At 72.9% G+C, this 55,235-nt stretch carries 57 protein-coding genes, 3 pseudogenes and 1 riboswitch (2 of these 61 only partly in view); of the genes and pseudogenes, 23 read left to right on the top strand and 37 right to left on the bottom strand.

The window, feature by feature from the left end; all coding sequences use genetic code 11:
- The 4 genes in view from FB454_RS17895 to FB454_RS17880 are tightly spaced (at most 33 nt apart) and all read left to right on the top strand, a layout consistent with a single transcriptional unit that may run on beyond the window.
- A protein-coding gene (locus FB454_RS17895) for an ABC transporter permease (RefSeq protein ID WP_013287922.1) crosses the window boundary here: on the top strand, positions 1-703 show its 3' portion. The gene continues 89 nt to the left of window position 1, outside the view; the window shows 703 of its 792 coding nt (coding positions 90-792); the start codon falls outside the window, past its left edge; its stop codon occupies positions 701-703.
- Positions 700-1,212, top strand: a complete 513-nt coding sequence (locus tag FB454_RS17890; protein ID WP_013287923.1) for a TetR/AcrR family transcriptional regulator — start codon at positions 700-702, stop codon at positions 1,210-1,212. Before FB454_RS17895 ends, FB454_RS17890 begins: the two co-directional genes overlap by 4 nt.
- A gap of 33 nt (positions 1,213-1,245) precedes the next feature.
- Positions 1,246-1,500: a type II toxin-antitoxin system Phd/YefM family antitoxin gene (locus FB454_RS17885; RefSeq protein ID WP_013287924.1), complete on the top strand. Its 255-nt coding sequence runs from the start codon at positions 1,246-1,248 to the stop codon at positions 1,498-1,500.
- Positions 1,497-1,871 (top strand): type II toxin-antitoxin system VapC family toxin, encoded by a 375-nt coding sequence (locus FB454_RS17880; RefSeq protein WP_013287925.1) that lies wholly within the window; start codon positions 1,497-1,499, stop codon positions 1,869-1,871. The genes FB454_RS17885 and FB454_RS17880 overlap by 4 nt, the downstream gene beginning before the upstream one ends.
- A gap of 3 nt (positions 1,872-1,874) precedes the next feature.
- Here FB454_RS17880 and FB454_RS17875 read toward each other — a convergent pair whose 3' ends face one another.
- From FB454_RS17875 to ppdK, 10 genes are all read right to left on the bottom strand, one after another.
- Positions 1,875-2,417, bottom strand: coding sequence for a hypothetical protein (locus FB454_RS17875; protein WP_013287926.1), 543 nt, complete (start codon positions 2,415-2,417; stop codon positions 1,875-1,877).
- The gene (dnaG, locus tag FB454_RS17870; protein WP_013287927.1) at positions 2,417-4,312 is read right to left on the bottom strand and encodes a DNA primase; all 1,896 of its coding nucleotides are present in this window, start codon (positions 4,310-4,312) and stop codon (positions 2,417-2,419) included. The genes FB454_RS17875 and dnaG overlap by 1 nt, the downstream gene beginning before the upstream one ends.
- A 72-nt stretch (positions 4,313-4,384) precedes the next feature.
- Positions 4,385-4,630 (bottom strand): helix-turn-helix transcriptional regulator, encoded by a 246-nt coding sequence (locus tag FB454_RS17865; RefSeq protein ID WP_013287928.1) that lies wholly within the window; start codon positions 4,628-4,630, stop codon positions 4,385-4,387.
- 10 nt (positions 4,631-4,640) lie between these two features.
- Entirely contained in the window at positions 4,641-5,492 is an 852-nt protein-coding gene (locus FB454_RS17860) for an ABC transporter permease (protein WP_013287929.1), read from the bottom strand.
- Positions 5,489-6,463, bottom strand: a complete 975-nt coding sequence (locus tag FB454_RS17855; RefSeq protein WP_013287930.1) for an ABC transporter ATP-binding protein — start codon at positions 6,461-6,463, stop codon at positions 5,489-5,491. The genes FB454_RS17860 and FB454_RS17855 overlap by 4 nt, the downstream gene beginning before the upstream one ends.
- A gap of 44 nt (positions 6,464-6,507) precedes the next feature.
- Positions 6,508-8,142 (bottom strand): BCCT family transporter, encoded by a 1,635-nt coding sequence (locus FB454_RS17850; protein ID WP_013287931.1) that lies wholly within the window; start codon positions 8,140-8,142, stop codon positions 6,508-6,510.
- Positions 8,143-8,199: 57 nt separating this feature from the next.
- Complete coding sequence (locus FB454_RS17845; protein WP_013287932.1) at positions 8,200-9,036, bottom strand: siderophore-interacting protein; 837 nt, start codon at positions 9,034-9,036, stop codon at positions 8,200-8,202.
- A 48-nt stretch (positions 9,037-9,084) separates the two neighbouring features.
- The gene (locus tag FB454_RS17840; protein WP_013287933.1) at positions 9,085-10,311 is read right to left on the bottom strand and encodes a deoxyguanosinetriphosphate triphosphohydrolase; all 1,227 of its coding nucleotides are present in this window, start codon (positions 10,309-10,311) and stop codon (positions 9,085-9,087) included.
- A gap of 49 nt (positions 10,312-10,360) precedes the next feature.
- Positions 10,361-10,714 carry a VOC family protein gene (locus tag FB454_RS17835; protein ID WP_013287934.1) on the bottom strand — a complete coding sequence of 118 codons (354 nt, stop codon included), beginning with the start codon at positions 10,712-10,714 and terminating at the stop codon, positions 10,361-10,363.
- 115 nt (positions 10,715-10,829) lie between these two features.
- On the bottom strand, positions 10,830-13,538 hold the full coding sequence (gene ppdK / locus FB454_RS17830) for a pyruvate, phosphate dikinase (RefSeq protein WP_013287935.1): 2,709 nt from the start codon (positions 13,536-13,538) through the stop codon (positions 10,830-10,832).
- Positions 13,539-13,848: 310 nt separating this feature from the next.
- Between ppdK and FB454_RS17825 the strand changes: the two genes are divergently transcribed.
- Together FB454_RS17825 and FB454_RS17820 are read left to right on the top strand one after the other, a co-directional pair.
- A complete protein-coding gene (locus FB454_RS17825; protein ID WP_145823199.1) occupies positions 13,849-15,579 on the top strand; it encodes a beta-N-acetylhexosaminidase in 1,731 nt (576 codons plus the stop codon).
- 831 nt (positions 15,580-16,410) lie between these two features.
- Entirely contained in the window at positions 16,411-17,058 is a 648-nt protein-coding gene (locus FB454_RS17820; RefSeq protein ID WP_145754886.1) for a C39 family peptidase, read from the top strand.
- A 71-nt stretch (positions 17,059-17,129) separates the two neighbouring features.
- Here the strand turns inward: FB454_RS17820 and dusB are convergent, their stop codons facing one another.
- Complete coding sequence (dusB, locus tag FB454_RS17815; RefSeq protein ID WP_013287938.1) at positions 17,130-18,293, bottom strand: tRNA dihydrouridine synthase DusB; 1,164 nt, start codon at positions 18,291-18,293, stop codon at positions 17,130-17,132.
- Between the two features lie 178 nt (positions 18,294-18,471).
- Between dusB and FB454_RS17810 the strand changes: the two genes are divergently transcribed.
- Entirely contained in the window at positions 18,472-19,434 is a 963-nt protein-coding gene (locus tag FB454_RS17810) for a type IV toxin-antitoxin system AbiEi family antitoxin domain-containing protein (RefSeq protein ID WP_013287939.1), read from the top strand.
- Positions 19,435-19,499: 65 nt separating this feature from the next.
- Here FB454_RS17810 and FB454_RS17805 read toward each other — a convergent pair whose 3' ends face one another.
- The 3 genes from FB454_RS17805 to FB454_RS17795 all read right to left on the bottom strand — a co-directional run bounded on the left by FB454_RS17805 (position 19,500) and on the right by FB454_RS17795 (position 21,902).
- Positions 19,500-20,879: a glycine--tRNA ligase gene (locus tag FB454_RS17805; protein WP_013287940.1), complete on the bottom strand. Its 1,380-nt coding sequence runs from the start codon at positions 20,877-20,879 to the stop codon at positions 19,500-19,502.
- A gap of 113 nt (positions 20,880-20,992) precedes the next feature.
- Positions 20,993-21,466: a hypothetical protein gene (locus FB454_RS17800; protein ID WP_013287941.1), complete on the bottom strand. Its 474-nt coding sequence runs from the start codon at positions 21,464-21,466 to the stop codon at positions 20,993-20,995.
- A 94-nt stretch (positions 21,467-21,560) separates the two neighbouring features.
- The gene (locus FB454_RS17795; protein ID WP_013287942.1) at positions 21,561-21,902 is read right to left on the bottom strand and encodes an antibiotic biosynthesis monooxygenase family protein; all 342 of its coding nucleotides are present in this window, start codon (positions 21,900-21,902) and stop codon (positions 21,561-21,563) included.
- Positions 21,903-21,929: 27 nt separating this feature from the next.
- Between FB454_RS17795 and FB454_RS17790 the strand changes: the two genes are divergently transcribed.
- The 7 genes from FB454_RS17790 (at position 21,930) to FB454_RS34905 (ending at position 26,048) form a co-directional block, all read left to right on the top strand.
- Positions 21,930-22,193 (top strand): DUF6703 family protein, encoded by a 264-nt coding sequence (locus tag FB454_RS17790; protein WP_013287943.1) that lies wholly within the window; start codon positions 21,930-21,932, stop codon positions 22,191-22,193.
- Positions 22,194-22,281: 88 nt separating this feature from the next.
- Positions 22,282-23,229, top strand: a complete 948-nt coding sequence (locus FB454_RS17785; RefSeq protein WP_013287944.1) for a metal ABC transporter substrate-binding protein — start codon at positions 22,282-22,284, stop codon at positions 23,227-23,229.
- On the top strand, positions 23,226-23,990 hold the full coding sequence (locus FB454_RS17780) for a metal ABC transporter ATP-binding protein (protein WP_013287945.1): 765 nt from the start codon (positions 23,226-23,228) through the stop codon (positions 23,988-23,990). The genes FB454_RS17785 and FB454_RS17780 overlap by 4 nt, the downstream gene beginning before the upstream one ends.
- A 1-nt stretch (position 23,991) precedes the next feature.
- The gene (locus FB454_RS17775) at positions 23,992-24,867 is read left to right on the top strand and encodes a metal ABC transporter permease (RefSeq protein WP_013287946.1); all 876 of its coding nucleotides are present in this window, start codon (positions 23,992-23,994) and stop codon (positions 24,865-24,867) included.
- A 43-nt stretch (positions 24,868-24,910) separates the two neighbouring features.
- Entirely contained in the window at positions 24,911-25,213 is a 303-nt protein-coding gene (locus FB454_RS17770; RefSeq protein ID WP_013287947.1) for an ArsR/SmtB family transcription factor, read from the top strand.
- A gap of 52 nt (positions 25,214-25,265) precedes the next feature.
- Positions 25,266-25,871 (top strand): hypothetical protein, encoded by a 606-nt coding sequence (locus tag FB454_RS17765; protein ID WP_013287948.1) that lies wholly within the window; start codon positions 25,266-25,268, stop codon positions 25,869-25,871.
- 9 nt (positions 25,872-25,880) lie between these two features.
- Positions 25,881-26,048 carry a hypothetical protein gene (locus FB454_RS34905; RefSeq protein ID WP_013287949.1) on the top strand — a complete coding sequence of 56 codons (168 nt, stop codon included), beginning with the start codon at positions 25,881-25,883 and terminating at the stop codon, positions 26,046-26,048.
- 51 nt (positions 26,049-26,099) lie between these two features.
- Here the strand turns inward: FB454_RS34905 and FB454_RS17760 are convergent, their stop codons facing one another.
- The 4 genes from FB454_RS17760 to FB454_RS17745 form a co-directional block, all read right to left on the bottom strand.
- On the bottom strand, positions 26,100-28,073 hold the full coding sequence (locus tag FB454_RS17760; RefSeq protein ID WP_145823198.1) for an acyl-CoA dehydrogenase family protein: 1,974 nt from the start codon (positions 28,071-28,073) through the stop codon (positions 26,100-26,102).
- A 108-nt stretch (positions 28,074-28,181) separates the two neighbouring features.
- Positions 28,182-28,682, bottom strand: coding sequence for a DUF6328 family protein (locus tag FB454_RS17755; RefSeq protein WP_013287951.1), 501 nt, complete (start codon positions 28,680-28,682; stop codon positions 28,182-28,184).
- Between the two features lie 91 nt (positions 28,683-28,773).
- A complete protein-coding gene (locus FB454_RS17750) occupies positions 28,774-29,523 on the bottom strand; it encodes a sugar isomerase domain-containing protein (protein ID WP_013287952.1) in 750 nt (249 codons plus the stop codon).
- On the bottom strand, positions 29,520-30,356 hold the full coding sequence (locus FB454_RS17745) for an alpha/beta fold hydrolase (RefSeq protein ID WP_030274658.1): 837 nt from the start codon (positions 30,354-30,356) through the stop codon (positions 29,520-29,522). Before FB454_RS17745 ends, FB454_RS17750 begins: the two co-directional genes overlap by 4 nt.
- Positions 30,357-30,432: 76 nt before the next feature.
- Positions 30,433-30,539, top strand: a riboswitch (TPP riboswitch).
- Between the two features lie 75 nt (positions 30,540-30,614).
- On the opposite strand from FB454_RS17745, the gene FB454_RS17740 reads away from it, so the two are divergent.
- The 3 genes from FB454_RS17740 to FB454_RS17730 all read left to right on the top strand — a co-directional run bounded on the left by FB454_RS17740 (position 30,615) and on the right by FB454_RS17730 (position 33,532).
- A complete protein-coding gene (locus tag FB454_RS17740) occupies positions 30,615-31,205 on the top strand; it encodes an ECF transporter S component (RefSeq protein WP_013287954.1) in 591 nt (196 codons plus the stop codon).
- Between the two features lie 96 nt (positions 31,206-31,301).
- A complete protein-coding gene (locus FB454_RS17735; RefSeq protein ID WP_013287955.1) occupies positions 31,302-32,735 on the top strand; it encodes an ABC transporter ATP-binding protein in 1,434 nt (477 codons plus the stop codon).
- Positions 32,732-33,532, top strand: a complete 801-nt coding sequence (locus FB454_RS17730) for an energy-coupling factor transporter transmembrane component T family protein (RefSeq protein ID WP_013287956.1) — start codon at positions 32,732-32,734, stop codon at positions 33,530-33,532. Before FB454_RS17735 ends, FB454_RS17730 begins: the two co-directional genes overlap by 4 nt.
- 253 nt (positions 33,533-33,785) lie before the next feature.
- Here FB454_RS17730 and FB454_RS17725 read toward each other — a convergent pair whose 3' ends face one another.
- Positions 33,786-34,082 carry a hypothetical protein gene (locus FB454_RS17725; protein WP_013287957.1) on the bottom strand — a complete coding sequence of 99 codons (297 nt, stop codon included), beginning with the start codon at positions 34,080-34,082 and terminating at the stop codon, positions 33,786-33,788.
- Between the two features lie 365 nt (positions 34,083-34,447).
- Between FB454_RS17725 and gndA the strand changes: the two genes are divergently transcribed.
- On the top strand, positions 34,448-35,890 hold the full coding sequence (gndA, locus tag FB454_RS17720; protein ID WP_013287958.1) for an NADP-dependent phosphogluconate dehydrogenase: 1,443 nt from the start codon (positions 34,448-34,450) through the stop codon (positions 35,888-35,890).
- A 27-nt stretch (positions 35,891-35,917) separates the two neighbouring features.
- Here gndA and FB454_RS17715 read toward each other — a convergent pair whose 3' ends face one another.
- The 4 genes from FB454_RS17715 to recO form a co-directional block, all read right to left on the bottom strand.
- The gene (locus FB454_RS17715) at positions 35,918-36,142 is read right to left on the bottom strand and encodes a hypothetical protein (protein ID WP_013287959.1); all 225 of its coding nucleotides are present in this window, start codon (positions 36,140-36,142) and stop codon (positions 35,918-35,920) included.
- A 121-nt stretch (positions 36,143-36,263) separates the two neighbouring features.
- Positions 36,264-36,449 (bottom strand): hypothetical protein, encoded by a 186-nt coding sequence (locus FB454_RS17710; protein ID WP_013287960.1) that lies wholly within the window; start codon positions 36,447-36,449, stop codon positions 36,264-36,266.
- A 68-nt stretch (positions 36,450-36,517) separates the two neighbouring features.
- Complete coding sequence (locus FB454_RS17705; RefSeq protein WP_030274649.1) at positions 36,518-37,294, bottom strand: isoprenyl transferase; 777 nt, start codon at positions 37,292-37,294, stop codon at positions 36,518-36,520.
- Between the two features lie 32 nt (positions 37,295-37,326).
- Positions 37,327-38,199 (bottom strand): DNA repair protein RecO, encoded by an 873-nt coding sequence (gene recO / locus FB454_RS17700; protein WP_013287962.1) that lies wholly within the window; start codon positions 38,197-38,199, stop codon positions 37,327-37,329.
- 195 nt (positions 38,200-38,394) lie between these two features.
- On the opposite strand from recO, the gene FB454_RS17695 reads away from it, so the two are divergent.
- Entirely contained in the window at positions 38,395-39,153 is a 759-nt protein-coding gene (locus tag FB454_RS17695; RefSeq protein ID WP_232236785.1) for a DUF4097 family beta strand repeat-containing protein, read from the top strand.
- Positions 39,154-39,218: 65 nt separating this feature from the next.
- On the opposite strand, the gene FB454_RS17690 is transcribed toward FB454_RS17695, so the two are convergent.
- The 10 genes and pseudogenes from FB454_RS17690 to FB454_RS17655 form a co-directional block, all read right to left on the bottom strand.
- Positions 39,219-40,394 (bottom strand): acyltransferase family protein, encoded by a 1,176-nt coding sequence (locus FB454_RS17690; RefSeq protein WP_013287964.1) that lies wholly within the window; start codon positions 40,392-40,394, stop codon positions 39,219-39,221.
- A gap of 151 nt (positions 40,395-40,545) precedes the next feature.
- Positions 40,546-41,442, bottom strand: a complete 897-nt coding sequence (era, locus tag FB454_RS17685) for a GTPase Era (protein WP_013287965.1) — start codon at positions 41,440-41,442, stop codon at positions 40,546-40,548.
- Complete coding sequence (locus FB454_RS17680) at positions 41,439-41,825, bottom strand: hypothetical protein (protein WP_013287966.1); 387 nt, start codon at positions 41,823-41,825, stop codon at positions 41,439-41,441. The genes era and FB454_RS17680 overlap by 4 nt, the downstream gene beginning before the upstream one ends.
- A complete protein-coding gene (locus FB454_RS17675; RefSeq protein ID WP_174361814.1) occupies positions 41,818-43,227 on the bottom strand; it encodes a hemolysin family protein in 1,410 nt (469 codons plus the stop codon). Before FB454_RS17675 ends, FB454_RS17680 begins: the two co-directional genes overlap by 8 nt.
- Positions 43,203-43,676 carry an rRNA maturation RNase YbeY gene (gene ybeY, locus FB454_RS17670; protein WP_013287968.1) on the bottom strand — a complete coding sequence of 158 codons (474 nt, stop codon included), beginning with the start codon at positions 43,674-43,676 and terminating at the stop codon, positions 43,203-43,205. The genes FB454_RS17675 and ybeY overlap by 25 nt, the downstream gene beginning before the upstream one ends.
- 39 nt (positions 43,677-43,715) lie before the next feature.
- A pseudogene (locus FB454_RS35420) lies at positions 43,716-44,078 on the bottom strand (PhoH family protein); the annotation flags it as partial.
- Between the two features lie 264 nt (positions 44,079-44,342).
- Positions 44,343-44,825 (bottom strand): annotated as a pseudogene (locus FB454_RS35415) (LAGLIDADG family homing endonuclease); the annotation flags it as partial.
- A 324-nt stretch (positions 44,826-45,149) separates the two neighbouring features.
- Positions 45,150-45,845, bottom strand: a pseudogene (locus tag FB454_RS35410) (PhoH family protein); the annotation flags it as partial.
- A gap of 134 nt (positions 45,846-45,979) precedes the next feature.
- The gene (locus FB454_RS17660; protein ID WP_013287970.1) at positions 45,980-47,356 is read right to left on the bottom strand and encodes a serine hydrolase domain-containing protein; all 1,377 of its coding nucleotides are present in this window, start codon (positions 47,354-47,356) and stop codon (positions 45,980-45,982) included.
- Positions 47,353-47,697, bottom strand: a complete 345-nt coding sequence (locus FB454_RS17655) for a histidine triad nucleotide-binding protein (protein WP_013287971.1) — start codon at positions 47,695-47,697, stop codon at positions 47,353-47,355. The genes FB454_RS17660 and FB454_RS17655 overlap by 4 nt, the downstream gene beginning before the upstream one ends.
- A 93-nt stretch (positions 47,698-47,790) precedes the next feature.
- On the opposite strand from FB454_RS17655, the gene FB454_RS17650 reads away from it, so the two are divergent.
- Positions 47,791-48,552, top strand: a complete 762-nt coding sequence (locus FB454_RS17650) for an SDR family NAD(P)-dependent oxidoreductase (protein WP_013287972.1) — start codon at positions 47,791-47,793, stop codon at positions 48,550-48,552.
- 125 nt (positions 48,553-48,677) lie between these two features.
- Here FB454_RS17650 and FB454_RS17645 read toward each other — a convergent pair whose 3' ends face one another.
- The 3 genes from FB454_RS17645 to hrcA form a co-directional block, all read right to left on the bottom strand.
- On the bottom strand, positions 48,678-49,412 hold the full coding sequence (locus FB454_RS17645; RefSeq protein ID WP_013287973.1) for a 16S rRNA (uracil(1498)-N(3))-methyltransferase: 735 nt from the start codon (positions 49,410-49,412) through the stop codon (positions 48,678-48,680).
- A 1-nt stretch (position 49,413) separates the two neighbouring features.
- Positions 49,414-50,559, bottom strand: coding sequence for a molecular chaperone DnaJ (gene dnaJ / locus FB454_RS17640; protein ID WP_030274641.1), 1,146 nt, complete (start codon positions 50,557-50,559; stop codon positions 49,414-49,416).
- Between the two features lie 73 nt (positions 50,560-50,632).
- The gene (hrcA, locus tag FB454_RS17635) at positions 50,633-51,655 is read right to left on the bottom strand and encodes a heat-inducible transcriptional repressor HrcA (RefSeq protein WP_013287975.1); all 1,023 of its coding nucleotides are present in this window, start codon (positions 51,653-51,655) and stop codon (positions 50,633-50,635) included.
- Positions 51,656-51,887: 232 nt separating this feature from the next.
- Between hrcA and FB454_RS17630 the strand changes: the two genes are divergently transcribed.
- Entirely contained in the window at positions 51,888-52,499 is a 612-nt protein-coding gene (locus FB454_RS17630; protein ID WP_013475521.1) for a DUF4870 domain-containing protein, read from the top strand.
- A gap of 39 nt (positions 52,500-52,538) precedes the next feature.
- Here the strand turns inward: FB454_RS17630 and hemW are convergent, their stop codons facing one another.
- The gene (hemW, locus tag FB454_RS17625; protein WP_174361734.1) at positions 52,539-53,762 is read right to left on the bottom strand and encodes a radical SAM family heme chaperone HemW; all 1,224 of its coding nucleotides are present in this window, start codon (positions 53,760-53,762) and stop codon (positions 52,539-52,541) included.
- 19 nt (positions 53,763-53,781) lie between these two features.
- Between hemW and FB454_RS17620 the strand changes: the two genes are divergently transcribed.
- Both FB454_RS17620 and FB454_RS17615 read left to right on the top strand, forming a co-directional pair.
- A complete protein-coding gene (locus tag FB454_RS17620; RefSeq protein WP_013287978.1) occupies positions 53,782-54,567 on the top strand; it encodes an enoyl-CoA hydratase-related protein in 786 nt (261 codons plus the stop codon).
- A gap of 113 nt (positions 54,568-54,680) precedes the next feature.
- Positions 54,681-55,235, top strand: partial view of a hypothetical protein gene (locus FB454_RS17615; protein WP_030274634.1) — the 5' portion only. 306 nt of this gene lie beyond the right edge of the window; only the first 555 of its 861 coding nucleotides appear in the window; it begins with the start codon at positions 54,681-54,683; its stop codon lies off the right edge, out of view.

Here is a 55,235-nt window from a genome sequence, read left to right as displayed (position 1 = left end):
TACGCCCGCACTGCTTGTCGCCCCGGTCGCCCAGTCCCTGTTCTTCCTGCTCGTCTACGCCGGGCAGCTCGACGCCGTCGGCAGCACCTACCTGGACGGGACGAGCTTCATCGCGTTCCTGCTGCCGCTGATCCTGCTCACCGGCGTCGCCACCGGCGCGGGCGCCGCCGGCACGCTGGTGCTGGGCGACCTCAGCAGCGGATACCTCGACCGCCTGCGGCTCGCCCACGGCACCACGACACCGTTCCTCGTCGGCCCGGTCGTCGCCGCGCTGATCGCCGTCGTCCTCCAGATGGCGGTGACAGTGGCCGGGGCCGCGGCGATCGGCTACCGGCCGGCGAGCTGGTCCGGCGTCGCCGGGATGCTGCTGCTGATGCTGGCCCTGGGCGTCGGTGTCGCGCTGCTGAGCACGGCGCTCGCGATCCGGTCGGCCTCGGCGTCGGCCACCAACCTGGTCACGCTCGCCGTGTTCGGCCTGTCGTTCTTCACCGGCGTGTTCGCGCCGGTCGACGAACTCGCCGGCTGGATGCGGGTGATCGCCGTGGCCAACCCGCTCACCTATATCGTCGACACCGCCCGCCAGCTCGGCGGCGACGCGGCGCTCACCGCGGCCCCGATCGGCGTGGCGGCGATCGTCACCCTCGCCGTCGCCGGGACCGCGGCCTGCGCCCTCGCCCTCCACCACGCGAGGAAGAACCGATGAGCCCAGCCGACACCCGCACCCAGATCATGGACGCCTTCGCCGAGCAGCTCGCGGCGACCGGCTACCGGGGCATCTCCCTGGTCGGCGTGGGCCGCAGCGTCGGCATCCAGAAGCCGTCCATCTACCACCACTTCCCCGGTGGCAAGGAGGATCTCTACATCGCGGTGGCGGAGCGGTACATCCGGGACGTCGGCGCCCGGATCTCGGCGGCGCTGGCCGGCCCCGGCGACGTGCCGCACCGGCTGCACGCGCTCGCCACCGTCGCCGCCGGTCAGCACGGCGACGCCGTCACGTTCGAGCAGCGCGTCTCGGGACTCTACGTCGCCCTGATGCTGGCGCCGGTGACCCGGTTCTTCGCCGACGCCCGGTCCGAGGGCGTCGTCACCGGCGAACCGGAGTTCCTGATGAACGCGTTCCTGCACCTGGCCCGCGCCGCCGACCTCACCGACGAGACCGGACCCGCCCGGATCGTCGCGCTCTTCCTCGACGGCGCCCGCCCACGTGCCTAAACTAAGGACTTAGCTAACCGAGGAGGTCGCGCAATGTCGGCTGAGGCTGTGCACTACAACATGCATGACGCCAAGACCCACCTGTCGCGCATCATCGAGCGGGTGGAACGCGGCGAAGAGATCATCATCGACCGGGCGGGCACCCCCGTGGCGAAGGTCGTGCCGCTCGTGCGCCGCGCCAACCGCACGGCGGTCGGCTCCCTCGCCGGGCAGGTGGACCTCTCCGGTGACTGGGACTCGCCACAGACCAACGCCGAGATCGCCGCCGACTTCGGAATCGGCGCATGACCCTGCTGCTGGACACCCACGTCGCGCTCTGGGCCATCACCGGCGACGCCACCCTCGGTGTCGAGTTCCTCGACCGGCTACGCCACGACCCAGATGTCTTCCTCTCCCCGGTCAGCCTCTGGGAGATCACCATCAAGCAGCAGGCGGGGAAGCTCTCCGGCCCGCCCGATCTGGCCGAACGGGTACGCGACATGGGTTTCCGTGAACTACCGGTGACCCACGACCACGCCATCACCGCGGGCCGCCTGCCGCCGCATCACCGTGACCCCTTCGACCGCATGCTGGTGGCTCAGGCGATCACGGAGAATCTGACCCTGGCCACGCGCGACGCTTCCATCCCGCTCTACGAGGTCGACGTCCTCAAGGTGTAGGTGTCAGGCGTCGGCGGGGGTGGTGGCGGCCCGCGCCGCCGCGACCAGCCGGGCGGTCTCGTCGGTCACCGCCTGGTCGTCGGTCGGCGTCCCCGGGTCGTAGCGGACCGTCCAGGTCAGGCCGTCGACCCCGGGCACCCGCCGGGCCGCGATCCGCCCGGAGCCGCCGGGCACCTCGTGGTGCGAGGTGTACGCCACCGAGCCGGTGACCCGGGCCCGGACCTGGTGCGGCAGGTCGCCCGGGTCGACGAGCAGGTAAGTCTCGGGGAGGCCGTCCGCGACCACCAGGTAGCCGTCGCGCTCGGCGACCGGCTCGGCCGGGGTGACTGTCAGCTCGCGGCCGGACCAGACCGCCTTGAGGATGTCGTGCCAGCCGAGGCGCTCCACCCGGCCGGGCAGCCAGAGCCCGCGGTTGCTGGCGACCAGCACGCCGTCGTTGCCGCCCTCGCCGGTGCCGGCGGCGGCCCAGGCGAGCACCCGCTCGTCGGCGGCCAGCGGCGGCCGGTCGGCCGACGGCAGTTTCGGCCGGCGGTTGAACAGACCCATCACAAACCTCCGGCGGCCTGCTCGCGCAGTGCCCGTGCGTGCTGTTCCAGCGAGAGCAGTTCTCCGAACAGGGCGAAGTACTCGTCCTTGTTGCTCACCGGGTTGACTCGCTGGATCTTCGACTTCAGGTCGCGGATGCGGCCCGTGACCGAACTCCACTGGAGCCGGGCCATGGTGATCGAGACGTACCGCGGGTCGGGCTCGCCGTCAATGCGCAGCGGCTCCACCGCCAGCTCACCGATCAGCGCCTGCCCGGCCAGGTCGTCGCAGGCGTCGCGGACCCGCTCGATCCAGACGGCGCCGCCGGTGGCGCCGGACGCGCCGCCGGCCGCTGCGACTGCGGCGCGTACCGCGACGTGCACCGGGTGCTGGTAGTCGGTCGCCTCGACCGCGTCGAACATCGGGCCGGCCAGGACCGGCTCCTGCAACGCCAGCTTCAGCGCTTCCCGCTCCACCATGGACCGCGGACTGTCCACGCTGGGCGCCCCCGGGCGGGGGCGCGCGGGTGCGGCGGGCGTACCGGGCGCCGGTTGCCCGTTCGCGGCGGTGAGCACCGCACGCTGCACCGGCTCGATCTCCATGCCGAGGTCACCGGCGAGCTTGCGCACGTACTCCGGGCGCTTCTCCCGGTCCTTGATCTTCGCCACCAGCGGCGCGGCGCGGCGCATGGCCTCGACCCGGCCGTCGACGGTGTCCAGGTCGAACCGGCTGATCACGTGCCGGAGGGCGAAGTCGACGAGCGGCTCACGGCGGGCCACCAGGTCACGCACGGCCAGGTCGCCCTTTGCCAGGCGCAGCTCGCACGGGTCCATGTTGTCGGGGCTGACCGCGATGAAGGTACGCCCGACGAAGCGCTGGTCGTCTTCGAAGGCGCGCAGCGCCGCCTTCTGCCCGGCCGCGTCGCCGTCGAATGTGAAGATGATCTCCCCGGCCCGCTCGTCGCTGTCGAACAGCACCCGGCGCAGCACCGAGATGTGGTCACCGCCGAACGCCGTGCCGCAGGTCGCGACCGCTGTCGGCACGTCGGCGAGGTGGCAGGCCATCACGTCGGTGTAGCCCTCGACCACCACCACCTTGCCCTGCTTGGCGATCTCCCGCTTGGCCAGGTCGATGCCGTAGAGCACGTGCGACTTCTTGTAAATCGGCGTCTCGGGCGTGTTGAGGTATTTCGGGCCGTCGTCGTCGTCGAAGAGCTTGCGGGCGCCGAAGCCGATCACGTCGCCGGTGATGTCCCGGATCGGCCACATCAGGCGGCGGCGGAACCGGTCGATCAGCGAGCCGGAGCGGGCCGGGCGGGACAGGCCGCCGATGACCAGCTCGTCGTGGGTGAAGCCCTGCTGGCGCAGGTGCTTGGTGAGCAGGTCCCACCCGTCGGGGGCGAAGCCGCAGCCGTACCGCTCGGCGGCGGCCCGGTCGAAGCCGCGCCCGGCGAGGAACTCGCGGGCCGGGCGCGCGCCGGCGGTGGTGAGCTGGGCCCGGTAGAACTCGACGGCGGCGGCGTGCGCGGCCACCAGACGCTGCCGCTGCCCCTGCTGCGGGCGGGTACGCGGCGTGGACCGGTCGTCCTCGACGTAGCGCAACTGGATGCCGGCGCGGGCGGCGAGCCGCTCAACGGACTCGACGAAGCTGAGGTGCTCGGCGTCCATCAGGAACTTGATCGCGTCGCCGCCGACCCCGCAGCCGAAGCAGTAGAACACGTTGCGGGCGGGCGAGACGTTGAACGACGGGCTCTTCTCGTCGTGGAACGGGCATAGCCCCTTGAGGTTGCCGCCGCCGGCCGACTTGAGCGTCACCACCTCGGAGATGACGTCCGCGATGGCGGTGCGCTCGCGGACGAGCGCGATGTCCTCGTCCCGGATCCGCCCCGCCATGACCGCCACCCCCTCGGCGTACATCCTGCCCTGCCGGACCGACGTTGCGACGGCCGGGGGGACGGGCGTGTGGCCGGCCACGCCCGTCCCCCCGGCTCAGGCCGAGCGGGCCGCCGCGGGGTCGCCGATGCGCGGGAACGGCTCGATGGAGAAGACCACCTCGACCGGCACCTCGAAGTACGCGGCGATGCGCAGCGCCAGGTGCAGGCTGGGCCGGAACTCGCCGCGCTCCAGGTAACCGACGGTCTGGTAGTGCACACCGAGCGCGTCGGCCAGTTGCCGGCGGGAGATGCCCCGTTCGGCGCGCAGCACCGCGATCCGGTTGTGCACGGTCTCGCTCATCGACGCCCTCTCATCCGACCCGCTGCATGGCCCGTTCCCGCCGGGCCGCGACCCGCGAGCCGGACTCCCGGCGGGCCATCCGGCGCAGCACCACCGGGGCCAGCACGAGCCCGAGCACCGCCCAGGCTCCGAGCACGCCGACCGTCTCCAGGTGCCGCCAGGAGCCGCCGAGTTCGACAGCCGCCAGGTCGCCCGGGAGCAGCGCCGAGCGCATGCCCAAGCCTAGCCAGTAGAGCGGGAAGACCTGGGCGACGCCCTGGAGCCAGCCGGGCAGGCCGTTGATCGGGTAGAAGATGCCGGACAACGCGATGAGACCGAAGATCGGCATCACCACCAGGCCCATGTTGCGCGGGTTCTCGACCAGCGAGCCGATCACCGCGCCCAGCGGCAGCGTCGCCACCAGCCCGAGCGGCACCACCCAGGCCAGCGTGAGCCAGGCGCCGGGGTCGCCGAGCCGCAGCCCGTCGAGGAAGAACAGGCCGGGCGTGAGCTGGATGACGACGCCGATCAGCGCGACCGCCGACACCAGCACGATCTTGCCGACCAGATAGCCGAGCATGCCGTCCGGGATGGCCTTGGCGCGCAGCAGCGTGCCGTCCTCCCGGTCGATGACGAGCTGGTTGGCCAGCCCGAGCAGGCCGCCGAAGAGCAGGCCCATGCCGAGCGCGCTGGGCAGCGTACGGGCGCCGAGGGAGAAGTCGGTGCCGGGCACCGTCGAGCCGCGCATCCAGAACACGGCTACCAGCAGCACCACCGTGGGGAAGAAGTAGGTCCAGAGATCCTGGCCGTTGGTGAACGTGGCGCGCAGCTCGATCACGCCGCGCCGCAGCCCGGCCCGCAGCGCGTTGGTGGTCGGGTTCATCGGTTCGCCTCCTGCTGCCACACCCGCTCGGCCCGGCCGGTACGGATGCCGGTCTCCTCCTCGTGCACCAGCGCCAGGTACGCGTCCTCCAGGCTGGCCCGGCGCACCTCCAGCTCGCGTACCCGGTCGCCGTGCTCGCGGAGCAGGTCGCGCAGGAACGCGGTGGCGTCGCCGGTGGCGTGCACGTACCGCTCGCCGTCGCGGGTCCAGCGCACCTCGGCGTCCCCCGCGACGCGCCGGGCGAGCTGGTCGGGCGACCCCTCGGCGATGATCCGGCCGCCGGCCAGGATGAGGATGCGGTCGGCCAGCTTCTCCGCCTCGGCCAGGTCGTGCGTGGTCAGCACGATGGTGGTCTCGTCCAGGTCGGCCAGGCGGTGCACCAGCTCGTGGAACTCGCGCCGGGCGGCCGGGTCGAACCCGACGGTCGGCTCGTCCAGGAACAGCAGTTCGGGGCGGCCGACGATGCCGACAGCGACGTCGAGCCGACGGCGCTGACCACCGGAGAGCCGGGCCACCCGGCTGCCGGCGTGCGCGCTCAGGCCCACGGTCTCCAGCAGCTCGTCGACCGGCCACGGGCGCGGGATCCGGTCGGTGGCGTACGGCGCGTAGAAGTCGCCGAGGTGTGCGAGCAGCTCCCGCACCCGCCACTTGCCGTGGTCGCGCCAGGACTGGAGCACCACGCCGAGCCGCGCGCGCCACCGTTCGTCGCCGCGGGCCGGGTCGGTGCCGAGCACGCGCACCGTGCCGGCCGAGGGCAGCCGGAAGCCTTCGAGGATCTCGATGGTGGTGGTCTTGCCCGCGCCGTTGGGCCCGAGCAGCGCCACCACCTCGCCCCGCCGGGCGGTCAGGTCGACGCCGTGCAGCACGTCGACGGCGCCGTAGCGCATGCGCAGATCCCGCACGTCGAGGACGAGATCCTCGTCGGGAGGTCGGGGGGACGCGACGGCCCCCGGGAGTTCGACCGCAGTCATGCCCCGGAATGTAGCATCTCTACTACAATACGAGGTACCCCCACTCAGGGGCGGGGGCGATGGAACCAGCGCGTGACGGGAGCCGGATCCTCCTCCTCGTACGACCGGGCCGCGTTCACCGCGGCGGCCAGGCCGGAACGGCGGGGCCGGGGCCCGGCGCGCAGCATCGGATCGGCGGCCATCTCCCGGAGCACCGCGACGGCCAGGCCCAGCATCACCACGACGAACGGCAACGCGACCAGGATGGTCGCCTGCTGCAGCGCGGCCAGGCCACCGGCCAGCAGCAACGCCGCCGCGACCGCGCCGATCAGCACGCCCCAGAGCACCACCACCCCGCGATGTGGCCGCAGCGCGCCGCGCGAGCTGAGCGAGCCGAGCACCAGCGACGCGGAGTCCGCGCTGGTGACGAAGTAGAGCGCGATCAGCACCATGGCGAGCACGCTCGTCAGCGTGGCCAGGGGCAGCGCGTCGAGCAGCCCGAACAGCGCCTGCTCGGAACCGGCGCCCACGTCCGCCACCAGGTCCCGGGTGCCAGTGGTCTGCGTACGCAGGGCGGTCCCGCCCATCACCGCGAACCAGACGGTGCTCGCGCCGCTGGGTATCAGCAGCACCCCGATCAGGAACTGACGGACCGTACGGCCGCGCGAGATGCGGGCGATGAACGTGCCCACGAACGGCGCCCAGGAGATCCACCACGCCCAGTAGAAGACGGTCCACGAGCCCAGCCAGGCCGGGTCGGAGAACGCCCCGGTACGCGTCGACATGCGCACCAGGCCGCTCAGATAGTCACCGACCGAGGCCGGCAGCACCTCCAGCGTGTAGACGGTCGGACCGACCACGAACACGAACAGCATCAGCGCGACGGCGATCAGCACGTTCGTGGTGGACAGCCACTTGACGCCCCGGTGCAGTCCGGAGAAGGCGGACACGACGAAGGCGAGCGTGAGCGCTCCGATGATCGTCAACTCGACGGCCCGGCTGTCCGGCACCCCGGCCACCAGGTCGAGGCCGGCCGCCACCTGGAGCGCACCCAGCCCGAGACTGGTCGCGGAGCCGAACACGGTGGCGAAGACGGCGAGCAGGTCGATCCCGCGGCCGAGCGGGCCGTCGGTCCGGTCCCCGAGCAGCAGCGCGAACGCGGACGAGATCCGGTTGCCCCGCCCCTTGCGGAACGTCGAGTACGCCAGGGCCAGCGCCGCGATCGCGTAGATGCCCCACGGGTGCAGCGTCCAGTGGAAGAGCGTGTACTGCATGGCCGCCGAGGCGGCGGCGCCGGTCTGCGGCTCGACTCCGGAGGCCGGCGGCGGCGTGGCGTAGTGCTGCATCGGTTCCGCGACGGCGAAGAACACCAGGCCGATGCCCATGCCGGCGCTGAACATCATGGCGACCCAGGCCAGGGTGTTGAACTCCGGCTCGTCGTCGTCGGCGCCCAGCCGGATCCGGCCGAACCGGGAGGCGGCCACGACGACCGCCAGCACCAGAAAGGCGTCGGCCGCGACCACGAAGAACCAGCCGAACGTGCTCACGGCCCAGGCCAGGCCGGACTCACCGAACCGGGCCAGTGAACCCCGGGCGAACACGCCCCACAGCACCACCGCGAGCACACCGGCTACACCGGCGCCGAGCACCACCCGGTCTACCCGCTGGGCAACGGCCCGCCGCCCCGATTGTCCCGTCATGCCTCCATCGTCGGCGGGCCGGGCGCACCGCCGCGCCGGAATGCCGCAGGAACCACGTCAGGACACGACGGCGGCGGCCTCCTCGGCCTCCACTGCGGCGTTCCAGGCCGGCTTGGTGGACCGCCAGCCCTCGTCGTCCATGCCACGCCGCCAGTAGCCGGAGATGGACAGGTCACCCCGGGGCACGCCGCGCTCGACGCGCAGCAGCCGCCGCAGCTCCTTCATCGCCCCGGCCTCACCGTGCACGAACGCGTGCACCCGGCCGGGCGGGAACGCCAGCGCCCGGACCGCCTCGACCAGCGGCTCGCCGTACGGACGCCCGTCGCGGTGCAACCAGCACACCTCGACCTCACCCGCGCTGGTCAGGGGCAGCTCGTCGGCCGGGCCGCCGACCTCGACGTACACCTTCGCGGGCGCGCCCACCGGCAGCCGTTCCAGGGCGGCGGCGATGGCCGGCAGCGCGCTCTCGTCGCCCGCCAGCAGGTGCCAGTCGGCAGCCGGGTCCGGCGCGTACGCGCCGCCCGGCCCGGTGAACAACACCCGGTCGCCGGGACGCAGCGCCGCCGCCCACGGCCCGGCCAGACCCTCGTCGCCGTGGTGCACCACGTCGACAGTCATCTCACCGGCCGCGGCGTCCCAGGCCCTGATCGTGTACGCGCGCAGGCGCGGCCACTGCTCCGCCGGGAACTCCCGCTTGATCGTGGCCAGGTCGACCGGGTCCGGGTAGGTCACCCCGGCCGGCGGGAAGACGAACTTCACGTAGTGGTCGGTGTACGCGCCCACCGGCAGTCCGGCCAGCTCGGCGCCGCCCAGGACCAGGCGGATCAGGTGTGGGGTGGGCCGCGTGGTCCGGACGACCGTGGCGGCGGTGAGCTTCTTCGGGCGATCCGTCATGCGCTTAGGCTAGCCTAAGTTCGATGGCTCGCCCCGGGCACGATGCGGTCAGCTCGGCGACACCAGGCGGGCGTGCCAGGCCAGCGCGGCCGGATCGGTGAGCGAGGCGACCTGGTCGATCACCACGCGCAGCCGCGCGGCGTCGTCCGCCGCGTCACGCCACAGCGGCGCGAACACCGGGTCGAGCGCATCCGGCGCCCGGTCCAGCAGCGCCGCGACCAGCCCGGTCAGGACGTCGCGCTGCCGCGCGTAGCGGTCCCCGGCGCCGGGGCGGCGCATCACGTACCGCAGCGCGATGCCCTTGAGCAGCGCGCACTGCGCCCGGATCCGGCGCGGCACCTCCAGGTCGGCGTCGTAGCGGCGGTGCGGGCCGGGCCCGTGGCGCTGCTCGGTCGCGGCCACCACGCCGGCGACGAACCGGCCGGTGAGCACGCTCGTGGTGGCCTTCAACGCGGCGAGCGCGCGGTGGCTGCCGTCGTACGCGGCAAGCGGGGCGAGCACCGGATCGGCCAGCAGGCCGGCGAGCACCTCGCCCAGATCCTCCGGCGCCTCACCCGAGTAGGCGGCGGACACGTCGGCGCAGAGCGCCCGCCGCTCGTCCGCGTCGGCCAGCAGCGGGCGCAGGTCGACGTACCCGCCGTGGATGCCGTCCTCGACGTCGTGCACCGAGTACGCCACGTCGTCGGCCCAGTCCATCACCTGGGCCTCCAGGCAGCGCCGGTCGCCCGGCGGGGCGCCTTCGCGCAGCCAGTCGAAGACCGGGCGGTCGTCGGCGTACACGCCGAACTTGCGCTCGCCGGGGCGGCGCGGCCACGGGTACTTGCTCACCGCGTCCAGCGCGGCCCGGGTCAGGTTCAGCCCGGCCGAGCGCCCGTCCGGGGCGAGCACCTTCGCCTCCAGCCGGGTGAGCACCCGCAGCGTCTGCGCGTTGCCCTCGAAGCCGCCGCAGTCGGCGGCCAGCTCGTCCAGGGCGTACTCGCCGTTGTGCCCGAACGGCGGGTGGCCCAGGTCGTGCGCCAGCCCGGCGGTGTCCACCACGTCCGGGTCGCAGCCCAGCCGGGCGCCCATCTCGCGGGCGATCTGCGCGACCTCCAGCGAGTGGGTCAGCCGGGTACGCAGGAAGTCGTTCGTCCCGGCGGTGTGCACCTGGGTCTTCGCGGCGAGCCGGCGGAACGCCGCCGAGTGCAGCACGCGGGCGCGGTCCCGCTCGAACGGCGACCGGCCGTACCCTGTGTCCTTGGGCGCCTCGTCGACCAGCCGCGCCGCGTCGCTCATTTCTCCCGGACTGGCAGAGGGTCGCGACTGCGGGGCTCGCAAGACCGGCTCACTCCTCGCGCTCCCGGAGCACGCAGAACTCGTTGCCCTCCGGGTCGGCGAGCACCGTCCACTCCACGTCCCCCTGGCCGATGTCGACGTGCCGGGCGCCCATGTCGACGAGGCGCTCCACCTCGGCCTCCATGTCGGCCGGGCGCAGGTCGATGTGCAGCCGGTTCTTCCCCTCCTTCGGCCCGGAGACCGGGACGAAGACGAGACCGGGCGTCGTGTCGGGGGTCCGGCGGATCTCCACCTCGTCCGGCTTGTCGGTGATCACCTGATAGCCGAGGGCCTCCGCCCACCAACTGGCGAGCCGGGACGGATCCCGGGCGTCGATGGTCAGGTTCTCCCAGACGGCGGTCATGCGGCCACCCCTCCTGATCGACACGTGGCGGAAGCTCAGGCTACGCCGAGGAGGCCGGAAAGGCGCGCCGGGCGTACGCGGGGCCGCCGGCGAGCACCGGCGGCCCCGCGCCGCGTCAGCGGGAGTCCGAACCGGTGGTGGTGATCGACGCGCGGCCTGCCTCCAGCCGGGCCACCGGCACCCGGAACGGCGAGCAGGAGACGTAGTCCAGGCCGACCTCGTGGAAGAAGTGCACCGAGTCCGGGTCGCCGCCGTGCTCGCCGCAGACGCCGAGCTTGAGGCCCGGACGGGCCGCCCGGCCCTCCTCGGCGGCGATGCGCACCAGCCGGCCGACGCCGTCGGTGTCGATCGACTCGAACGGCGAGATACCGAAGATGCCCAGCTCCAGGTAGCGCCAGAAGAACGCGCCCTCCACGTCGTCGCGGGAGAAGCCCCAGCCCATCTGGGTCAGGTCGTTGGTGCCGAAGGAGAAGAACTCGGCCGCCTCGGCGATCTGCCCGGCGGTCAGCGCCGCCCGGGGCACCTCGATCATCGTGCCGATCAGCACCTCGACGCCGCTGTCCCCGACCACCTCGGCGATGATCCGCTCGGCCTCGGCGCGTACCGTCTCCAGCTCCTGCACGGCCCCGACCAGCGGCACCATGATCTCCGGGCAGGCCTTGCCGCCGTCGCGGACGACCGCGACGGCGGCCTCCGCGATCGCGCGGACCTGCATGGCGAACAGGCCGGGGATGACCAGGCCGAGCCGGACGCCGCGCAGGCCCAGCATCGGGTTCTCCTCGTGCATCCGCCGCACGGCGGCGAGCAGCGCCTCCTCCTTGGCGACGTCCTCGCCGCGCTCCTGTGCCACCGCGACGTTGACCGCGAGCTGTTCCAGCGGGGGCAGGAACTCGTGCAGCGGCGGGTCGATCAGCCGCACGGTGACCGGCAGGCCGTCCATCTCGCGGAAGATCTCGATGAAGTCGGCCCGCTGGAGCGGCAGCAGCGCGGCGAGCGCGTCCTCCCGCTCCCGCTCGCCGGATGCCAGGATGAGCCGCTCGACCAGCTCGCGCCGGTCGCCGAGGAACATGTGCTCGGTGCGGCACAGGCCGATGCCCTCGGCGCCGAAGCGCCGCGCCCGGGCCGCGTCCGCGCCGGTGTCGGCGTTCGTGCGTACCCGCAGCCGCCGCGCGGCGTCGGCGTGCGTCATGATCCGGTGTACGGAGCGGACCAGCGCGTCGTCGGTGTTCTCCGGGTCGAGTTCGCCCTCGAAGTACTGCACCACCTCGGACGGCATGACCGGCACCTCGCCGAGGTAGACCTTGCCGGTGGTGCCGTCGATCGAGACCACGTCGCCCTCGTTCACCACGTGGTCGCCCACAGTGAACTTCTTCGCCGGTACGTTCACTTCCAGCTCGTCGGCACCGGAGACGCAGGTCTTGCCCATGCCGCGGGCCACCACGGCGGCGTGGCTGGTCTTGCCGCCCCGGGAGGTGAGGATGCCCTTGGCGGCGATCATGCCGTTGAGGTCGTCCGGGTTGGTCTCCCGGCGGACCAGGATCACCGACTCCCCCTCGGCGGCCAGCTCGACCGCCCGGGCCGAGGTGAAGACGACCTTGCCGGACGCGGCACCCGGGGAGGCGCCGATGCCCTTGGCCACCGGCTCGAACTCGTGGTCGAGCTGGAAGCGCGGGAACATCAACTGGGCGAGCTGCGCGCCGTTGACCCGGTGCAGCGCCTCGTCCAGGTCGATCAGACCCTCGTCGACGAGCTGCCCGGCGATGACGAACGCGGCGGCGGCGGTGCGCTTGCCGACGCGGGTCTGGAGCATCCAGAGCTTGCCGCGCTCGATGGTGAACTCGATGTCGCAGAGGTCCTTGTAGTGCTCCTCCAGCCGGGCCATGATGCCGAGCAGCTGGTCGTAGGAGGTCTTGTCGAGCTGCTCCAGCTCCTGCAACGGCACCGTGTTGCGGATGCCGGCGACCACGTCCTCACCCTGGGCGTTGGCGAGGTAGTCGCCGTAGATGCCCTGCGCGCCGCTGCCCGGGTCGCGGGTGAACGCGACGCCGGTACCGGAGTCGGGACCGAGGTTGCCGAAGACCATCGTCACCACGTTGACGGCGGTGCCCAGGTCGGCCGGGATGCGCTCCTGGCGGCGGTAGAGGATCGCCCGCTCCGCGTTCCACGAGTCGAAGACCGCGCGGATGGCGAGGTCGAGCTGCTCGCGCGGCTCCTGCGGGAACTCGCGGCCGGTGTGCTTGGCGAAGATCTGCTTGTACGCGTCGACAAGCCCGCGCAGGTCGTCGGCGTCCAGGTCGAGGTCGTTGTGCGTGCCCTTGGCGCGCTTGATCTCGTCGAGCGCGTGCTCGAACTCCTCGCCCGGCACCTCGCAGACGGTCTTGCCGAACATCTGGATCAGCCGGCGGTACGAGTCCCAGGCGAACCGGTCGTTCCCGCCCGCCTGGTTGCTCAGGCCGACCACGCTGCGGTCGTTGAGGCCGACGTTGAGGACGGTCTCCATCATGCCCGGCATGGAGAACTTGGCGCCGGAGCGCACCGAGACGAGCAGCGGGTCGTCCGGGTCGCCGAGGCGCCGGCCCATCTCGCGCTCCAGGGACTCCAGGTGCGCCTCGATCTGGGCGGCCAGGCCGTCCGGCTCGCGCCCGGTCGTCAGGTACGCCTTGCAGGCCTCGGTGGTGATCGTGAAGCCGGGCGGAACCGGCAGGCCGAGATTCGTCATCTCGGCCAGGTTGGCCCCCTTGCCGCCGAGCAGATCCTTGAGATCCTTGTTGCCCTCGGCGAAGTCGTAGACGTACTTCTGCTCGACCGGATCGTGCGCTGCCACCAGAGCCTCCCACGCGCGCCATTGACACTTAACGAAGGTTCAGTTCGGACATACCCCGGTAGTGACCACCGGTAATCCCGGCTCGTCAGCGTCGGTGGGGCGAAGGCTAGGCGAGTTTCGAGAAACCTGGGAGCGTTCGGTGACTTTCGGCACAACGGTCACCACAATCCGCGTTCGTACGGGTTTTTGGGAACGCTTCCACGAGCACGATCACGCAATTCCGATCCCCCTCGTACTCTTGACGTCACTGCATCTCGCGGAACCTGACCTTTGCCATATCCCGCGCGAATACACCCTCGGAGCCGTCGCCGTGCCGACCAACCCCGCCGCCCCGGAGACCGGGCCGGAGCCGACCGACACCCGTCCCACCAGCCCTTCCATCGACGTACCGGCTGTGCCGCTGCCCGGTGTGCCGGCACCCGCGGCCGAGCTGGCCCGCGACGCCGCGGGCCGGGCCGCCGAGGCGCTCGCCGGACCGGCGCCGGTCCGGCTCGGCGACGTGGTGCCGGCGCCCGAGCACGTGCGCCCGGACCCGGCCGGCGACTTCACGCTGAGCGCGGACGCGGTGCTGCGGGTCAGCCCCGCCGGGCGGGACGTGGCCGAACAGCTCGCCGGCTGGCTGCGCCCGGCCACCGGCTTCCCGCTCCCGGTCGCCGACACCGGCGAGGACGGCCCGCTGACGCTCACGCTGTCCGCGGCGGTTCCCGCCCGGCCCGGCGAGCCGGACGACGCGCGGCTCGGAGACGAGGGCTACCGCCTCGACGTGACCACCGGCGGCGTCCGGATCACCGCCGCCACCCCGGCCGGGCTGTTCCACGGCGCGCAGACGCTGCGGCAGCTGCTACCCGCGCCGATCGAGAGCCCGACCGCCGTCGCCGCGCGCTGGGCGGTACCCGGCGGCACGATCGTCGACCGGCCGCGCTTCCCCTACCGGGGCGCGATGCTCGACGTCGCCCGCCACTTCTTCGCGGTCGAGGACGTGCTGCGGGTGGTCGACCACCTGGCCCGCTACAAGCTCAACCACCTGCACCTGCACCTCACCGACGACCAGGGCTGGCGGATCGCCGTCGACTCCTGGCCACGGCTCGCCGAGGTCGGCGGCACGACAGCGGTCGGCGGCGGCCCCGGCGGCTGGTACACACGTGACGACTACCGCCGCATCGTCGCGTACGCCGCCCGCCGCCACGTCACAGTGGTGCCCGAGATCGACCTCCCGGGCCACACCAACGCGGCGCTCGTCGCGTACCCCGAACTGGCGCCCGGCAAGATCGCGCCACCGCCGTACACCGGCACCGAGGTCGGCTTCAGCTTCGTCGACCCCGCCGACGAGCGGACGTACGCCTTCGTCGCGGACGTGGTCGGCGAGGTGGCCGCGTCGACGCCCGGGCCGTGGCTGCACCTCGGCGGCGACGAGGCGTTCAAGGTGCCGGCCGACAGCTACCGCTCCTTCGTGGAGCGGGCGCAGCGGCTGGTGGCCGCCACCGGCAAGACCGTCGTCGGCTGGCACCAGCTCGCCCCGGCCGCACACGTCGACGGGCGCGTCCTGCAGTGGTGGGGCACGAACGGTGACGACCCGGAGACCGCCGACGCGGTACGCCGGGGCGCCCGGCTGATCCTCTCCCCCGGCAACCACGCGTACCTGGACATGAAGTACGCCCCGGACACCCCGATCGGACACGACTGGGCAGGTCTGATCGACGTGCGCCGGGCGTACGAGTGGGATCCGGGCAGCCACGTGCGGGGCGTACCGGCCGAGGCGGTGCTGGGTGTGGAGGCGCCGCTGTGGACCGAGTCGATCACGACGCCGGCCGAGGTCGAGTTCATGCTCTTCCCGCGCCTGCCCGCCGTCGCCGAACTCGGCTGGTCACCGCGCGAGACGCACGACTGGTCCCGGTTCCGCAGCCGGCTGGCCGCACACGGCCCGCGCTGGTCCACAGCCGGCATCGCCTTCCACCCCTCCCCCGAGATCCCCTGGCCCACCACCCCAGCCCAGATCCCCACCCAGCCCACCCCCACCCCCACCACCCACACCACCCCCTGACCGCGCACGGGGCGCCGAACCCCGTCGATCATGAAGTTGACGGCGACAAACCGGACACAAAACGCCGTCAACTTCATGATCGACGCCCTCATCCCCGGGCGGCGACATCCAGCCGCCCCTCGCCGTCGCGCACTCCCTCCCGAGCGCCCCGAGCGCCCCGAGCGCCCCGAGCGACCCGAAGATCTTGGTACGGAACAGCCCTCGGAGGGGCGCCGATCTACCAAGATCTCGAAGCTCACCCGCCCAGAGCCCGACATCGGGCACCAAGGCGACTCACCCCCCCTCCCATCGGATCGGTGATCAAGGAGTTTGTGCCCGGTGCGCGGCCTCAGACGGACACAAACTCCTTGATCAACGGGGTGGGGGGTTGGGGGGAGCCCTTGAGGTGGCCGGGGCGGGGTGACTGCGGCGAGGGCGGGCGGGGTTCGGTGTCGGCGGCAGCCCTGATGGGCTCGGTGTCCGGATTCGGGGTGGTCGGGGTCACCCGTGGGGTGGAATCGGCGGTGGGTGCGGGGCGTTGTACATGGCAGACCGCGCCGCTCCCGCCGACCGCCCGCCCCCTCGGGCCGGGAATCAGGCCGGGACGCCGGTCGTTACATCCCCGGAGCCGCCGAGCAGGCCGACAGCGCCTGTCGAGCCGGCCCCACCGCCGGGCAGCACTCCCCGGGAATGACCCCGGGGCCCCCGGTCGTTACATCCCCGAGCCGCCGGAGCAGGCCACCCCGCTGGTCGCCCGAGCGAGCCACCGGCCCGACGCACATACCGGGCCACCTGATCTTTATTCGCGGCATCCCCCATCGCCGCGTACCCCCGACAGAGAGGCAACTGATCATGGCTACCACTCTGCTGCGCAAGACCGCTCTGACCGTCGCCGGTATCGCCGCCACCGCCGGTGGCATCGCCGGCCCCGCCATCGCCGCCCAGGCCACCCCGGCCGAGCGCGCCGCCCAGGTCGTCACCACCGACCGCAAGCACGGCGAGCGTGAGCTGGACGTGCGCTACGAGGCGCAGCCCAACTTCTACTTCTGTGGCCCGGCCGCGGCCCGTAACGCGCTGAGCGTGCAGGGCAAGAACATCGACGTGGACGCCATGGCCAAGGAGATGGGCACCACCGAGGCCGGCACCAACTCCATCAACGACATCACGCCGGTGCTCAACAAGGAGACCGGTAAGGACGTCTACAAGTCGACCGAGATCCCGGTGGACAAGGCCGGTGAGAAGGTGGAAAAGCTGCGTGCCGACGTGGTGCGCACTGTGGACGACGGCCGGGCCGTGGTGGCGAACATCGCCGGCACCGCGACCGACACCGACGGCAACACCCACTCGTTCGAGGGTGGCCACTACATCAGCGTGGTCGGCTACCGCGACGGCGGCAAGGTCGTGACGATCGCCGACTCGGCGAACCCGGACCAGGCCTCCTACCGGATCGACGTGGACGAGCTCGCCCGCTGGATCGCCAGCCGCGGCTACAGCTCCTGACCGAGTGACAATGACGAAGGGCCCGACCCCGGAACGGGGGTCGGGCCCTTCGGCGTGTCCGGGGTCAGCGGTCAGCCGCCCGAGTCGTCCAGCTCGGCGCCGTCGGGCGGGGTGTCGTCGTCGCGGCTGGCCAGCCAGCCGTCGGGCAGGAATACCTTGCCCGGGGAGTTGGTGCGGCCACGCGGCTGGCCGAGGTTCTCCACCGGGAACGGTACGGCCGGGTCGAGCTTGCCGAGCAGGTCGTCGAGCTGCGCCAGGCTCTCGATCATGGCGAGCGAGCGGCGCAGTTCGCTGCCGATCGGGAAGCCCTTCAGGTACCAGGCGACGTGCTTGCGGAAGTCGGTGCAGCCGTCCCGCTCGCCGCGGGCCGGGTTGCGCGCGCCCGCCACGAACTGCTCCACCAGCAGTTCGGCGTGCCGCCGCATGGTCACCGCCACCTCGCCGAGGCTCGGTAGCCGCCGCTCGGCGCTCCCGTTGAACGCGGCCTCCAGGTCGGCGAACAGCCACGGCCGGCCCAGGCAGCCGCGCCCGATCACCACGCCGTCGACGCCGGTGTGCGCGACCATCCGCAGCGCGTCGTCGGCCTCCCAGATGTCGCCGTTGCCGAGCACCGGCACGTCGAGCGCCGACTTGAGCGTGGCGATCGCATCCCAGTCGGCGGTGCCGGAGTAGCGCTGCGCGGCCGTACGCCCGTGCAGGGCGACCGCCGCGACGCCCGCGTCCTGGGCCGCCAGCCCCGCCTCGACGTACGTCAGGTGGTCGTCGTCGATGCCCTTGCGCATCTTGACGGTGACCGGCACCCCGGCGGGTGACGCGGCGTCCACCGCGGCCCTGACCAGCCGGGCGAACAGCCGGCGGCGCCACGGCAGGGCCGAGCCGCCGCCCCGGCGGGTCACCTTGGGCACCGGGCAGCCGAAGTTCAGGTCGATGTGGTCGGCCAGGTCGCGCTCGACCACGATCCGCACGGCGGCGGCGGTGATCTCCGGGTCGGTGCCGTAGAGCTGGAGGCTGCGGGGCTTCTCCTCGGCGCCGAAGGCGATCATGCGCAGCGTCTTCGGGTTCCGCTCGACGAGCGCACGGGTGGTGATCATCTCGCAGACGTAGATGCCGCCGCCCTGCTCACGGCAGAGCCGGCGGAAGCCGACGTTGGTGATCCCGGCCATCGGCGCGAGCACCACCGGCGGCCACACCCGGTGCGGGCCGATGGTCAACGCGGGCAGGGTCGGGGCAGTCACCGCACAAGTGTAAGGAAGGGCCCCCTCTTAACGTCTCCGGTAGAGCAGGGGCCCCTTGTTAACAGGGCACATATCACAGCCCGCCCGCCCGGCGGGCATTCTCCACAACCGGGGAGGCTGTCCACAGGCCGGGCGAACGGGCAGGAGGAGCAGCGGTCGAGCCCGCACGCTGCCGGGCATGCGCGAACAGCCACCCGAACTCAGCGACCTGGCCGAGCGCCAGCAGCAGATCGTCACCCGGACGCAGCTGCTCGGCGTCGGATACGACGACATGTACCTGTACCGGCAGACCCGGCGCGGCCTGTGGCAGCGCGTGCTGCCGGCCACGTACGCGCTCGTCACCGGCACCCTCACCGACGAGCAACGACGAATCTCGGCGGCGCTCTACGCGGGCGCCGACGCCCAGCTCACCGGCCTGGCCGCCCTGATCTGGTACGGCTTCCGGCACAGTCCGCGCACCGCTGACGTACACCTGATCCTGCCGCACCACGTGCGGCGCCGCTCGGCCGGTCACGCGGTGATCGCGCGGGCCCTGGAGCTTGATCCGCGGGCCCGGCGGACCGCGCTGTACCCGGTGTGCTCGCCGGCCAGGGCGGTCGTGGACGCGGCCCGCGACCTGCGCCGGCTGCGGCCGGTACGGGCGACGGTGGCCGAGGCCGTGCAGCGCGGTTTCACCGACCTGGACAGCCTGGACGCGGAGATCCGCCGGGCCCGGCGCAGCCGCACCGCCCTGATCCGGAAGGCGTTCGCGGAGATCACCGACGGGGTCCGCTCGGCGCCGGAAACGGAACTGCGGGAGTGCCTGGGCGGCAGCGGCGTGCTCGGCGGGATCCTGTGGAACCCGCGGCTGTCGGCGGCCGACGGCACCCGCCTGCCGACGCCGGACGGCTACCTCGCCGACTGCGCGGTGGCGCTGGAGGTCGACTCGCGGGAGTACCACCTCAGCCCGAACGACTGGGCGCGGACGCTGGACCGGCACAACGAGCTGAGCCGGTACGGGGTGCTCATCCTGCACTTCACGCCGGCGCAGATCCGCCGGGAGCCGGGCCGTGTGCGGCGGATGGTGGAGGACGCGTACGCGGCCCGGCGCGGGCTGGGCGCCGGGACCGGCGTACGGGCGGAGCCGATCTCCCCCGGATGAGGGGTGTTAAGAAGGGGCCCCTTCTCTACGCGAGGCGTTAAGAAGGGGCCCTTCCTTACATCAGCTCAGCAGCCGGGCAGGCGCTCGATCAGGTAGCGCTCGACCTGGTCCAGGGAGACGCGCTCCTGGGTCATCGTGTCCCGGTTCCGGACCGTGACCGCGTTGTCGTCGAGCGTGTCGAAGTCGACTGTGACGCAGAACGGCGTGCCGATCTCGTCCTGCCGGCGGTAGCGGCGGCCGATCGCCTGCGAGTCGTCGAACTCGACCACCCAGCGCTTGCGCAGGTCGGTGGCGAGCTGCTTGGCCTTCGGCGACAGCGCCTCGTTGCGCGACAGCGGCAGCACGGCGACCTTGACCGGGGCCAGGCGCGGGTCGAACCGCATGACGGTGCGCTTGTCCACGCCGCCCTTGGTGTTCGGCGCCTCGTCCTCGTCGTACGCCTCGAGCAGGAACGCCAGCACCGCGCGGGTGAGGCCGGCGGCCGGCTCGATCACGTACGGCATCCAGCGCTCGCCCTTGCCCTGGTCGAAGTACGACAGGTCGACGCCGGAGTGCTTGCTGTGCGTGGCAAGGTCGAAGTCGGTGCGGTTGGCGATGCCCTCCAGCTCGGCGAACTCGCTGCCGCCGAACCGGAACCGGTACTCGATGTCGACGGTGCGCTTCGAGTAGTGGGAGAGCTTCTCCTTGGGGTGCTCGTAGAAGCGCAGGTTCTCCTCGGACAGGCCCAGGTCGAGGTACCAGTTCCAGCGCTCGGAGAGCCAGTACTCGTGCCACTGCTCGTCGGTGCCCGGCTCGACGAAGAACTCCATCTCCATCTGCTCGAACTCACGGGTCCGGAAGATGAAGTTGCCCGGGGTGATCTCGTTGCGGAACGACTTGCCGGTCTGCGCGATGCCGAACGGCGGCTTCTTGCGGGCGACCGTCTCCACGTTCTTGTAGTTGACGAAGATGCCCTGGGCGGTCTCCGGGCGCAGGTAGTGCATGCCCTCGTCGCTCTCCACCGGGCCCAGGTAGGTCTTCATCAGGCCGTTGAACATCTTCGGCTCGGTGAAGGTGCCCTTGTTGCCGCAGTTGGGGCAGTTCAGCTCCGTCAGCGAGGTCAGCGGCTTGCCGTGCTTGGCCTCGTACGCCTCTTCCAGGTGGTCGGCCCGGAACCGCTTGTGGCAGGACTGACACTCGGTCAGCGGGTCGACGAACTCGGCGATGTGGCCGCTGGCCTCCCAGACCTTGCGGGCCAGGATGACCGCCGAGTCGAGGCCGACGACGTCGTCGCGCTGCTGCACCATGGTCCGCCACCACTGCCGGCGGACGTTCTCCTTCAGCTCGACGCCGAGCGGACCATAGTCCCACGCCGACCGGGTGCCCCCGTAGATCTCGCTGGAGGGAAAGACGAAGCCCCGGCGCTTGGCGAGGCTGGTGACGGCGTCGATACGGTCGGCTGGCATGTTTCCTCCTACGCCGGCTGGCGGTCGGCGCGGTTGAGATGGATGGAACCGGGCTGTTCGGGACAACGGTACGACCGTGTCCGTCCCGAGCCCAGCAGAATACCGGGGGCCGGTCAGCTCACCCCGCAGACCTCCACGCCGCCCGTCTGCTGGTCCGGCGCGAGCGTCACGGTCTGCGCCTCCCGCCGGCCGCCGGCGAGCGTGACGTCCACCGGCACGGTGAGCGTGGTGAGGTCGACCTCGCCCACCCGGTAGCCGGAGATCTGCGGCTCGGTCGCCACCCGGCGCTCGAACTCGCGCCGGGGCTCGCGTCGCCGGATGTCGTCGCAGAGCGTGTCGTACGCCTTGGACCACTCCCGGGCCACGAGCGCCTGGTAGTAGTCGTTCGTGACCGCCCGGCCCTGCTCACCGATCGCCTGGGCGTTGCTCACCGCCAGGCCGACCACTGCCGCCCCGCCCCCACCGCAGCAGATCAGCACTGCGAGCGCGCCCGCGCCGAGGCCGAGCCAGAGCCGGGTCCGCCCGCCCTCGGTGGGCGGGGCGGCGAACGGCGGCGCGGCGCCGGGCCCCTGCGGCGGCGCGGGCACCCCGTGTTCCGCCGGCAGCGCGGGCGGAACGGATGACGGGGGTGGCGCGGCCGGTCCGGGAGCGGTCATACGCGCCAGGGTAGTGCCCCGGCACTCAGCGATACGGACCTGCGGCGCGATCGCTGGCGACGACGACGATCTCACCCTCGGGGGCGGCGCTGGCGAGCGTCTCGTACGCCGACGGCTCGTCCACCGATCGGGCGAGCAGCGGCACGGCGGTGACCTTGACGTCGAATCCGCCGAGCGCCCGCCGGTACGCACCGACCGACTCCCACTCGGTGATCAGGACCCAGTGGTCCGGGTCGTCGAGCGCCCGCAGCAGTTCACCGCGCAGGTAGCCGGGGCGGGCGGCGAGCGCGGCCAGCGCGGCGTGCGCCGCACGGGTGAACTCATCCACCGTTTCGGCTTCCACCACGAAGCGGTTGGTGACCAGCACGGGGTTCCTCCTCGTAGAGTTTGTGGCATGCAGCGTACGCAGAGTCCTGTGCTGTCCCGGTTGGCACGGCTCAACCCGACGGCGGTGTTCCTGGCCGCGCTGGCCCTGGTGCTTGTCGGCCTTTTCGCGCCCGGCCCGGCGGGCGGCGTCCTGCTGCTCGTGCTGGCCGGCGTGCTGGTCTGGCTGATGTCGGTCACCTGGCCGGTGCAGGCCCCGGCGACCCGGATGCTCCGGCTGGTGATGCTCACCTTGTTGATCGCGGTGGCGCTGGCGAAGCTCATGGTCGGCTGACTCGGGAAAGCAGAACCGAGCTGACCTGCGCTGACATGCAATCATGCGTTTTTGACAATAGTTTTCGTTGTCGCGGACAGTTGAGCCCATGACCGTTCGTGCACCTCGCCGTATCCTGACCGCCGCAGCCGCCGCCCTGCTCGCCGCCGCCGGCCTGACCGCCTGCGCGGACGGCACAGGCGGCGCGAGCGAGCCGGGCAGGGTCGACGTGGTGGCCGCGTTCTACCCGCTCCAGTTCCTGGCCGAGCGGATCGGCGGCGACACGGTCGCGGTCAGCAACCTGACCAAGCCCGGCGCCGAGCCGCACGACCTGGAACTCAACCCGCGGCAGGTCGGCCAGGTCGTCGACGCCGACGTGGTCGTCTACCTCAGCGGCTTCCAGCCGGCGGTGGACGAGGCGGTGGAGCAGAACGGCGGCGACCGCGCGTTCGACGTGGCGGGCGTGACGCCGCTGCGGGACGCGGCCGCCGGTGGCCACGACCACGATCACGAGGGCGAGGCCGGGCACGCCGAGGAGGGCGGCGGCAAGGACCCGCACGTCTGGCTCGACCCGACCCGGCTGGCCACCATCGGCGACAAGCTCGCCGAGCGCCTCGGCAAGGCCGACCCGGACCACGCCGCCGACTACACCGCCCGCGCCGGCGCGCTGCGCACCGAGCTGACGAAGCTGGACACCGAGTACGCCGACGGCCTGCGCACCTGCCAGCGCCGGGAGATCGTCACCAGCCACACCGCGTTCGGCTACCTGACCGAGCGCTACCAGCTGGAACAGATCGGCATCAGCGGGCTCACCCCGGAGTCCGAGCCGTCCCCGAAGCGCCTCGCCGAGGTCGCCGAGGAGGCCCGGGAGCACCAGGCCGGCACGATCTTCTTCGAGACCCTGGTCAGCCCGAAGGTCGCCGAGACGATCGCGCGTGAGGTCGGGGCGAAGACGGCCGTCCTGGACCCGCTGGAGGGCCCGCCCGCCGACGGCGACTACCTCTCCGCGATGCGCACCAACCTGCAGACCCTGCGAACCGCTCTGGACTGTTCATGACCTCACCCGTGATCGAGATCGCGCACGCCACAGTCGGCTACGACGGCCGCCCGGTGCTGCGGGACGTCTCGTTGACAGTGACCGCCGGCGAGGTGGTCGCCGTGCTCGGCGCCAACGGCTCCGGCAAGTCGACGCTCGTGCGCGCCGCGCTCGGCCTGGTGCCGGTCGGCGCCGGGTCGGTCGCCCTGTTCGGCACGCCGCAGCGCCGCTTCCGGCAGTGGCACCGCATCGGGTACGTGCCGCAGCGGCTCGGCGCGGGCAGCGGAGTACCAGCCACCGTGCGCGAGGTGGTGGCGTCCGGGCGGCTGGCCCGCCGGGGCGTGCTGCGTCCGGCCGGGCGGGCGGACCGGGAGGCGGTGGCGGCGGCGCTGGACGCGGTCGGGCTCGGCGACCGGGCCGGTGACCCGGTGTCCACGCTCTCCGGCGGCCAGCAGCAGCGCACCCTGATCGCCCGCGCGCTGGCCGGCGGGCCGGAGCTGCTGGTGCTGGACGAGCCGACCGCCGGGGTGGACGCGGCCAGCCAGGAGGCGTTCGCCGGGGCGCTGCGCGCGTTCCGCGACGGCGGCGGCACGGTCGTGCTCGTCGCGCACGAGCTGGGCCCGCTGCGCCCGCTGATCAGCCGGGCCGTGGTGGTGCACCAGGGCGGGATCGCCCACGACGGCGCGGTGCCCGAACCGGCCGGCCACCACGCCGACCCGGACCACGAGCACGTGCACCCGCACTGCGACGAGGAGCCCGCCCGGCTCTGGACAGGCATCTGAGATGGATCTCTTTCAGTACGACTTCATGCTCCGCGCCCTGGTCGGCGCGCTGATCATCGGGCTGGCCGCCCCGGCGCTCGGCATCTACCTGGTGCAGCGCCGGCTGGCGTTGATCGGTGACGGGCTCGGGCACGTGGCGCTCACCGGCGTCGGCGCGGGACTGCTGCTCAACCGCTCCCCCGTGCTGGTGGCGGTGATCGCCGCGACGCTCGGCGCGGTCGTGATCGAGCTGGTCCGCGCGTACGGGCGCACCTCCGGCGACCTGGCGCTGGCGTTGCTGTTCTACGGCGGCATCGCCGGTGGCGTGATGCTGGTCGGGCTGTCCGACGCCAGCAGCGGGTCGCTCAACGCGTACCTGTTCGGGTCGCTGACCACCACCTCCCGCACCGACCTGATCACCATCGGGGTGCTCGGCGTGGTGCTGCTGGTGACCATGCTGGTGCTGCGCCCGGCGCTGTTCGCGGTCTGCCACGACGAGGAGTACGCCCGGGTGTCCGGCCTGCCGGTGCGGGCGCTGAACCTGCTCATCGCGGTCGGCACCGCGGTCACGGTGACCATCGCCATGCGGGCGGTCGGGGTGCTGCTGATCAGCGCGCTGATGGTGGTGCCGGTGGCGACCGCGCAGCAGGTGACCCGGGGCTTCCGCTCGACCATGACGGCGGCCATGGCGCTGGGCCTGTTCGCGGCCGGCACCGGGGTCTGGGTGGCCGCCACCGCCGACACCGCGCCCGGCGCGTCGGTGGTGCTCGTGGCGATCGGCTCGTTCCTGCTGGTCGCGCTGGCGGCGGCCGGTGTGCGGGCGCTGCGGCGGCGGGTGCGGGCCGACCGGGCCACGCCGCCGCCCGAGCCGGTCGAGCACGAGGTGCTGCTGCGGTGAGGCCCTGCCCGCCGGCGCAGCTGGGATTGGTTACCGTTACAGGGTGACCGGCACGAACGGGTACGACGCCTTCGAGGGTGCGGGTGACCTGCTGCGCGCGCTCTCGGCCCCGATCCGGCTCGCGATCGTCAGCGAGCTGGCCGAGGGCGAACGCTGCGTGCACGAGCTGGTCGAGAAGCTCGGCGCGCCGCAGCCGCTGGTCTCCCAGCACCTGCGGGTGCTGCGGGGCGCCGGGGTGGTGCGCGGGTCGCGGCGCGGCCGGGAGATCGCGTACGCGCTGGTCGACGACCACGTCGCGCACATCGTGGCGGACGCGGTCAGTCACGCCGGTGAAGGGTCGCACTGAGCGGGAAATCGGCCACGTGCCGACGCGCCCGCGCCGTGGGACGCTATCCGGCGTGAAGATCTACGCCGACCGTTTTCCCACCGCCGTCCGCCAGTTCCTCACCGACCTGCTCGTGGTCGTCTGGGTGTACGCGGCGATCCGCTTCGCGCTGTGGCTGCACGACGTGGTCGAGAAGCTCGCCGTACCGGGGCAGAAGCTGGAGGGGGCCGGCGGCGGACTCGCCGACAACCTGGCCGACGCCGGCGGCAAGGTCGGCCGGGTGCCGATCGTCGGCGACGAGCTGACCGCGCCGTTCACCCGGGCCGCCGACGCCGCCCGCTCGGTCGCCGAGGCGGGCCGCGACCAGCAGGAGCTGGTCGGGCAGCTCGCGCTCGGGCTGACCGTCGCGGTGCTGGTGTTCCCGCTCGGCCTGGTGCTGTTCGGCTGGCTGCCGCTGCGCCTGCGCTGGATGCGCCGGGCCGGCGCGGCGAAGGCACTGGCGGGCGTCCCGGCCGGCCGGGACCTGCTGGCGCTGCGCGCGCTGGCCGGTCAGCCGCTGTCGAAGCTGACCCGGATCGCGCCCGACGTCGCCGAGGCGTGGCGGCGCGGCGACGACGCGACCGTCGACGCGCTCGCCGCGCTGGAGCTGCGCGAACTGGGGCTGCGCGGCGGCCGGTAAGGTGTGCCGGTGCTGTACTTCCTGATCGTCGTCGCCGTGCTGCTGCTGGGGTACGCAGGCGTGCTGGTGAGTTTCGTCCGCAAGGGCCGCAAGATCCCGCCGTCGGCGTACCTGGTGCTGGCCGGCCTCAACGGCCTGATCCTGGCCGGCATCCTGGCCTGGGCGATCGCGCGCTGACCGCCCAGGCGGCCGTCCGGGTGGGACGACCGCCGGGCGGGCGGAGCGGGGTCAGCCGGCGGGCGGGATGCGACGGCGTACGTCCTGCTCGGTGGACGGCCCCGGCTCCCAGCGGGCCACCCAGGGCAGGTCGGCGGGCGGGGTGACGACACCCTCCTCCACCGAGGCGTACCGGCCGGCGACGATCCGCTTGGCGGCGGCCACGTCGACCGAGTCGGTGTTCGACCACAGGCCGGTGAACAGCTCGTCGACGCGCAGCCGCGCCTGCCGGCAGAACAGGTCGGCCAGCTCGACGTTCTCCGGGTGCGCGTCCCGCTCGGCGTAGGCCCGGACGCAGACCGCGCTCATCGCGAACAGCTCCGCGCCGATGTCGACCACCCGGCCGAGGAACGCCTGCTTGCGCTCCATCTTCCCCTGCCACCGCGACATCGCGTAGAACGTCGACCGGGCCAGCTTGCGGGAGGCCCGCTCGACGTGGCGCAGGTGCCCGGCCAGCGGCCCGAACTCCTGGTACGCCCCGGGCGTCTGCCCCTTGCCGACGGCGAGCGTGGGCAGCCACCTCGCGTAGAAGGCGCCGGCCCGCGCACCCGCCTTCGCCTTGCGGCCCAGCCCCGCGTCGGGGTCGATGATGTCGCCCGCGACGGACAGGTGCGCGTCGACCGCCTCGCGGGCGATCAGCAGGTGCATGATCTCGGTGGAGCCCTCGAAGATCCGGTTGATCCGCAGGTCGCGCAGGAGCTGCTCGACAGCGGCCGGCCGTTCCCCCCGGGCGGCGAGCGAGTCGGCCGTCTCGTAGCCGCGCCCACCGCGGATCTGGATCAGCTCGTCGGCGATCCGCCAGGCCATCTCGCTGGCGTAGAGCTTGACCAGCGCCGCCTCGATCCGGATGTCGTTGCGGTCGTCGTCGGCGAGCATGCAGGACAGGTCGAGCATGGACTCCATGCCGTACGTGGTGGCGGTGATGAAGGCCAGCTTCTTCGCCACCGCCTCGTGCTCGCCCACCGGGCGGCCCCACTGGACCCGGTCCGCCGCCCACTCGCGGGCCACGTTGAGCGCCCACTTCCCGGCGCCGACGCACATGGCAGGCAGCGAGAGCCGGCCGGTGTTCAACGTGGTCAGCGCGATCTTGAGGCCCTTGCCCTCACCGCCGATCACGTTCTCCTTCGGCACGAACACGTCGTGGAACCGGGTGAGGCTGTTCTCCAGGCCGCGCAACCCGACGAAGGAGTTGCGCCGCTCCACGGTGATGCCGTCGCTGTCGCCCTCCACCACGAACGCGGTGATGCCGCCGCGCCGCCCCTCGCCGGCCGGCACCCGGGCCATCACCACCAGCAGCGTGGCGAGCGTGCCGTTGGTGGCCCAGAGCTTCACCCCGTTGAGCCGGTAGCCGGTGCCGTCGGCGGTCGGCTCGGCGGTGGTGGCGAGCCGGGCCGGGTCGGAGCCGACGTCCGGCTCGGTGAGCAGGAACGCGGAGACCTCACCGGCGGCGAGCCGGGGCAGGAACCGTTCCTTCTGCTCGGGCGTGCCGAACATCTTCAGCGGCTGCGGCACGCCGATCGACTGGTGCGCGGAGAGCAGCGCGCTGACCGCCGGGTTCACCGAGCCGACGAGCATCAGCGCCCGGCAGTAGTGCAGGTTGCTCAGCCCCAGCCCGCCGTACTGACGGTCGATCTTCATGCCGAACGTGCCGAGCCCGGCCAGGCCGTGGAACACCTCGTCGGGGATGCGCGCGTCCCGCTCGATCGCCTCGCCGTCCACCTCGGACGTCAGGTACGCGCGCAGCGAGCCGAGGAACTCGTCGGCGCGGGCCACCTCGGCCGGATCGGGGCGGGGCCACGGGTCGATCAGGTCGAGCCGGAAGCGGCCGAGGAACAGTTCCTTGCCGAAGCTGGGCCGGTCCCAGGCCGACTCGCGGGCGGCCTCGGCGACCTGCCGGGCCTCCTTCTCGGAGACCTGGCCCGCCTCGGCGGGCAGCGGCCCCGCGCCGTCTGGTGACTCGGGCCGGCTGTTCTGTGTCGTGGCCACGGCTGCCTCCTCGTCGGTCCGGCTGCGTCGACGCGTTCGACGAAAACGACGCTACCCCCGGGTGTTACCCAGGGGTAGCGCTGCGTGCACGTTCGATTTGGCGGACGGTCAGTCGGTGAGCGTCTGCGGGTTGTCGTCCTCGTCGTCGATGTCGTCCTCACCCCAGTTGCGCCGGCTGAACGGCAGGATGGCCCAGAAGATCAGGAACCAGAGGCCGGTGAGCGCGCTGAGCAGGAACGCGATCGGCCGGTCCAGCACGAAGTCGGTGACCAGCAGGACCGAGCTGACCATCGCGATCAGCATGAAGAACAGGCCGCCGGTGGCCATCCGGTGGGCGAACCGGACCAGCTCCGGCTTACGCCCCTGCCGGAACAGCGCCCGGTGGAACGCGACCGGAGAAATGATCATCGCGGCGGACGCGGCGGCGGTCAGCAGCGCCACGATGTAGACGTCGCGCTGGAACTCCGTGGTCCGGCCGAACCCGTTGCTGAACGGCAGCGTCAGCAGGAAGGCGAAGAGGATCTGCACGCCGGTCTGCGCGACCCGCAGCTCCTGCAACAGATCGGCGAAGTTGCGCTGCCAGCGCTGCTTCTCGGATTCCTTGGACACTCGCGGACCTCCCCGGGAGACGGCACGGCCGGCGGGTGAACGCCCACCGGCAGGACCGCCTGTGCCCCGTACGGATGATCACGAAACCGGTTCAGGAACCGCGGCGGATCCGGCCCGCGTACCGCGCCTCCAGCTCGGCGTTGTGCTCGTCGCCGCCGGTGATGTTCGCGGACAGGTAGACCGGCGGGCGCTGCCCCGCCGCGACCAGCCGGGCCACCACCTCGGCGACGATCTGCTGGGCGAGCAGCGCCGCGGTGATCGAGGAGACCGCGCCGACCGCGCCGCCGCCCGGCAGCGGCAGCGTGGCGTCGCCGTACGGGGCGCCGTTGTCCAGCACCACGTCGGCGAAGTCGGCCAGCTTGCGGCCGGACGGGTGCCGCGAGGTCATCCGCGCCGAGTGCTGTGCCGACGTGATCGCCACCAGGCCGTGCCCACGTTCCTTCACGATGGACGCGAACTCGACCATCGCCCCGTTCACGCCCGAGTTCGAGGCCAGCACGAACACGTCCTGCGGCCGGATCGGCGCCAGCTCGTAGAGGCGGTGCGCCACCGCCGGGTCGCGTTCCAGCTTCGGGCCGAGCACGTCGGCCGGGTCGCCGCCGATCAGCACCAGGTCACGCAGCGCGATCCGGTTGGTGGGCACCAGCCCGCCGGCCCGGCCGGCGATCTCCATGGCCAGCGCCTCGGAGTGCCCGGTGCCGAACGCGTGCACCACACCGTCGGCGCGCAGCGCCGCCGCGATCAGGTCGGCCGCGTCGGCCACGTTCTGCCGCTGCTCGGCGGCGACCCGGCCGATCGTCTCGGTCACCACCGCCAGGTACGCCTCGGCGCTCACCGTCATGCCTCCTCCGTTCCCGCGCACCGGGCGAGGATCGCCTCGGCCAGCGGGCCGGGCGCCTCGTCCGGGATCCAGTGGCTGACGCCGGACAGCGTCACGAACCGGTAGTCACCGGTGACGTGCGCGGCGCACGCCTGCGCGGCCGTCCGGCCGATCGCCACGTCCTTGTCGCTCCACACGAACGTGGTCGGCACCCCGACCGGGGCGACCGCCTTCATGTCCGCACCGGTCATCGCGCGGTACCAGTTCAGCGCCGCCGTCAACGCCCCCGGCTCGCGCATCGGCTCGGCGTACCGGGCCACCACGTCGGCGTCGCCCACTCCGCTCAGCAGCTTGCGCAGCGTGGCGCCGTTCCACGCCAGCAGCACCTTCTCCGCCGTACCGGGCTTGCGGAACAACGCGATGTACGCGGACTTGACCTTCTGCCGCGGGTCGGTGGCGAGCGCGTGCCCCATCGCGGCCGGGTGCGGCACCGACACCGCGGTCAGCGTCCGCACCCGCTCCGGGTGCGCCGCCGCCAGCCCCCACGCCACGATGGCGCCCCAGTCGTGGCCGACCACGTGGGCGCCTGTCACCCCGAGCGCGTCGAGCACCGCGGCCGCGTCGGCCACCAGCTCCGGAATCCGGTACGCCCCGACGTCCGCCGGACGCGCGCCGGGCGAGTAGCCGCGCTGGTCGAGCGCGTACGTGCGCAGCCCGGCGGCGTGCAGCGCGGGCGTGACCGCGTCCCACTCACCGGAGTGCTGCGGAAAGCCGTGCAGCAACAGGACCGGGTCACCGTCCTCGGGGCCGCCGGCGCGTACCTCGAACGTCAGTCCCCGCGCATCCACCAGCATGATCGCCACCATACCGACACTCGCCCTGCTGGGCCGGGGCCCGTGGTCGGTGCTAGCGTCTGCGACGAGACAACTTCACATCCGACAGGGGAGCGCACAGCGCTGAGAGTGCGGGCCGGTGCCCGCAGACCCTCGAACCTGATCTGGGTAATGCCAGCGCAGGGAGTTCGGTCGACCTCCAGCCGCGTCGCCGTCCGGTGACCACCGGGCGCGGCGTGCGTCTTCTCCTGGTTCACCTCGACGAACTGGGAGCCAACCGTGAACCACACCGACAGCAACCGCTGGCGTACCGTCGACATCGTCGTCGCCTCGGTCATCGCCGTCGCCTTCGGCGTCGTCTTCTGGGCCTGGGGCCTGCTCTGGAGCGCCACCGACGCGGCGTTCGCGTTCTTCCCGCCGGCACAGGCCGTGCTCTACGGCGTCTGGCTGATCCCGGCGGTGCTCGCCGGCCTGATCATCCGCAAGCCGGGCGCCGCGCTGTACTGCGAGACGGTGGCCGCGATCATCTCGGCCCTGCTGGGCAGCCAGTGGGCGAGCATCGTGATCCTCCAGGGCCTGATGCAGGGCATCGGCGCCGAGCTGGCCTTCGCCGCGTTCCGGTACCGCTCGTTCCGACTGCCGGTGGCGGTGCTGGCCGGCGCGCTGACCGGCCTCGGCGCGGCGATCTTCGACTTCGTCTACTGGAACAAGGCGTTCGACTTCGCCTCCTACCGCCTCCCGTACGCGCTGATCACGATCGTCAGCGCCACGATCGTCGCCGGTTTCGGCGCGCACGTCCTCACCCGCGCGCTGGCGAACACCGGCGTCCTGGACCGCTTCCCCGCCGGCCGCGACCGAGCCCTGGTCTGACGCCTCCATCGTGTCGATCATGAAGTTGGCGGCCGTTTCGGCACCCGTCATCGCCGTCAACCTCATGATCGACGGAGAAGAGGGGGTGGGTGGGCGGTGAGCGGGGTGGTGCTGCGGGGGTTCGGGTGGCGGCACGGGGGACGGAAACGCTGGGCTCTGCGCGGGGTGGATCTGCGCGTGGAGAGCGGCGAGCGGGTGCTGCTGCTCGGACCCTCCGGCGCCGGTAAGAGCACGCTGCTGGCCGCGCTGGCCGGGCTGCTGCCGGAGGACTCCGGCGAGCAGGAGGGCACCGTCGAGATCGACGGGCTGGACCCGCGCAAGGCCCGCGAGCGCGTCGGCATCGTCTTCCAGGACCCGGAGACCCAGCTCGTGATGGCCCGCTCCGGCGACGACGTGGCGTTCGGGCTGGAGAACCGTGGCGTACCCGCCGGGGAGATCTGGCCCCGCGTCGACGAGGCGCTGCACCGGGTCGGCTTCCCGTACGACAGGGACCGCCCCACCGCAGCGCTCAGCGGCGGCGAGCAGCAGCGGCTGGCGCTGGCCGGCACGCTCGCGCTGCGTCCCGGGCTGCTGCTGCTCGACGAGCCCACCGCCAACCTCGACCCGGCCGGTGCCACCCTGATCCGCCGGGCCGTCGCGAACGCGCTCGACCCGGACACCACGATGGTCCTGGTCGAGCACCGGGTCACCGAGGCACTGCCGCTGGTCGACCGCGTCGTGGTGCTGGAACCCGGCGGCGGGGTGCGCGCCGACGGGCCGCCCGAGGCGGTCTTCGCCGCGCACGGCGACGCGCTGGCCACCGCCGGGGTCTGGGTACCCGGCCACGTCGCGCCACCCCGGCACGCCACCACGCCGCCCGGCGACGTGCTGCTCACCGCGGAGCGGCTCGGCCTGCCGCCCCGGCTCGACCCCACCGATCTCCGGGTACGCGCCGGCGAGGCGCTCGCCGTCCTCGGCCCCAACGGCGCCGGCAAGTCCACACTGGCGCTGCTCCTGGGCGGCCTGCTGAAGCCCGGCACGGGCGCCGTCACCGCGTCGGCGGCACTCGCCGGGCGGGACGCGCGTACTCCCCCGCACCGCTGGCGGGCACCCGCGCTGGTACGCCGGATCGGTTCGGTGTTCCAGGACCCGGAACACCAGTTCGTCACCGCCACGGTCCGCGACGAGCTGGCGCTCGGCCCGCGCCGCACCGGCCGGCCCGAGTCGGCGGTGACCGCCACCGTCGACGAGCTGCTGCACCGGTTGCGGCTGGACCGGCTGGCCGGCGCCAACCCGTACACCCTCTCCGGTGGGGAGGCGCGGCGGCTGAGTGTGGCGACGGCCCTGGCCACCGCGCCCCGCCTGCTGATCTGCGACGAGCCCACGTTCGGCCAGGACCGGCGGACCTGGCTGGAGCTGGTCGACCTGCTCGCCGAGCTGCGCGACGCCGGGCACGGCGTGGTCGCGGTGACCCACGACGAGGACTTCGTCGCCGCGCTGGCCGACACGACGCTCACCCTGCACCGCTCCCCCGCCGGGGTGGCCACGTGATCGGCCTCGAACCGGTCGCCGCACCCGGCGCCCCGCTGGCCCGGCGCAACCCGGTGGCGAAGCTGGCCGCCGCTGTGGTCTTCACGCTGATCCTGGTGGCGACGCTCGACCCGGTGGCCCCGGCCATCGCCATCGCCGTCGAACTCGCGGTGCTGCCGCTGTTCGGGGTCCGCTATCGGGTGCTGGCCCGCCGGGCCTGGCCGCTGCTCGCCGGCGCCGTCGGCATCCTGATCACGCTGGTGCTCTTCGCGGCCGACCGCTCCGGCCGGGTGCTGGTCGAGGCCGGTCCGGTCCTGGTCACCGAGGGCGTTCTCGTCACCGCGCTGGGCCTGGTGCTGCGGATGCTCGCCGTGGCGCTGCCCGGCATCGTCGTGTTCGCCACCACCGACCCGACGGACCTGGCGGACGCGTTGATCCAGAACGCGAAGACGCCCGCCCGGTTCGCCATCGGGGCGCTCGCCGCGTTCCGGATGGTGCCGCTGCTGGAACAGGAGTGGCGGATGATCAGCATGGCCCGCCGGGCCCGCGGCGTGGACGCCGGCCGCAACCCGGTGGCGAAGCTGCGGCTGTTCGCGTCCACCGCGTTCACGCTGCTGGTGGGCGCGATCCGGCGGGGTACCCGGCTGGCCGTGGCGATGGACGCCCGGGGCTTCGACGCGGGTACGCCGCGCACCGTGGCCCGCCCGCAGCGCTTCACCCGCGCCGACGCCCTGCTCGTGGCGGGCGCCGCGCTGCTGGCCGGCGGTGCCCTGGCCACAAGCATCGCCCTGGGCACCTTCCGCCCCTTGATCGGCTGACCCCGGGCCCGCCCCGCCTCCCCGTCCCCGCCCACCCTCACCCTGCCCACCCTCGCCCTGTTGATCATGAAGTTGACGGCACCGGTTGCCCGTTTTGTCGCCGCCAACTTCATGATCGACACGGCTGGAGTGGATCTTGGTACGGGATGGCGCCTCTAGGGGCCGGAATCGTCCAAGATCTCCGGGGGGACGCCCGGGCAGGCCCCCGATGAGGGGCCTGCCCGGTGAGCGGCTGGCCGGGAAGGGCTGTCGGTCAGCTGCGGCGGAAGGCGTAGAACCGGGTCTGGCCGGCGCGCTGACTACGCCCGGTGAACCGGGCCTGCCGCCCTGCCGGTGGGCCGGACCGGGGCGGCGTCGCGGATGCGCCCGGCAGCACCGGGATCTCCGGGGAATCCGAGGGCGACACCGAGTCCGGGGACACGGCGGACGCCACCGGCTCCGTGGGGAGCACCACCGCGGGTGGCGTCACCGTGAGCGCGTCGAGCTTCGGCGGGGTCACCTGCGGCGACGACTGCTTGCGGGACTTCTTCGGATTGCGCTTCGCGGGCATTCGCGGGCCTCCTGTCGTGCGGGCGCGCCGACCGGGACGCGCCGAGCGGGGGCTCCGGTGCGTTCCGATCACGACAGACACCGCGACCGACGGTGGCGGGAAGGAATGCGGACGCCCGGAGCAGGACGGGTCCACGGCACTGGCGGCGGTGGACCGGGCTCGGAGGTGGGGCGTCACTTACGCATGCGGCAACGCTATCCCGCCGCCCGGAAACCCGCACCCGATTTACCGGGAGAGAACGCGAACGCGCCCGCGCGAGACGCACGGCCACCCGGCGATCACGCCCTGTTGACGTCCCCGCCCGCTCCCCCGGCGACCGCGATACGGTCGCAGAACGGCAGCACGAACGAGAGGTGGCGGTACGCATGGCAGAGCAGGCGACGGCGCAGATCGGGGTCACCGGTCTGGCGGTGATGGGCCGCAACCTGGCCCGGAACCTGGCCCGCAACGGCTTCGCCGTGGCGGTGCACAACCGGTCGCCGGAACGTACCCGCAGCCTGGTCGCCGAGCACGGTGACGAGGGCACGTTCGTGCCGTCGGAGTCGCTCGCGGACTTCGTCGGCTCGCTGGAGCGGCCCCGCGCGGTGATCGTGATGGTGAAGGCCGGCGCGCCCACCGACGCGGTGATCGACGAACTGGTCCCGCTGCTGGAGGAGGGCGACATCGTCGTCGACTGCGGCAACGCGCACTTCGCCGACACCCGCCGCCGGGAGGAGGCGCTGCGCGCGCACGGGCTGCACTTCGTCGGCACCGGAGTGTCCGGCGGCGAGGAGGGCGCGCTGCTCGGTCCGAGCATCATGCCCGGCGGGTCGGCCGAGTCGTACCGCAAGCTCGGGCCGATCTTCGAGAAGATCGCCGCGCAGGTGGACGGTGAGCCCTGCTGCCGGCACATCGGGCCGGACGGCGCGGGCCACTTCGTGAAGATGGTCCACAACGGCATCGAGTACGCCGACATGCAGCTCATCGCCGAGGCGTACGACCTGTTGCGGGCCGGTCTGTCGGCGAGCCCGGCGGAGATCGCGGAGATCTTCCGGGAGTGGAACGGCGGCGAGCTGGGGTCGTTCCTCATCGAGATCACCGCCGACGTGCTCGGCCACACCGACGCGGCCACCGGCCAGGCGTTCGTGGACATCGTGCTCGACCAGGCCGAGCAGAAGGGCACCGGCCGCTGGACCGTGCAGAGCGCGCTCGACCTCGGCATCCCGATCACCGGCATCGCCGAGGCCACATTCGCGCGGTCGCTGTCCGGGCACGCCGACCAGCGCGAGGCAGCCCGCCGGGTGTTCGCCGACGCGGGTGAGAAGTGGCAGGTGGACGACCGGGACGCGTTCGTCGAGGACGTGCGCCGCGCACTGCTCGCCAGCAAGATCGTCGCGTACGCGCAGGGGTTCGACCACATCCGGGCCGGCAGCCGGGAGTACGACTGGGACATCGACCTGGGCGGTACGGCCACCATCTGGCGGGGCGGCTGCATCATCCGGGCCGGTTTCCTGGACCGGATCCGGGAGGCGTACGACGCGGAGCCGGACCTGTCGACGCTGCTCGTCGCGCCGTGGTTCGCCGAGCGGGTCAGCGACGGCGTACCGGCCTGGCGACGGGTGGTGGCCGACGCGGCCCGGGCGGGCGTGCCGGCCCCGGCCTTCGGGTCGTCGCTGGCCTACTTCGACGCGCTGCGGGCGCAGCGGCTGCCGGCCGCGCTGATCCAGGGCCTGCGGGACGACTTCGGCGCGCACACCTACCACCGGGTGGACCGGGCCGGTTCGTTCCACACCCTCTGGGCGGGCGACCGCTCCGAAGTGGAGGCGTGAGCCGCGCAGACAGCCCCGCCGGACGGTTCACCAGGCCCGCTGACCGTCCGGGTCGGGCGCCCAGCCGGCGGCCGGCTCACCCGACGCCAGTTCGCCGATCTCACCGGAGCGGACCGCCGGGGTGTGCCCGAGGTCCGCGCACCACCGCTGGGCGACGTCGGCGCACAGTGCGGCCACCGCGTCCCGGCGGGCCGGCTCCACCAGGTCGGCGGCGGCCAGGGCAGCAGTCATCTCGTACCGGAGATCGCGCATCCTCCACCCCCGTGGCGGGCGCGCACCCGGCGGCGCGCCCTGCGCCGATCGTAGAGCGGAACGCCCCGCGCCCGGCGGGAAAGCCGGATGCGGGGCGTCACGGTCGGGCCGGACGTCGCGGTCAGAAGAACCGGCGACGCCTGGCCTTCTGCGGCCGGATCAGGTCGGCGCCCTTGGTCAGCAGACGGCTCACCCCGGACGGGCCACGACGGGCCTCCAGGGTGTGGCTGAGCCGGCGCGCGCCGGCCGCCGCCAGCGGCACGGCGACCGCCATGACCGCCCACTGCGCGATCCGCTTCTGAATCATGTGGTTCACCTCCGCGTTTGCTGTCTGGAGGTATCGGTACCCAGCGCGGCCCGTCGGTAAGCGTGACCTCAGGCGCCCGGGGCGACCGGGTTGGGCAGGGCGCCGCCGAAGCGGCGGTCGCGCTGGGCGTACAGCTCGCAGGCGTACCAGAGGTGGCGGCGGTCGAAGTCGGGCCAGAGCGTGTCCAGGTAGACCAGCTCGGCGTACGCGGTCTGCCAGAGCAGGAAGTTGGAGATGCGCTGCTCGCCGGAGGGGCGCAGGAACAGGTCGACCTCGGGCACCTCGGGGTGGTAGAGGTAGCGCGCCACCGTCTTCTCGTTCACCTTGGCCGGGTCGAGCCGGCCGGCCGCGACGTCGCGGGCGATCCCGGCGGCGGCGTCGGCGATCTCCGCCTGGCCGCCGTAGTTGACGCAGAACTGCAGCGTCAGCGTCGAGTTGCCGCGCGACATCTCCTCGGCGGTCTGCAACTCGGAGATGACGCTCTTCCACAGCCGGCCGGCACGGCCCGACCAGACCACCCGGACGCCCAGGTCGACGAGCTGGTCGCGGCGGCGGCGGATGACGTCCCTGTTGAAGCCCATCAGGAAGCGGACCTCGTCCGGCGAGCGCCGCCAGTTCTCGGTGGAGAACGCGTACGCCGACAGGTAGGGGATCCCCATCTCGATCGCGCCCTCGACGGCGTCGAACAGGCTGTGCTCGCCCTGCTCGTGCCCCTTGGTGCGGGGCAGCCCGCGCTCCTTGGCCCAGCGGCCGTTGCCGTCCATCACGATGGCGACGTGCCGGGGCACCGCGGCGGGCGGCAGCGCCGGCGGACGGGCTCCGGAGGGGTGCGGGGTCGGCGGCACCGGCTCGCGGCGGGTCGCCCTCGTCGATCGGATCACTCGGTCATCTCCCTGTTCACTCCGGCGACGGGCCCGGCGCCGGAGCGCGGCGGGACCACATCCGGCCCCGCGCCGCCGGGCGACGGGACCGCGCCGGCCGCCGGGGCACCCCGGTCGACCAGCGGCAGCGAGCGTAGCGCGCGCTCCAGATGCCACTGGAGGTGCGCCGCGACCAGTCCGCTGCACTCCCGGCGTACGCCGGTCTCGGCGGCGTCGGCGTACCCCCAGTCGCCGGAGGTCAGCGCGGACATCAGCTCCAGCGTGGCGGGCGCGGGGTGGGCGGCGCCGGGGGGCCGGCAGTCCGGGCAGACGGCGCCGCCGGCCGGTACGGAGAACGCGCGGTGCCGGCCCGGTTCGCCGCACACCGCGCAGGCGGCGAGCGCCGGCGCCCAGCCGGCGAACGCCATGCCGCGCAGCAGGTACGCGTCGAGCACGAGCGTGGTGGCGTGTTCGCCCCGGGCCAGCGACTTCATCGCGCCGAGGGTGAGCTGGAACAGCCGCAGCGACGGCTCGCGTTCGACCGGGGTGAGTCGCTCGGCGGTCTCGGCGATCGCACTGGCCGCTGTGTAGCGGGGGTAGTCGCCGAGGAACCGCTTGCCGTACAGCTCGATCGCCTCGACCTGGCTGACGGTGTGCAGCGAGCTGCCCTGGTTGCCCTTGGGATCACCGGCGAGCTGGAGGTCGACGTGCCCGAACGGCTCCAGCCGCGCGCCGAACCGGCTCGTGGTGCGCCGCACGCCCCGGGCGACCGCGCGCAGCCGCCCGTGCCGGCGGGTGAACAGCGTGATGATGCGGTCGGACTCGCCCAGCTTCTGCACACGCAGCACCACCGCGTCGTCGCGGTAGAGCTGTCGGCGGTACCCGGCCATCAGGCCATTCTCCCTCCGGGTGCGATCTCAGGGTCGGCTCGGGGTGGACGGTCGGGCGATCCCCGATGTGCCGGGCGTCGGGCCGGACCTAGTGTGCTGGCCATGGCTTCGCTCCACACCGCTCCCCGGCTACGCAGCGCTTTCCGGCTACGTGGCGCTTTCCGGCTACGTGGCGCTTTCCGGCTACGTGGCGTGGTGGCCGCCACCGCGGCCAGCGCCCTCATCGTCCTCGCCGGGTGTGACACCCTCTCGTTCCGCCGCCTCGACTTCGACCAGACGGAGCGGACGAAGATCACGAAGATCACCGTGGACGACGACGGCGCCGGCGACGTCGTGGTCCGGGCGAACGGCCCCGCCGACCAGGTACGCATCAAGCGCGTGGTCCGCTACCAGGGCGACGAGCCGACCAGCCGGTACGAGATCAAGGGAGACGAACTCGTCCTGCCCACCGACTGCGGGCACCGGTGCAGCATCTCCTGGGAGGTGACCGCGCCGCCCGGCGTGGTGGTGCACGGCGGCACCGGCTCGGGCAACGTCGACCTCAGCGACGTCGGCGCGGTGGAGTTCACGCTCAGCTCCGGCGACCTGACCATCAGGGGCGCCACCGGCGAGGTCCGCGCCTCCACCACGTCGGGCAACATCCGGGTCGTCGAGGCGGCCGGCCCGGTGCGGCTGCGTGCCCGCTCCGGTGACATCGAGGCCCGCCGGCTCGCCTCCGCGATCGACGCCGAGACCACGTCCGGCAACATCGTCGTCGAGCTGGACCAGCCGGCACCGGCCCGGGTGCACGCCACGAGCGGAGACGTGGACCTGGCCGTGCCGGCGGGCCGCTACCGGGTGCGCGCCACCGCGACGTCCGGCGACACCGACGTGCGCGTCACCGACGACCCGACAGCGTCGGTGCAGCTCGAAGCGTCCGCCACCAGCGGCAACGTCACGGTCAGCACCCGCTGAGCGGACGGCGCACCTGGGCGGGCCGCGCCCGGTGGCCGCTCAGTCGGGCCGCGCCCGGTGGCCGCTCAGTCGCCGCCGGGCGTGTCCCGCCGGGCCGCCCGGACGCCGTCGCCCCGGCCGGGGTCCTCGGCCGGGCGGCGCGGCGCCGGCACCCGCGCCCCGACGCTCACCAGCGCGTCCTCCGCCCCGGCGGGGGCCGGGCTGGCCGGGGCGGCCGCCGCCCGGTCGGCCACGGTCCGCCGCGGCTTGCCGGGGACCAGTTCGGGGGTACGCCGGGCTGCGACGTCCTCGACCCAGCCGACCAGAAGCGTCACCACGCCGACGAGCGCGAAGACCAGCCCCACCCGCAGCCACAGGCCCACCGGGTCGCGCGGCGACCAGCCGACCAGGCCGACGAGCGGGGTGAGGAGCACCACGAACGGCATGTGCCAGAGGTAGATCGTCAGCGCACGCCGGTTCACCACCGTCACCGCCCGGCCGAGCGCCGGCACGCGGTCGACCCAGGTCACCCCGGCCGGGGCCCGGCCGATCGCCACCAGGATGAACGCGGCCGACCAGAGCGCGTTGCCCAGCGGGATGTCGTTGATGTCGAATCCGCGCGGGCCCGGATGGGTGACGATCCAGGCCAGCCCGGCGGCGCCGACCACGGCGGCCACCGGCAGCAGCACCCGGTTGCGCATCCGGCGCAGCAGCCCGTCGTGGTGGGCGAAGCCGAGCAGCCAGGCGCCGAAGTAGAGGCCGAACTCGCGCAGCACCGTCGGCGGGTTCGCCAGGACGCCGATCTCGATCGCGACCAGCAGCAGGTACGGGGCGGCGAGCGTGGGCAGCGGCGCCCGGCGGAACAGCCAGAGCACGAACGGCGAGGCGAGCACGAACCACAGGTAGTCCCGCAGGTACCAGATGGGGCTGAGCGCCAGCCCACCCCAGTAGTTGGCCGGCGGGTCGCTGATCGGGAAGAGCCAGAGCAGCACCTTCGGGCTGAACGTCAGCCCGGTGAGCAGCATGGCCGGCACGAAGACCGCGGCCACCACCCACAGCGACGGCAGGAGGCGGCGCAGCCGGCGCCCGACCGCGCGTACCCCGCTGCGGTCGAGTGACGCCGCCATCAGCGACCCGGCCAGGGCGAACATCACCGACATCGCCGGAAACACCAGCGTGAGCGTGGCGTAGCCGGTGACGTGGTAGGTGACGACTCGCAGGATGGCCAGGAAGCGGAGCAGGTCCAGATAGCGGTTTCGCATCAGCTCACGGCGGGGTCCGGGGGCAGAGACAATGGTCCCTACCCTGCTCCGGGACGCTGTGAAACAGCCAAGAACACCTATGGAAAGTGAGATGTCCCATAGGTCTGGCTGATCCTGATCACCGACCCCCGGGGCCCGCCCCGGCCGCCTGTCAGAAGCCCAGCTTGCGCAACTGCTTCGGGTCGCGCTGCCAGTCCTTCGCCACGCGTACGTGCAGGTCGAGGTAGACCCGGGTGCCGAGCAGCTCCTCGATCTGCCGCCGGGCGGTGGTGCCCACGTGCTTGAGGCGGCTGCCCCGGTGGCCGATGACGATGGCCTTCTGGCTCGAACGCTCCACGTACACGTCGGCGTAGATCTTGGTGAGGTTGCCCTCCGGGATCATCTCCTCGACCACCACGGCGATGGAGTGCGGCAGCTCGTCGCGTACGCCCTCCAGCGCCGCCTCGCGGACCAGCTCCGCCACGAGCACCTGCTCCGGGTCGTCGGTGAGCATGTCGTCCGGATAGAGCTGCGGCGAGGGCGGCAGGTAGCCGGTCATCACGTCGACGAGCGTGTCGACCTGATGGCCGGAGACCGCGCTGACCGGCACCACGTCGGCGAACTCGCCCAGCTCGCTCACCGCGAGCAACTGCTCGGCCAGCCGCTTCTTGTCGACCAGGTCGGTCTTGGTGACCACCGCCAGCACTGTTGCCTTGAGGCTGGCCAGCTCGCCGGTGATGAAGCGGTCGCCCCGGCCGACCGGCTCGTTCGCCGGTACGCACAGGCCGATCACGTCGACCTCGCTCCAGGTCTCCCGGACCAGGTCGTTGAGGCGCTCGCCGAGCAGCGTGCGGGGCCGGTGCAGACCCGGGGTGTCGACGAGCACGAGCTGCGAGTCCGGCCGGTGCAGCACCGCCCGGATGATGTGCCGGGTGGTCTGCGGCTTGTTCGAGGTGATCGCGATCTTGGTGCCGACGATCGCGTTGGTGAGCGTCGACTTGCCGGCGTTCGGCCGCCCGACGAAACAGGCGAAACCGGCCCGGTAGGGGCGCGCCTCGGGCGTGGTCACTCGACCACCGTGCCGAGGACGGTGCCGTCCGGCGCGGCCACGTGGACCGGCGCGTCGGCGGAGAGGTCACGCACCGCGGCGTGCCCGGCCCCGTCCAGCGTCGACGCCTCGGTCACCACCACAGCGGCCTCCAGCCGGCTCGCGCCCGCCGCCACCGCCGAGGCGACAGCGAGCTGGAGCGCGGTCAGGGTCAGCGACGGCAGCGCCACGCTCGCCGCCGCGTACGTCCGGCCGTCCTGGTCGCGGACCGCGGCGCCCTCCACGGCCGCCACCCGGCTCCGCGCCCCCCGGGCCAGGACGACCAGCTTGGCGTCCTCGGCGCTCAGCTCGGCCGGATCGGCGGGGGTGGGCATGGCGGCCGGTACGGCGGGTGACTCAGGCATCGGCGGGTTGCCTCTCCTCGGAACGGTTGTTGTCGCCACGGGAATCGGGCGGATCGCTTCGGTTGGTGCCCTCCGGCGCGTCACCCCGGTCGACCCGGCTCACCAGAACCGTGTCTATCCGGTTGCGCCGGCCGGTCGTGCCCTCGGCCACCAGCCGCAGGCCGGCCACCTCGGCCTCGGCGCCCGGGATGGGCACCCGGCCGAGCGCCTGGGCGAGCAGGCCACCGACCGTCTCCACCTCGTCGGTGGGCAGCTCGGTGTCGAACAGCTCGCCCAGATTCTCCACCGGCAGCCGCGCGGTCACCCGCACGGCCCCGTCCGGCAGGTGCTCGACCGGCGGGCGCTCGACATCGTACTCGTCGGTGATCTCCCCGACGATCTCCTCCAGGATGTCCTCGATGGTGACCAGCCCGCCGGTGCCGCCGTACTCGTCGACCACGATGACCAGGTGGTTGCGGGCCGCCTGCATCTCGGAGAGCAGGTCGTCCACCGGCTTGGACTCCGGCACGAACGTGGCCGGGCGCATCAGCTCGGCCACCGGCATCTGCCGGGCGGCCTGGTCGCCCTGCACCCGCCGGATCAGGTCCTTGAGGTAGAGCACACCGAGCACGTCGTCGACGTTCTCGCCGATCACCGGGATGCGGGAGAACCCGGAGCGCAGGAACAACGCCAGCGCCTGCGCGAGCGTCTTGCGTTCCTCGATCCACACCATCTCGGTACGCGGAACCATCACCTCGCGGGCGATGGTGTCGCCGAGCGCGAAGACCGAGTGGATCATCTGACGCTCGCCGTGCTCCACCACGCCGCGCTGCTCGGCCAGGTCGACCAGCTCCCGCAGCTCCACCTGGGTCGCGAACGGCCCCTCACGGAAGCCCTTGCCGGGGGTGACCGCGTTGCCGATCAGGATCAGCAGCGAGGCCAGCGGGTTGAGCGCGCGGCCCAGCCAGCGCACCAGCGGCGCGACCGCGCGGCCGACCGCGTACGCGTGCTGGCGGCCGATCGTCCGCGGGCCGACACCGACCACGACGAAGCTCACCACTGTCATCGCGCCGGCGGTCACCAGCGCCGCCCGCCAGCCCGCGCCGAACGTGTCGACAGCCACCAGCGCGACGAGCGTGGTGGCGGTCAGCTCGGCCAGCAGACGCAGCAGGAGCAGCAGGTTCAGATGACGGACCACGTCACCGGCGACCGCCTGGAGAGCACGCCCGCCGCGGGCACCGTCCCGGGTCAGCTCCGCGGCACGGGCCGGCGAGACCGCTGCGAGCGCCGCCTCGGTCATCGCGATCAGGCCGGCGAGCACCACCAGCCCGGCGGCGAAGACCAGGAGTTGAAGATCAGGCAGACCGGCGGGGGTGCGGACCGCCGCCAAGGTGTCCATCACCGCGACCGGGTCGACCGCCAGCTGGCCAGCAGCCGGGCCTGGAGACCGAACATCTCCCGCTCCTCCTCGGGCTCGGCGTGGTCGTAGCCCAGCAGGTGCAGCACGCCGTGCACGGTGAGCAGGTGCAGCTCGTCGGCGGCCGAGTGCCCGGCCACGGCGGCCTGCTTGGCCGCCACCTCCGGGCAGAGCACGATGTCGCCGAGCAGGGCGGGCTCGCCGCCGGCCGGGTTGCTCTCCCCCGGGCCGTGGTCGACGCTGCCCTCGTCCATGGGGAAGGCGAGCACGTCGGTCGGGCCGTCGCCACCCATCCAGCGGTGGTTCAGCTCCGACATGTATTCGATGTCGACGAGCAGCACGGACAGCTCGGCGAGGGGGTTGACCCCCATCTCGTCGAGGGCGTGCCGCGCGACGGCGAGCACGGCGTCGGTGTCGACGTCGACACCCGACTCGTTGGCGATCTCGATGGACAACTGTCTTCCTCTGATGATGTGACGGCTTCCGCCGGTGGGTCAGCGGCGCCGGCCGGCCCGGCCGCCCTGGGCGGTCCGCCCAGGTACGGCGTGCACGCTCTGCGCCTGCTGGGTCTCCCGCTCGGCGTCCCAGCGGGCGTACGCGTCGACGATGTCGCCCACCAGCTTGTGACGCACCACGTCGGAGCTGGAGAGCTGGGCGAAGTGCACGTCCTCGACGTTGTTCAGGATCTCCCGGACCACCCGCAGGCCGCTGGTCGTCCCGCCGGGAAGGTCCACCTGGGTGACGTCACCGGTGACGACGATCTTGGAGCCGAAGCCGAGCCGGGTGAGGAACATCTTCATCTGCTCGGGCGTGGTGTTCTGCGCCTCGTCCAGGATGATGAACGCGTCGTTAAGGGTGTTGTGAGTCACCAGGAAGTCGTCGGTGACGTAGAGCGAGTCCTCCGCCGCGACCTGGATGCACATCGTCTCCCGCACCCCGGCCGGGATGATCGAGTCGATGAACCGCATCGGCCGGCCACCGCCGTGCTCGTCGTAGAGCCGGCGCTTGCGCGACAGGCGGAACGGCGCGACACCGGCGGGTAGCCGGATCTCCACGACGTAGGCATCGGACCGGTACGGAACCGGCCGGCCCTTCGCCAGACCGGGCTTGCGTCCCTCGGCCGGACGAACCCGCGCCGTGGCCACCCCTCCGAGCGACTCGACCAGGTGGACCACGTCGTCGCACAACCGGGGGGAAGTGGTCGAGTACTGCACACGGCACGTGCGCCCGGCCTGGGTGACCGGCCCTCCGTCGGTGTCCAGCAGCCCTTGCAGGACCGCCAGCCGGACGCCCACGCTGTTGTTCTTGTAGACCTCGGGGACGAACTTCGTGCCCGAGGTGGCTCCGGCCAGCCCCAGTTCGCGGACGGCCACCGTCACCGGGTTCGCCACGATCACGCCGCCGCGGTGCCCGTTGACGTGCCGGAGGACGTAGTCGTAGTCACCCTTGCGGACCAGTTGGATGTCGACCAGCGCCTCCTCCAGTGCGGTCGCCAGCTCCGGGTCGGCGGTGGAGAAGGCGGGCGTGGCGCGGGACGAGATCGCGCCGTCGCCGAGCAGCAGCCCGAGCGCGTACGGGTCGAGCGGAACCGTCTGCGGCTCCATCTGCACCGGGGCGACGAGCGGGAGTTCGTAGCGACGGGTGTGGCCCCGCCACTCCTTGCCGATCATCTCCTGCGTCTCGATCGTGCGCCGCCGGCCGCGACGCTTGTCGTCCGGCGTGGCTACGGTCCACAGGTGCTCGCCGCAGCAGAGCGTGGACGCGCCGTCCTGGGTGGTGACCCGGTAGGTCTGCTTCGGCCCCTGCGGGTAGATGCCGATCACCGGTGTGGGCGTCCCGTTCGAGCCGATGACCAGGTCACCGACCTGGAGCGAGCCGAACGGCCGGAAGCCCTCCGGGGTCAGCACCCGGGCGTCGTACGGCTGGGCCCGCCCGCGCATGTACGCCAGCGGCGCCACCTCGATCGTGCCGGCGGCCATCAGCTTCGGGATGGTCTCCGGGTCGAGCATGTCGTGCAACGCGTCGTAGAGCGGGCGCAGGTAGGGGTCGATCTTCTCGTTCAGGGTGCCGGGCAGGAAGCCCAGCCGCTCCCCCGCCTCGACCGCCGGCCGGGTCAGGATGATCCGGTTGACCTGCTTGGCCTGGAGCGCCTGCACGGCCTTCGCCATGGCCAGGTACGTCTTGCCGGTACCCGCCGGGCCGATGCCGAAGACGATGGTGTGGGCGTCGATCGCGTCGACGTACTTCTTCTGCCCCAGCGTCTTGGGACGGATGGTGCGGCCGCGCCGGGAGAGGATGTTGAGTGTCAGGACCTCGGCGGGCCGCTCGGCGCCGCCCTGTTCGAGCATGCCGACGGTACGCCGTACCGCGTCTGTGGTCAGGGTCTCGCCTTTCTCGATCAGTTCGAGCAGCTCACTGAAGAGACGCTCGGCGAGGGCGTTGTCGGCGGGGGCGCCGGTGATGGTGATCTCGTTGCCGCGGACGTGGACGTCGCTGTCGATCGAGCGCTCGACGAGCCGCAGGATCTCGTCGCCCGCGCCGAGCAGGTTCACCATGATCTTCTGGTCGGGGACCGTGATCCTGGTCTGCACACGCGGCGTGCCGGGAGGTGGGGTGCCGGTCATAGGTCGGGCCGTCGGGCCCTGCGCCACCTGCTCTCCGCTTCTCGGGCGCCGGGCCCTGCCGGCGCGGCGTTCGGTTACCTCCATCGTATCGGGTCGGCACCGTACGCACCGCGCCCATTTCCGGTGGCCGGCGGTCAGTCGCCGGCGCGGAAGTCGTACCCGTCGAAGGTCTCCTGGGTGCGGGTGAAACGGTAGGTCGCCCAGTGCATCCGGACCACCACGCCCCGTTCGTCGCGGGTCAGCCGCAGCAGCTCCCCCACCTCGCGGCCGGAGACCGTGCGGAACACGTCCGGCCGGTCCGGCAGCGGCGCGAACACCGCCGGCGGCTTCCCGGCCGGGTCGTCCGCGCCACGTGCCCGCAGCGTCCCGTCGTGCCAGGAGAAGACGTACTCGAAGCCCTCGCCCCACCAGCGGCCCGGCACGCCGCGCAGGTGGTCCGGCGCGGGCGGGCCGGGACGCCACGGCTCGATCTCCGCCGGGTCGTGCTCGGCGGCGGCGGCGAGCAGCCGGTGTGACAGGTCGAACACCTCCACGCCGGTGCCGGACGAGCCGAGCACCGCGACGCCCATCGCCCCGGCGGTGCCCTGCCCGCCGCGCCGCCCGTAGACAGCGGCGAGGAATCCGGGCATCGCGCCGTCGTGACCCACGTGGATCACCCGGTCCGCCTGCGGGACCAGGATCAGCCCCAGCCCGAAGCCGGCCGACCAGACCGACTCGTCGGTGGGCGTGAGCGGCCAGCGCATCTCCTCGACAGTCGTCGCGGCGAGCACCGCGCCGTCCGGGTCCACCGCCGCCGGGTCGGCCAGGAACGCGGCCCAGCGGGCCATGTCCGTCGCGGTGCTCCAGAGCTGCGCGGCGGGGGCCACCGCGCCGAAGTCGGCGGGTGGTTCCGGGTGGGCCTCGTCGGAGTACGCGTCGACCAGGAACCCGGTCGCGGCCCGCTCGGTCGGGTACGGGCCGGTGGCGGTCAGCCCGAGCGGGGTGAGCACCCGGTCGGCCAGCACCTCGGCCCAGGTGCCGCCACGCAGCCGGGCGACCGCCTCGCCGAGCAGCGCCAGGCCGAGGTTGGAGTAGTGGAAGCGCCGGCCGGTGGGCAGCACCCGCTCGACCCGGGCCAGGTCGGCCAGCAGTTCGTCGACGGCCGGGGCGCGCAGGCTGTCCCACACGTCGCCGTGCGGCTCGCGTTGCAGGCCGGCGGTGTGCGACAGCAGCCGGCGTACTGTCGCGTCGCCGTGCGCGGGCAGGTCCAGGTGCCGCCCGATCGGGTCGTCCAGGTCGAGCAGGCCCTCGTCGCGGCACTGCATGACGAGCACCGCGGTGAAGGTCTTGGTGACCGAGCCGATCCGGAACACCGTCTCCGGCCCCAGCGGGGTGTCGTTGCCGGTGTCGCCCACGGCGCAGGTCCATAGCGGCCGGTCGGCCCGGTGCAGGGCGGCCGACACCGCCGGGATCCGCCCGGTGGCCTGCGCCTGGCGCACCATCCGGCCGAGCCGGTCGGAGACGTCGGTCATCGGCAGAGCATCGGGCCGAGCGGCGCGCCGCCGAGCAGGTGGGCGTGCACGTGGAAGACCTCCTGGCCGCCGTACGGGCCGGTGTTGAACATCAGCCGGAACCCGTCCACGGTCAGGCCCTCCTCCTCGGCGACCACGGCGGCGGTCTGGAGCACCTCGCCGGCCAGCTCGGGCGCACCCTGGGCCAGCGTGGCCACGTCCGCGTAGTGCTCCTTCGGGATCACCAGCACGTGGGTGGGCGCCTTCGGGTCGATGTCCCGGAAGGCCAGGGTGGTGGGGGTCTCGCGGACGATGGTGGCCGGAATCTCCCCGGCGACGATCCGGCAGAAGAGGCAGTCCATCGCAGCAGTGTAAGGAGGGGCCCCTGCTTAACGCCTCCGGTATGGGACGGGGCCCTTTTTAACAGTCTGGCCCGGTGCGGCAGGATGGCCGCCATGTCGGGACGGGCGGTGCTGGTGACGGGGGCCTCGCGGGGCATCGGGCGGGCGGTGGCGCGGGCGTTCGCCGCAGGTGGAGACCGGGTGGCGATCCACCACCGGGACTCGGCCGAGCTGGCCGAGCGGCTGCGCGCCGAGTTGCCGGGTGACGGGCACGTGGTGGTCCGCGCCGACCTGGCCGACGCCGACGCGGTACGGACCATGGTGGACGAGGCGGCCCAGCGGCTCTGCGGCCTCGACGTACTCGTGAACAACGCCGGGGTGTTCGGGCCGGCCGATCCCCCGCACCCGGTCTTCGAGAGCAGCTACGAGCAGTGGCGGGCGCGCTGGCGGGAGGTGCTCGACACCAACCTTGTCGGCGCCGCGAACGCCGCCTGGTGCGCCGCGCAGCACATGCGCGAACGCGGGGGCCGGATCGTGAACGTCTCGTCCCGGGGCGCGTTCCGGGGCGAGCCGGCCAACCCGGCTTACGGGGCCAGCAAGGCCGGGATGAACGCGATGGCCCAGTCGCTGGCGGTGGCCCTGGCGCCGTACGGCATCGCTGTGGCGTGCGTGGCGCCCGGCTTCGTCGAGACCGACATGACGAACGAGCACCTGAAGAGCGAGCGGGGCGAGGCGGTACGCGCCCAGTCCCCGTTCCACCGGGTGGCCCGGCCGGAGGAGATCGCGGCGGCGGTGCACTGGCTGGCGAGCCCCGAGGCCGAGTGGGCCGCAGGCACCATCATCGACATGAACGGCGCCTCCTACCTCCGCTCCTGACCCCCACGCCCTCCGCGATCTTGCACTTTCGGCCCCCACAAAGCGTCGAAAAAGGGGCGCAAGGCGGGCCGAAACTGCAAGATCAGCGCGCCGGGAGAACGCGGGCGGGGAACGAGGGCGCGGGTTTACCAGTGGGTCAGGCGGGTGGCCAGGACCGTCAGGGCTGCCACGCCAGCCGTGGACGTGCGCAGGACCGACGGGCCCAGGCGGACCGTACGGGCGCCCGCGTCGGCGAACGCGGCCAGCTCGTGGTCGGCGATGCCGCCCTCCGGGCCCACCACCAGCACGATCTCGCCGGTGGCCGGCAGGTCGACTGTGGTCAGCCGGTCGTGGGCACCCTCGTGCAGCACGAACGCGCCGGCCGCACCGGCGATCCGGCGGGCCACCGAGGCGGTGGACTCGTCGGGCGCGCCGGCCACCACCGGCAGCCACGGGCGGCGGGCCTGCTTGGCCGCTTCCCGGGCGGTCGCGACCCACTTCTGCCGGGCCCGTCCGCCCCGGTCGCCGCGCCACTGTGCCACCGAGCGGGACGCCGCCCACGGCACGATCTCGTCCACGCCGACCTCGGTCATCGCCTGCACGGCGAGTTCACCCCGGTCGCCCTTGGCGATGCCCTGCACCACGACGAGCCGGGGTACCGGCGCGTCCGCGTACCCCCGGCTGGTGACCCGCAGGTCGAGCGTGCCGCGGCCGACGGCGGTGACCACCGCGGCGGCGGTGCCGCCCCGGCCGTCGGCGAGCACCAGTTCCTCGCCGGCGCGCAGCCGCTGCACGGTGGCCGCGTGGTGGCCCTCCGGGCCGTCCAGCGTCAGCGTGTCACCGGTGGGCAGCGCCTCGACCAGGAACAGCGGGGCGGACACCTCAGGCGTGCCCGTTGAAGGCGTCGCGCATCCGGGAGAAGAAGCCGCCCTGCTTGGTCAGCTCGGCGACCTCCTCGCCGCGGGTCTTGGCGAAGTCGCGCAGCATCCGCTCCTGGTCGGCGTCGAGCTTGGTCGGGGTACGCACGTCCAGGTGCACGTAGAGGTCGCCCCGGCCGGTGCCGCGCAGGTGCGGTACGCCCCGGGCGCGCAGCCGCATCGTGCTTCCGGGCTGGGTGCCGGGCTTGACGTCGACCGTCTCCTCGCTGTCCAGCGTCTTGATGGTCAGCCGGGTGCCCAGCGCGGCCGCGGTCATCGGCACGGTGACCCGGCAGTGCAGGTCGTCGCCCTTGCGGGAGTAGACGTCGTGCGGCCGCTCGTGGATCTCGACGTAGAGGTCACCGGCGGTGCCGCCACCCGGCCCGACCTCACCCTGCTGGGCCAGGCGGATCCGCATGCCGTCCTCGACCCCGGCCGGGATCTTCACGGTGAGTGAGCGGCGGGTGCGCACCCGGCCGTCACCGGCGCAGGTCGGGCAGGGGTGCGGGATGGTGGTGCCGTAGCCCTGGCAGACGGTGCACGGCCGGGCGGAGACCACCTGGCCGAGGAACGTCCGCTGCACCGACTGCACCTCGCCCCGGCCGCCGCACGCCTCGCAGGTGGCCAGGTGGGTGCCGGCGGCGGTGCCGGCGCCGGAGCAGGTGGTGCAGAGCACGGCGGTGTCGACGGTGATCGGCGCCTCGACGCCGAACGCGGTCTCGTTGAGGTCCAGCTCCAGGCGCAGGATCGCGTCCGCACCGGGGCGGGTACGCGGACGCGGCCCCCGGCTGCCGCCCGCGGCGCCGCCGAAGAACGCGTCCATGATGTCCTGGAAGCCGACGAACGGACCGGCGCCGCCCGGGCCGCCGGGACCGCCCATGCCGCCGCCGCCCGGGGCGAGCGGGTCGCCACCCAGGTCGACGATCTGCCGCTTCCGGTCGTCCGAGAGGACCTCGTACGCGGCGTTGATGTCCTTGAACTTCTCCTGGGCCTCCGGGTCCGGATTGACGTCCGGGTGGAACTGCCGCGCCAGCTTGCGGTAGGCGCGCTTGATCTCGTCGTCGGAGGCGTCCCGGCTCACGCCGAGAATGCCGTAGTAGTCCCTGGCCACTGCGTTAGGTGTCCTCATGTTCGTCTCGCGTCGCTCCGGTCGTCGGCCGGAACCGGCCGTCGGCCCTGACTGGTCAGTTCTGGGCCAGCAGTTCGCCCACGTAGCGTGCCACGGCCCTCACCATGGCGATATTGCCGGGGTAGTCCATCCGGGTCGGCCCGAGCACGCCGAGTCCACCGACGATCGTGCTGCCCGGTCCGTAGCCGGTGCTGACCACCGAGGCGGCCCGCAGGTTGTCGAATTCGTTCTCGTCGCCGATGAGCACCCGGGTGGTGCTCGGCTCCGTCTCACCGATCAGCTTGAGCAGCACGACCTCTTCTTCGAGCGCTTCCAGGATGGGCCGCAGCGAGCCCTGGAAGTCGAGCAGGCCGCCCCGGGTGAGGTTGGCCTGTCCGGCCAGCGCGAGGCGCTCCTCGTGCCGTTCCACGAGCGTCTCCAGCAGCACGGTGGAGAGCGTGGTCATGGCCGGGCGCAGATGCGGCGCGGACTCCTCGACGAGCGCCTGCACCAGCGGCGGCGTCTCGGCGAGCTGGCTGCCGACGAGCTTCTCGTTCACCAGCCGGCGCAGGTCGGTCACGTCGTCGGCGGGCACCGGGGCGGGCAGCTCGACCAGCCGCTGCTCGACCCGGCCGGTGTCGGCGATCATGACGACCATGAGCCGGGTGGTGGAGATCGGCACCAGCTCCAGGTGGCGCACCTTGGAGCGGGCCAGGCTCGGGTACTGCACCACTGCCACCTGCCGGGTGAGCTGGGCGAGCAGCCGGACCGTGCGGTGCACCACGTCGTCCAGGTCGACGGCGCCGACCAGGAAGCGCTCGATCGCCCGGCGCTCGGCCGGGCTGAGCGGCTTGACCCGGGACAGCCGGTCGACGAAGAGGCGGTAGCCGCGGTCGGTGGGCACCCGGCCGGCACTGGTGTGCGGCTGCCGGATGTAGCCCTCCTCCTCCAGCACCGCCATGTCGTTGCGCACGGTGGCCGGCGAGACGCCGAGCTGGTGCCGCTCGACCAGGGCCTTGCTGCCGACCGGTTCCTGCGTGGCGACGTAGTCCTCGACGATCGCGCGCAGCACGGCGAGTTTGCGGTCGTCGAGACCCATTCCCCACCTCCTGACGCACCTCGGCCGGGCCGGCACGCGGCATCCGCCGGGCGGCTGGCACTCGACTGTAGCGAGTGCCAGTCTACGTCGGCACCCCCGCCGGCGCGATGATCGCCCGACGGACCTGCGGTGCGGCCCACCACACAGCGCCGCCCACCAGGGCCGAACAGCCGGTCATCGTCGGTCTGTGTCGCTCTGGTGCGAGTTGACCGGTGCCCCTACCGTGGCGACCATGACAGAACCTCCTCGCCCTCCAGGGGCAGGGGACTCCGGCCCCCAGCCCGACCCGTCGGCGCCCTACGGCTCGTCGCCGGGCAGCGAACCGCCCACCGCTCCACTGTCCGGGGCGCCGGGCGCCGGCGGGTATCCCCCGCCCGGTGACTATCCGCCTCCGGGCGGCTACCCGCCCCCCGGTGGTTACCCTCCGCCGGGCGGCACGCCCGGCTACGGCGCCGGCTACCCCGCCGGTGGCGGGTACGGCCCCGCCGCGTACGCCAACAACGACGAGAAGACGTGGGCCCTGGTGGCGCACTTCGGTGGCGCCGCGGGTGTCATCGTCGGCGGCGGTCTGCTCGGCTGGGTCGCCCCGCTGATCGCGATGATGACCCGCGGTCAGCAGTCGCCGACGGTCCGCGCCCACGCGGTCGCGGCGCTGAACTTCCAGATCACCTGGACCATCGCCAGCGTGCTCGCCTGGGTGATCACGGTCATCACCTGCGGGATCCTGTTCTTCGTCCCGATGCTGGTCTGGCTGGTGCCGCTGATCTTCGGAATCATCGGCGGGGTCAAGGCCAACGAGGGTGTGCTCTACCGCTACCCGATGACCTACAACTTCATCAAGTGACACCGCCGGCCGGCCGAGGGGGCGGCCGGCCGGTGCCGGTCACGGCAGCAGGTCGCGTACCACCGCGTCGGCCAGCAGCCGGCCGCGCAGCGTCAGCACCACAAGCCCTCGCGCGTACGCCCCGGCGTCGAGCAGCCCGGCGTCCCGGGCCCGCTCGGCGCCCGCCCGGCCGGGCTCGTCCAGCACGTCCAGCGGCAGCCCGGAGGCGAGCCGCACCCGCAGCATCACGTCCTCCATGTGCTGCTCGTCCGGGGTGAGCTGCTCCCGGGCCAGCGCGGGCGAGGCGCCCTCGGCCAGCCGGGCCGCGTACGCGCTCGGGTGCTTGACGTTCCACCACCGCACGCCGCCGACGTGGCTGTGCGCCCCCGGGCCCAGGCCCCACCAGTCGGCGCCGGTCCAGTAGAGCAGGTTGTGCCGGCACGCCGCCGCCGCCGACCGGGCCCAGTTCGACACCTCGTACCAGGAGAAGCCGGCCTCGCCGAGCGCGGCCTCCGCAGCCAGGTAGCGGTCCGCCGCCACGTCGTCGGAGGGGTACGGCAGCTCGCCGCGGCGCATCCGCGCGGCCAGCCGGGTGCCGTCCTCCACGATCAGGGCGTACGCGCTGACGTGGTCCACGCCCGCGTCGACCACCTGGGCCAGCGAGGCGGCGAAGTCGTCTGCGGTCTCGCCCGGCGTGCCGTAGATCAGGTCCAGGTTCACGTGCTCGAACCCGGCGTCGCGCGCCTCCAGCGCGGCGGCGGTGGCCCGGCCCGCGCTGTGCCGCCGGTCCAGCACCGCGAGCACCCCCGGCGCGGCGGACTGCATGCCGAGCGAGATCCGGGTGTACCCGGCGGCCCGCAGCGTCTTGAGCGACTCCGGGCTCACCGACTCGGGGTTGGCCTCGGTGGTCACCTCGGCGTCGGCGGCCAGCCCCCAGACGCGGTCGATGCCGTCGAGGATCCGGGCCAGGTCGTCGGCGGGCAGCAGGGTGGGCGTGCCGCCGCCGACGAAGACCGTGTCGACCCGGGGTGGCGGCGAGTCGCCCAGCACCCGGGCGGCCAGCGCCAGTTCGGCCAGCACCGAGTCGGCGTACGTCTCCCGGCTCGCCCCGCCGCCCAGCTCCGAGGCGGTGTACGTGTTGAAGTCGCAGTAACCGCACCGGCTGGCGCAGAACGGGACGTGGACGTACACGCCGAAGCCGCGCGCGCCGACGGCGCGACGGGCGGTGGCGGGCAGCGATCCGTCGCGCGGGACGGGTTCGCCTTCTGGAAGGACGCCGGGCATGGCCACTAGTGTGCCCGGCATGACCTCTCCGGACGCTCTCGTGCGAGTCGCCACGGCCCGTGGGGTGACCACCCTCACCCTGGACAGCCCGCACAATCGCAACGCGCTCTCGACGCCCCTGATGACCCAGCTGCTGGCCGGGCTGGCCGACGCGGTCGCCGACGACGCGGTACGCGCGATCGTGCTCGACCACACCGGCCCGGTCTTCTGCTCCGGCGCCGACCTGAAGGAGACAGCCGCCGCGTACGCCAGCGGCACGGTGCCCGCCGGGATGCTCGGCGACGTGCTGGTGGCGGTGCGGGAGTGCCCGAAGCCGGTGGTGGCGAAGGTGGCCGGGCCGGCCCGGGCCGGCGGGCTGGGCCTGATCGCCGCCGCCGACCTGGCGGTCTGCGCGCAGGAGGCGACGTTCGCGTTCACCGAGGTGCGGATCGGCGTGATCCCGGCGGTGATCTCGGCGACCGTGCTGCCCCGGCTGGGCCAGCGGGCCGCCGCCGAGCTGTACCTGACCGGCGACACGTTCGACGGCCGCCGCGCCGCCGAGATCGGCCTGGTCACCGCAGCGGTGCCGGCCGACGAGCTGGACGCCGCCGTCGAGCGCTACTGCGCCTCGCTGGTGAAGGGCGCCCCGGGGGCGCTGGCCGGGGCGAAGGAGCTGCTGCGCCGGCCCGCCGGTCCCGACCTGCGGGCCGAGATCGCCGAGTTGGCCGCCCTGTCGACCGGGTACTTCCTCTCCGACGAGGGACGCGAGGGCGTCATGGCGTTCCGGGAGAAGCGTCCCGCCGCCTGGGTGCCCGCCGGAGACTGAGGTTCGCGGCGGGCCCCGCGGGAGCCCCATTGCGGCCGAGGTGGGGCCCGCCGGTCGGCCGAGACCCGCCGTGGCGGGTGGGACGTACGCTTGTCGGACTGTCGGGACAGGGGGTGCGGGTGCGGACGCGAGCGGCGATCGTGGCATCTGGGGTGGCGGTGTGCGTGCTGGCACTGCTCGCGGTCTACGTCGTGACCAAGCAGTTCGGCGAGCACCTGCGGCTCCCCCTGGCCAGCCGGACCTGCACCGTGAAGGCCGACGGCGAGGTGGTGCTCGGCGCCGACCAGATGGCGAACGCGGCCACCATCGCGGCCATCGGGATGCAGCGCCGGATGCCCGAGCGGGCGGTGGTGGTGGCGCTGGCGACCGCCTACCAGGAGTCGCACCTGCGCAACATCGCCCACGGCGACCGCGACTCGCTCGGTCTGTTCCAGCAGCGCCCGAGCCAGGGCTGGGGCAGCCCGGAGGAGATCCAGGACCCGCGGTACGCGGCGAACAAGTTCTACGCCGCGCTGAAGAAGGTCAAGGGCTGGGAGCGGATGCGGATCACCGACGCCGCCCAGCGGGTGCAGCGGTCGGCGTTCCCCGAGGCGTACCAGAAGTGGGCGGACGAGTCGGAGGTCCTCACCCGCGCGTTGCTCGGCCACGCGACCGGCGCGGTGGCCTGC

Source organism: Micromonospora sp. CNZ297 (assembly GCF_007827625.1).
This window is presented reverse-complemented; position numbering and strand designations above follow the sequence as displayed.

Excerpts from the sequence above, each read along its gene's own strand:
- FB454_RS17805 (WP_013287940.1), bottom strand. The coding sequence starts at position 20,879 with ATGCCAGCCGACCGTATCGACGCCGTCACCAGCCTCGCCAAGCGCCGG.
- dnaG (WP_013287927.1), bottom strand. The coding sequence starts at position 4,312 with ATGTACGCCGAGGGGGTGGCGGTCATGGCGGGGCGGATCCGGGACGAG.
- recO (WP_013287962.1), bottom strand. The coding sequence starts at position 38,199 with ATGGCCGGGTACCGCCGACAGCTCTACCGCGACGACGCGGTGGTGCTG.
- FB454_RS17690 (WP_013287964.1), bottom strand. The coding sequence starts at position 40,394 with ATGCGAAACCGCTATCTGGACCTGCTCCGCTTCCTGGCCATCCTGCGA.
- FB454_RS17655 (WP_013287971.1), bottom strand. The coding sequence starts at position 47,697 with ATGGACTGCCTCTTCTGCCGGATCGTCGCCGGGGAGATTCCGGCCACC.
- gndA (WP_013287958.1), top strand. The coding sequence starts at position 34,448 with ATGGCAGAGCAGGCGACGGCGCAGATCGGGGTCACCGGTCTGGCGGTG.
- FB454_RS17885 (WP_013287924.1), top strand. The coding sequence starts at position 1,246 with ATGTCGGCTGAGGCTGTGCACTACAACATGCATGACGCCAAGACCCAC.
- FB454_RS17725 (WP_013287957.1), bottom strand. The coding sequence starts at position 34,082 with ATGCCCGCGAAGCGCAATCCGAAGAAGTCCCGCAAGCAGTCGTCGCCG.
- FB454_RS17620 (WP_013287978.1), top strand. The coding sequence starts at position 53,782 with ATGACCTCTCCGGACGCTCTCGTGCGAGTCGCCACGGCCCGTGGGGTG.
- FB454_RS17790 (WP_013287943.1), top strand. The coding sequence starts at position 21,930 with ATGCAGCGTACGCAGAGTCCTGTGCTGTCCCGGTTGGCACGGCTCAAC.
- FB454_RS17710 (WP_013287960.1), bottom strand. The coding sequence starts at position 36,449 with ATGATTCAGAAGCGGATCGCGCAGTGGGCGGTCATGGCGGTCGCCGTG.
- FB454_RS17785 (WP_013287944.1), top strand. The coding sequence starts at position 22,282 with ATGACCGTTCGTGCACCTCGCCGTATCCTGACCGCCGCAGCCGCCGCC.
- FB454_RS17810 (WP_013287939.1), top strand. The coding sequence starts at position 18,472 with ATGCGCGAACAGCCACCCGAACTCAGCGACCTGGCCGAGCGCCAGCAG.
- FB454_RS17840 (WP_013287933.1), bottom strand. The coding sequence starts at position 10,311 with ATGAGCGACGCGGCGCGGCTGGTCGACGAGGCGCCCAAGGACACAGGG.
- FB454_RS17660 (WP_013287970.1), bottom strand. The coding sequence starts at position 47,356 with ATGACCGACGTCTCCGACCGGCTCGGCCGGATGGTGCGCCAGGCGCAG.
- hrcA (WP_013287975.1), bottom strand. The coding sequence starts at position 51,655 with ATGGGTCTCGACGACCGCAAACTCGCCGTGCTGCGCGCGATCGTCGAG.
- FB454_RS17750 (WP_013287952.1), bottom strand. The coding sequence starts at position 29,523 with ATGACGGTGAGCGCCGAGGCGTACCTGGCGGTGGTGACCGAGACGATC.
- FB454_RS17875 (WP_013287926.1), bottom strand. The coding sequence starts at position 2,417 with ATGGGTCTGTTCAACCGCCGGCCGAAACTGCCGTCGGCCGACCGGCCG.
- FB454_RS17775 (WP_013287946.1), top strand. The coding sequence starts at position 23,992 with ATGGATCTCTTTCAGTACGACTTCATGCTCCGCGCCCTGGTCGGCGCG.
- FB454_RS17855 (WP_013287930.1), bottom strand. The coding sequence starts at position 6,463 with ATGACTGCGGTCGAACTCCCGGGGGCCGTCGCGTCCCCCCGACCTCCC.
- FB454_RS17835 (WP_013287934.1), bottom strand. The coding sequence starts at position 10,714 with ATGACCGCCGTCTGGGAGAACCTGACCATCGACGCCCGGGATCCGTCC.
- FB454_RS17890 (WP_013287923.1), top strand. The coding sequence starts at position 700 with ATGAGCCCAGCCGACACCCGCACCCAGATCATGGACGCCTTCGCCGAG.
- FB454_RS17650 (WP_013287972.1), top strand. The coding sequence starts at position 47,791 with ATGTCGGGACGGGCGGTGCTGGTGACGGGGGCCTCGCGGGGCATCGGG.
- FB454_RS17850 (WP_013287931.1), bottom strand. The coding sequence starts at position 8,142 with ATGACGGGACAATCGGGGCGGCGGGCCGTTGCCCAGCGGGTAGACCGG.
- FB454_RS17845 (WP_013287932.1), bottom strand. The coding sequence starts at position 9,036 with ATGACGGATCGCCCGAAGAAGCTCACCGCCGCCACGGTCGTCCGGACC.
- FB454_RS17745 (WP_030274658.1), bottom strand. The coding sequence starts at position 30,356 with ATGCTGGTGGATGCGCGGGGACTGACGTTCGAGGTACGCGCCGGCGGC.
- FB454_RS17780 (WP_013287945.1), top strand. The coding sequence starts at position 23,226 with ATGACCTCACCCGTGATCGAGATCGCGCACGCCACAGTCGGCTACGAC.
- hemW (WP_174361734.1), bottom strand. The coding sequence starts at position 53,762 with ATGCCCGGCGTCCTTCCAGAAGGCGAACCCGTCCCGCGCGACGGATCG.
- FB454_RS17820 (WP_145754886.1), top strand. The coding sequence starts at position 16,411 with ATGGCTACCACTCTGCTGCGCAAGACCGCTCTGACCGTCGCCGGTATC.
- FB454_RS17880 (WP_013287925.1), top strand. The coding sequence starts at position 1,497 with ATGACCCTGCTGCTGGACACCCACGTCGCGCTCTGGGCCATCACCGGC.
- FB454_RS17630 (WP_013475521.1), top strand. The coding sequence starts at position 51,888 with ATGACAGAACCTCCTCGCCCTCCAGGGGCAGGGGACTCCGGCCCCCAG.
- FB454_RS17865 (WP_013287928.1), bottom strand. The coding sequence starts at position 4,630 with ATGAGCGAGACCGTGCACAACCGGATCGCGGTGCTGCGCGCCGAACGG.
- FB454_RS17860 (WP_013287929.1), bottom strand. The coding sequence starts at position 5,492 with ATGAACCCGACCACCAACGCGCTGCGGGCCGGGCTGCGGCGCGGCGTG.
- FB454_RS17715 (WP_013287959.1), bottom strand. The coding sequence starts at position 36,142 with ATGCGCGATCTCCGGTACGAGATGACTGCTGCCCTGGCCGCCGCCGAC.
- FB454_RS17680 (WP_013287966.1), bottom strand. The coding sequence starts at position 41,825 with ATGCCTGAGTCACCCGCCGTACCGGCCGCCATGCCCACCCCCGCCGAT.